This is a genomic window from Legionella sp. JM-2024, assembly GCF_055389095.1.
In genome coordinates this window covers 288357-346027 of record NZ_AP039388.1, presented here as the reverse complement: position 1 = coordinate 346027, position 57671 = coordinate 288357, and the positions used below count along the sequence as shown (strand labels likewise).

The following is a 57671-nucleotide window of genomic DNA, read 5'->3' as shown; positions in this document are numbered from 1 at the left end:
CATCCAGGGCAGTGACTAATGCTTCACCTATACCTAAAGTAGTGAGTAGTTGTTCAGTATCATAGTAATTCGAGACTGGAAAATTCTGCGATACTAATTTTAAAGCCTTTCGATCTTTTGCAGTAAAAGCACGTAATGAGTGTTGTATTTTTAAACCCAGTTGGCTTAAAACAGCTTCCGGGATATCGTTGGGTGTTTGAGTACAAAATATCAGACCAATGCCTTTAGAACGGATCAGTTTAACCATCGTTTCAATTAAATTAAGCAAAGCCTTACTGGAGTGATTAAAAATTAAATGAGCTTCATCTATGAAAAGAACCAATCGTGGTTTTTCCGGATCACCCAATTCGGGCATTTGGCGATAAACATCCGACAACAGCTTCAGCATGAAACTGGAAAACAGCTTAGGCTTATCCTGCATATTTAGCAGCCGTAGAATGGATATAAAACCACAACCATTAGCGTCTGTTCGTAGCAGATCCTGAATAACAAAAGAGGGTTCGCCAAAAAACTGTTTGCCACCTTGAGACTCAAGCTCAATAATTTTACGAACAATAGTGCCAATAGAAGGTGAAGCTATCCCACCATATTGAGAGGCAATCTGTGTATTCCCTTTATCTGTTTGGGCAAATTGCAATAGAGATTTAAAATCATCGAGATTAATCAAACCGAGTTCATTTGCCTTGGCAAATTCAAATAATACAGTAACTACCCCTGCCTGAGTATCATTCAAGTCTAACATCCGGGAAAAAAGAAGAGGACCAAAATCGTCTACTCTCGCACGAAGTGGAACACCCGGTTCATCTGGACTGAGAGTAAATAACTCAACTGGAAAACCACGAGGAGTAAAATCAATGTGTAATTGCTGACTTCTATCCAACAATTTGGGCGAAGTTGCACCCGGCATCGCCAAGCCCGAAATATCGCCTTTGATGTCCATAACGAAACTAGGCACACCTTGCAAAGAGAGTTGTTCGGCTAAAACCTGCATGGTTTTTGTTTTACCTGTTCCAGTAGCCCCAGCAATTAAACCATGTCGATTAAAAGCCTTCAAAACCAACTGAATAGGTGTTTTAGAAATAATTTGACCATCCAATACAATTCCGCCTAATTGTATAGAAAGTAAATCGTTAGTAACATAGGATTTCAACAAATCGTCGTACATAATGATTATCTGCTTGTTTAAAAGAGAATTTTCTAAAGTATAGAGGATTCATTATGATTCACCAATAATCTTTAAAGGTAGCCATAAATCTCTAACAGGACTTACGAAAAACTTCGATATCTTTGTTAAAAAATGTTTTGAATTCGGTCATTTAGTTTATCTAAACTCCCTCATTCAAAACCTTTTTTGCCTCGACCTCAAAGTTTTTCGTAAGTCCTGTCTAAAATAGTTCCAATGATAAACCTTCAATTATTTTGGTATCAATCCTAATTAAAAGTGATTACTGGAGTCTTTTCCTCTTAATCCCCAAATCAAAATTCCGCATACAACGACCATTGCAACCGATAAAGAAATTAATCCCGATGTAATAAGCCACTCTTGCCATATTGTTCCGTAATAATGTCCACCTGCAATAGGCATCATGCGAGCACCAGCACCCCATATTCCTGCCCCAAAAGTAGTAGCCCAATTGACATAACACCCAAATAAAGAGAGCCAGTATCCCCAGGTTAATGCGCGATCTGACAAGTCCAGAACAGGCCAAATAATTCCCAACAAAACCAGGAAAATACCATTTAATATCCCTTCCAGATGGCTGGACAGTCCCATACGAGGATTTTGCATAAAAGGAATTCCAAAACCTGTAATTAACCCTAATAAAAATAATAAAATACCGTATTTAATCAATTTGCGATTAAATTTTGGTTGAGTAATATGATTCAATTTTCCCTCACTGAAACCAAATAGTTACTAATTAACTTTCCACCGGTCAGTGGATATTAAAAGCAGTCAGAGCGTTTCAAAAGACACGGTTATTATGATGAAATAAGTTGTTCTTTTAGTAAATCGGTTTTTAATTTCTCATATAAACTAATAAACGTTTTACTAAATTCAAAATAAGGATATTTTATTTTGTCGAGTTGGCTCATTGAAATATTAAAAGGAACATAAGATTGTTTGGCTTGGAGCCGCTGAAAAATTGGACAAATAGCGTCTGCAGCCTTCGCTATTTTGGCCTCAAGACTTTTTCTTTCCTCAAACTCATACCATAAATTAGTTAGCTCTTTTCCAAAGAGAGGATAAACCGTTCCAAGTTTTTCAAGTGCCTCTGCTTCCACTATTTCCTTATTCTTTCTAGCCTCTACATCAAAAGCCAGAACATCCCCGGCATAAATTTCAACAACGTCATGAATAAGAGTCAACTTAATAGTTTTTAATTCATTAATTTCTATAAACTCTTTCCTTAATTCATCCATAAGAATCGTAGTTATCATAGAAGCTGACCAGGAATGCTCAGCCGTACTCTCTTTTCTATTGGGATTAGTCATTGTATTGCGAAAAACAAGTTTCAACTTGTTCATTTCCAGAATCAGTTGATATATGCCTTCAATTTTTTCTATATACTTATCCACTCAATCCCCTGTCAGAATAATCGCCTCTACATTCCATAAACATGTCCATCGGCGATATCAAATGCAGTTTCCATCATTTCATCAGCAAGTTCGCAAATGCCAAAGAAAACAGGCAGCATAATAATAGTAGGAGCTGCTGTTATTATCATTATTCTGGCAACACAACCCCCCTTTTCGAAGGTAAAAACAGCCAAATCGGCTGAAGCGGCTGAAGCGGCTCGGAACATTTTTAGACCATGACTGACTTTGGACATGTAAAGCCTTTTTAATTTCAATTTATTTTGTTTATGATAGGACTTACACAATACCCCAAGATCGAGGCAAAAGAGATTGGTGTTTTTTGTAATTCCTGTATGAATTATATAGCAAGACAGGATATCACTCCAGATAGTTTAAAAATCCGTTGTCAACATGCTCTAACTTCCTTATTCTTAAATGATGAAAGTAGACAAAATGGACGTTGAAATGAATATTTTTGATTCAATAGCAATTGAGTTTGATCTAAAACATCATAGAATAAGAAAAATAGACTTAGAAGAATTAAGCATCGACTATCAAGACAAAGATAAAATTTATTGGATACATTGTAATTTAAAACAAAAGGATGTCTTAAAAAAATTACAGGAGAAACTAGGATTACCTGAACACGTCTCTAAATTATATACTGATAAAAACTACAGTTCCAACATCGTAGATATTGATGAAGCACTGACGCTACAAGTTCAGTGTGTCTCTTCAATGAAATTAAATGACAATAATGAAACCAATTTTGATAATCTGTTTATTCACCTCACAACTAACTATTGCTTCACAGCCTCTACAAAGTCTTCACCAGTCTTATTTGATCTATTAAATAACTGTCAAAAATCCGTACATTATGCTAAAACTCCGTGTTTTTTATTATTCTTACTTCTTGAAGGGGTGATCAATGATTACGCCAAAATTCATTTTATTTATGAAGAATTAGCCGATCAAATGGATGCACAAATTCGAGCCAGCCATGAAAATATTTACTCGAAGGTCTTGGAATTAAAACATGGTGTCATGAAGGTGAAGCGTTATACTATTGCAATCAGAGAAATATTAATGCGCATCACCGGACGACATATTGTAGTAATATCTGAACAATGCCGAGCCTCCTTATATAACTTGTCTAATCACAGCCATCTGGTTGCCAATGAAATAGATTCCCTTCGAGATATGTTAAATGGCTTATTAGGTCAAATCGATAATGCACTGATGCAAAAAATGAGTGAAACCATGAGAGTTTTAACAGCATTTGCGGCCATTTTTTTGCCATTAAGTTTAATTACTGGAATTTATGGAATGAACTTCCAGTGGATTCCGGAATTACACTGGAAGTATGGTTATTTTGGGGCTCTTGCATTATTAATAATATGCGCACTCTCACTATTTTTTATTTTTAAGAAAAAAGAATGGTTTTAGGACGGTATTGTCTACTATCCAACGATAAAGTTCTCCCCCACTCCTTTCACCACATGCCATAAACATTCAGCACCATGATAGCTAAGTGCCTGAATGTCTGGCTGTGCAGGTCCATTGGCAGTGATAACAAATACACACGCTTTTGATTGAAATCCTCGTTCTTCACTAACCGCAGTCAACGTATAAGCAATGTTAAAATCAGCGTCTTTACTAAATTTAAAGCCATAGTTCAAAGGATTATCTGGAGTCAATCCTGTTTCAGTAATATCGACACAAGAAGGATCGACAAATTGGCCGTTCTGATTAATCATTTTCAAAGTTATTTTCCAGGAGCCGGACTTGGAAGTAACCTCATGCCACGTATGAACCCCACACGCTCCAAAATGTCCATTGGCGTATACAGTATTTACGACTAATCCAGTTATTAATGCAAAAAATATCCTTCTCATTATTTTTCCTAGTAAAAAAAGCCTCGAATAAAATGATCCACATTATGTAATATTCTACCTTGAACTTTTGTTTAATTTAATTAAATGAGAACGATAATACAAATGAGAATTATTTGCAATAATATATCTGATCCTGATTAATTTCCCAGTTTACAAGGTCATCCCTTCATGCTTTTAAAATTCCTCATCTTCTCCTTAAATTTAATTCCCCGAATTTCTAAAAGTCGTAATTTGCTTGTTTTATCATTAACTGCTAAATGTTAATAACAAACTCGATAAAGAAGCTATCAAGATGGTTAACAGATTCAATCTGGTCAAAGTACAGACCACCAATAAAATATCTTTTTTTATCATGATGTTAACTATTATGATGTTTTCTTTTAATTTGTCCTATGCTACTGACTCCCAACTTAAGCCAACAGTAATAACCGTTAGTGAGGAAGAATTCCAAGTTGACGGTAAAGGAGAAAAAACAAAGGAATTTCAATTAACCTTCGCTCACCCGGATGGCACAAAAGACAGTAAAGGGTACTTTGCTAATAAAGGAGACATGTTTCATGTTTTAGTTGAAAATAAAAGCACGTCGCCTATAACTATTCATTGGCATGGATTGATTGTTCCAAGTGATCAGGATGGGGTGCCTGACGTTAGTCAAATCCTGATTCAGCCAGGACAAAACAAATTGTTTAACTATAGACTATTACAAGCTGGTACGTACTGGATGCACTCTCATCAAAAATTTCAAGAACAAAAACAACTCTCTGCTCCCCTGATTATTTATGATAGCAATGATAAGTATAAAGATTCGCAAGAAGTCATTATGTTTTTAGAAGATTTCACTTATCAAGATCCACAGGTAATATTTGATAATTTAAGAAATGCCAAAATGAACATGAATAAAAAAGCTTCCGGCAATGATTTAAATGATGTCAGCTACGATGCCTTTCTTACCAACAAAAAAACATTTGCCGCTCCTGACGTTATTTCAGTTCAACCTTTAAAAAAAGTAAGACTGCGAATCATAAACGCTTCTTCCGCCACCAATTTTGAAATTGATACAGGGAAGTTATCAGCAACCTTGATTGCTGTTGATGGTGAAGGCGTAGAGCCTGTAAAGGGTCAATCTTTCCCAATTGGAATTGCTAATCGCATTGATTTAATTGTTGAGATTCCTGCTGCAGGTGGAACATTCCCCATTAAAGCGTTAGCCGAAGGAACCAATAAGCAAACAGGCTTAATTCTAAAGACGCATAATGCATCGACCCCCAAAATATCTTCTAATGCCGATAAGAAAACGGGACAAGTCAACTATTATGGATTAGAAACAAAATTAAAAGGGGAACGCTCCTTAGCTACTAAAAAAGTAAATGTCCATTTGCATTATGTGCTTGATGGTAAAATGAATGGCTATATTTGGACCATGAATAATCAAAGCTGGCCTGATGCCACACCCAAAGTAATCAATTTTGGTGACCGCGTTGAGGTGATTTATGAAAATAAATCGGCAATGTCTCATCCAATGCATTTACATGGACATGTCTTTCAAGTGGTCGAAATTAATGGCAAGCCTTTAAATGGAGCGATGCGAGATACGATATTAGTACAACCTTATTCCACTGTGAAAATACAATTTGATGCTCTAAATCCTGGAATCTGGGCTAATCACTGCCATAATTTGTACCATTTAAATGCAGGAATGTTCACAACGATTGAATATCAACACTATCCTAAGCCGGATTTTTATTTAAAAACTATAGGACCATACCAAAATAAAAATTAAAAACCAAGCAATAAATCGTGACATATATTACTCATGCAACCCTTATTAGCGCAGCTTAATACCTTGAAATTATAAGGATGTGGAAAGAAGATATTAGTTTTAGGTTGACCAATAATCACCCTTTATGACGCAGCCATCAATCGTTTTACTTTATTAACGAAATTTGGACCTGGATCCGTTTTATCAGTTTGATAATTGGGATCCTTTTCTAGCCACAAGTCTGTTCCTTTGTACTGCAAATACTCATTATGGCCAATAACAAATTTTATTTGAGGGTATTTTTTCTTTAAATAGCACACAAGAAATGCATTTGCCTTTGCTTGTTCTTCTGTCAAATCATCTTTGCTATCCACACCCCCAACATTCTCAATACCAATAGCATAATGATTAAGACCAATGACATGTCTTGCCATCCAGGTTTCTGGCATAAGTTGATAGATACTTCCGTCACGGTCTACTAAAAAATGGCTAGAAACATTCAAATCCCCTGGCAGTTCAGTTCGTCTCGGCGAGTTTGCTGGCAAGGCTGGTGAATCAAATATTCGAAAGGTAATATCAAAACTTGATATGCAAGTCCAATGCAGTACAATCATTTTTGGTTCAATTTCTATTGACTTGGAATCGATCCCATAATGGGTCAATTGATATTCCCGAGTTAAAGCAATCCGTTTTTCATCAAACTGTATCGGTTTTTGAATAATGTTCTGTGGATCATAGCAAGAAAACGTATGCCCGAAGGTGCTAATGATAATAAGTAATATTGATATAATAATTTTCATATTGGGGGCAGTATATCATAAGAAATAACTTGTAAAAACAATGAGGTAAATTTTACTGTAGTTCTATGAGTCCATCACAGATTGAATTTCAAGATAGGGAAAACCAATTATAACAGGATTTTCTTATTCCTTTTCATGAACTAATAATAGCAACCCACCACCAATAATAAAAAAGGGAATAAGAACTGCCATACCTAAACGTTGGTTATCAGCCAAAGCTGTTATTGTACCTACTAATAAAGGTCCTAAAAAACTAGTCGCTTTACCAGAAAAAGAATAAAAACCATACATACGCGTAATCTCTTCTGGTTTAGCCAAACGAGTTAGAAACGTACGACTGGCCGCTTGAACGGGACCAACAAAAATGCCAATCACAGGTGCGAAAAACCAAAATAAAGTAGCTGAGTGAATAGTCAACAGGAAGCAAAAGGTTAATGTTAAGCATCCTAAAGCGATCAGAATTGTTTTTTTAGAACCAATCCAATCATCAAACCAAGCAAATAATCCTGCACCAAGGCCAGCTGTAATATTTAAAATGATTCCAAATATCATAATTTCACTGATACTTAAGTGAAAGGTGCCTGCCGCATAAATACCACCTAATGCCAATATGGAGTTCAGTCCATCAATGTAAAGAATTCTAGCTATTAAAAACAATGAGAGAGCACGTTGTTCAGGAAGACTCTTTATAGTTATCAACAACTCTTCCATACCTTTTCTAATAGCAAAACCTATCGTCAAGTGCACTCCTATTTTTTGTTGGACGGACAAAAATAAAGGCAAACTAAACACACAAATCCATACAGCCACAAATACAGCAACAGCGCGAATATTGGCAAAATTCTCTGACCCAAACCACAAACCAAAATCACCTTTCACAAAAACAAACAAGGATATTATCAAACAGAGTAAACCTCCTAAGTAACCACATCCCCAGGCCCAGCCAGAAATACGCCCCAAGTATTCTGATGGCGCTAAATTTGCCAAAAAAGAATTATAAAATACGGTTCCTACTTCTAATGCGAAATTACTAATAAAAACACAGGTCAGAGCTAAAGGAATCGAATGGCTACCAGGATAAGCAAACCACAATCCTGCCGTTGAAAGTATCCCCAGATAGGTAAAAAAGAATAACCAGGATTTGTGGTGCCCACTGAAATCTGCTATCGCGCCGACCAAGGGACTTATCAAGGCAATGAGTAAAGCCGAAGCCGAAATAGTATATCCCCACAACTCCGTACCCTGAATAGCATTAGATGCGATTTCATCAGTGAAATAGGTGGCAAATACAAACGTAAATATAACCACAAAGTAGGAAGAATTGGCAAAATCGTAAAATGCCCAAGCAATAATTTGTTTAATATCCCCTTTTTTTAAATCCCATTTTTTATGCATAGTCTCAACCATACCACTGCCTGAAGTTCAAAATTCCCTAATCATACTCTCTAAAGACATTGTAGATTTATATCATTATTGTGGTTGTGAAATTTGCTTTTGTGGAGAAAGCGCTGTGTTGTATGTTTAGATTGAAAAAAATCTTTAATCCATACAAAACACTATAGACGTTTTCTAATTGAGATCAACTAAAGTTTTTATTGAATATGAATGCCTTATAGGACTTATTTTAAAATTTCTTTCTTGAGAATATGCCTGTTACAATGCTGTCCGTTTCAGTTGAAAACGAAAATCTAATTAATAATTTTAATTGATGAGTTTTTTATGTCAGATGAGTTGGCAAACTACTATTTACAAAGTATGGGAATAGAAATTTGGGTACGGCGTGAATCCGCCCCTTCCAGTGAAAGACAGTTATCTGATTTGACCACTGAAGTTGCTTCATGCACACGTTGTTCTTTACATAAAACACGCACTCAAACTGTTTTTTCTCGTGGGAACCCAAAAGCAAAATTGATGATTATCGGCGAAGCTCCTGGTTTCTATGAAGATCAGAAAGGACAACCTTTTGTAGGTAAAGCAGGCAGTTTACTAAATAAGATGATGCACAGTATTGGGATAACTGAACAGGATATCTATATTGCCAATGTATTGAAATGTCGTCCACCTAATAATCGCGATCCGGCCTTAGAAGAAATTTCTCAATGCAGTTCTTATCTGATTCGCCAAATTAAACTCATTGAACCACACCTGATCCTTGCTTTAGGGCGTTTTGCCGGGCAATTTTTACTTGATAAACCACTTCCCCTTAAGCAATTACGCAATACACTTCATCGCTATGAAAATACTCCATTTATAGTAAGCTATCATCCTGCTTACCTATTACGTAATCCATCTGATAAGAAAAAAGCATATATTGATTTATTGGCTGCAAAAAAATTTCTAATGGATATGAAGTAATGAATTTTATTAGATGGCTCATATAAGCAGGGACTGTCTTTGAAAAAATTGTGAGAAAATGATTGTAATCATTCACAGACTGTGTTTAAAAATAGAGTTCATATATTGTGCAGCATAACGGGTCATTCTATGTGCTAACTATATCCGCTTCCTTAAGGTCGCGGCTCGGATTATATTAGCCAGGTACCACCAATACTGAGTGCTTGGCTAGTGAAATAGCCATCTCTCTTATAAAAACCACCATTACCGCTAATATTATTGTGACTTGCGAAACGAGTGTAGGCGTACTCAGTAAATAAGGAAATATGATTCGTTAACTGAAAATTCAATCCCCCTCCAACACGACCGCCTGGTTCATAATATTTATTCAAAATGCTGTTGCGAGTTCCCCTAGCCTCAAATTCAAACTGGCCATATGTGATACCAACAAGTCCATAAGCCCTCAGATTATCAGTTAACTGAGGTCCGGATACGAGTTGCAAGCCAATATTGTGGTTCATTCTTTTTATAGTTTTGGTCGTGGTGCCTTGAAACTCATGATCGATCTTATCAATGTTTACTGGTATTTCCAGAGCAACAACAAAACTTGGAAATCTCCACATATAACCCCCACGAACTCCATACCCGTGCTCATTTTCCTTATCGATAATGGATCGATTATTGTTGGGGTTATTTCTTTGAGTAATTTGGTGATGTGAGGTCAGCCATATCATTGTGCCAGTTAAAGACCCATAAAAACCAGAATGTGTGGCCTGAGCGTAAGAAAACGGGGTAAAAGTTAAGATAGTAATGCACAATCCTGCCTTTATGATTTTTAATATTTCTCTTTTGTTATCATTCATCATCATGATGGTTTTACAAGTTACACTTGTAATCCTTAATCTTTCAAAAACTTCTGTAAGTTAAAATTATAATGACCTATTCTATGTTAAACGATATCAACATTCCAACAGATATTTTATTATCCGATGACTGAGAACATGATCCCAAGAGATCTAGTAGAAACGTCATAAACACTTGATATTCTTTACCCCAATATCTCCTACAGTACACACATTTTGACTCACTATATACACTAATGTGTATGTATATACACATAAGCACTGGCTCCAACACTTAATGGATAATTAATCGGGTCATAATCTGTGATTTGGATTTGCACTGGTAACCTTTGGGGCAATAAAAACCAGTTGCTTTCGCTATTACGAACAATTTGTATTTGAGTAGCACGATGAGTTTCTAATCTACTGGCAGCCCAATTTCTGGAAAGAATCACTCCATGGTAAATTTTAGAACCGAAATACATTCGCGGGAAAATAGAGACTTTATCTCCTGGCTGGACCCTACGTAAATCTGTTTCATTAAAATTGGCTTGAATAAACAGTGTATCGGTGTCAGCAACCGCAAAGATTGGTTTTCTTATCTTAATTGGTGTTCCCAGTGCAACAAACATATCCTGGATGGCTCCATTTTGTTTCGCGTACACCGTTGTTTCATCTAAATCGATTTTGGCATTTTTCATCACTGCAATGAGAGATTGAATTTTCTTTTCCTGTACAATGACTTGCTGATGATTGAGTTCCAGCTCTTTTTCTAATGCTTTTAATTGACTCAATGCTGCGTTTTTTTCTTTCAACATAGTATTGACAGTAAGCTTTGATACCGCATGATCGCGTAATGCTGAATTATTATGCTCGTAATCAAAACGGAATTTTTCATAAAGTTCCTTTTGTGCTTGCAGCAAATATTCAGTTTTCTCGATTTGTTTATTTAATACTAATAACTGGGCTTTTGCCTCTGCAACATCACTGATAGCTTTTTTATAAGCCAGTTCATAAGGATCTTTGAATACTGTAAATAATGGTTGGCCTTTTTTTACCTCTTCTTCATTTCTGACATAAATGTTTGTGATATAGCCTTTTACGTTTGCAGCAACTGGGCGAACATTGGCGACAACAAAAGCATTATTTGTAAAGGGAAATAAATAAGAAAAATGATAAATCAAGACGAAAAGTAACACACATAATAGAATAGTTACAGGAAATCTAGTTCTGGTTTTGTCACTCATAGTGTCTTTCTTATCCTTATTTCAATTTAACCATGATCAAAGCATTAAGGTGAATTTTTATGTTTCATCCAGCTTAATCTCATATACGTCATAAATTAATATTATTTTCTCAATTTCGATATCAAACAGCGTTGTTTCTTTATGCATATTATTTAAAATGGCCTCTGTTGCTATTTTGTTTTGAATATTCGGGGTTTCTATAATTATTTCTTCTTCCACTACTGGCTCTCCAACAGAAATTTCTGTCTGTTTTGGCTCTTCATCTTGTTTCAGCAATTTTCGTTGCAGCATTCGTAAATTGCTCAGAAGCTTACTCAGCTGATCACATACCCATGGGTCGGCTCGAATCTCCTCGGTTGATAAATAATAAATAAATACGCTAAACAAACGAAATAAACGCCTGAAGTGTTGCATGGCAGCTATTGAATGAGGTATGAAAAATGCGGCATTTTTTGTTTCTATTTTGGCTTCGCTAATATGACGATTATAAAAAGTAAAACCATCGAGTATCTTATGTTCCAGTTCCAAGTATTCAGTATGGATCGTAGCTAATGATTTTTCTGGATCCAGATAGCTTTCTAAAAGATCCGCTAATTGGGTAATAAAGCTTAATTGAACTTCTAACACCTTATTTCTAGCATATTGGGGATAAAAAAACCTTATCATAAACATGGAGCCTATGATCCCAATAATGACATTAAATACCCTCAGAACAGCAGTATCTATGTCATTATAGTTCAGTAGCACAATAGTAAGAGTTACTGCGCCAATGGTACCAATATACGTTTTATCTCCCTCCATGAAAAAATAAGCATAAAGAAATAAACCAGGTACCAAAGCCATGATGTTGATCAATGGGTTATTTGCACAAAAGTAAACGATAATCATTCCGTATATGGCGCTTAAAGCAGTACCTGTAAAACGCAAAAATCCTTTCGTAAATACTCCACCGACAGTGGAGTATTCATACATAACAAACCATATGGTCACTAAAGTCCATGCGCTCTCTGGAACCTGGTAATACCAGGTAATAAGAAAAAGAAAAATACAAGTAAGAGATAATCGTAACGTGCGGATCGTTTTTTGCTGATCAATTCCCATGGTAGCCAGCTCCTAAATCTTGATATAAAGTGACCATGGATAACATCTTTTCCAGTTTATTTTGATTTATCATCAGTTCAAACTGATCCAATTTGATTTGGCATTTTATCCAATTTAAATTGTCATCAATTCCATGACGATAGCGAACTTCTGTTAAATGACATAACTGTTTCTCATTTACTAAAGCTGATTTATTGCTATTTAATTGTTCGCTATAGGCGGAGTAAGCTGACAAATCATTCGCCACATCTCGTAAAGCCTCACGAATGGCAGTAACGTATTTGATATATATTGTCTTAAATCGAGCTTTGCCTATACTAATCTGGGCAAAGAGTGGCAAATCGATTACTGGGCCATTCAAGTAAGCCTGTCCTAATTTAATTGCCCCTTTAATATTGGAACCTTCTCCTAGATAGGCCCCCAGGTTAATAGATGGTAACAGATTGGCTGTTATTGCACCGACATCAGCATGTGCTGCTTTTAACAAAGCTTCCGCCTCATGAACATCAGGCCTTGCACTTAGAACACTTGCAGGTAAGTTTTCTGGAATAAGTTTACTACTATTAATATTTTTAAAGGGTGTATTGACTTGGATGTCTCCAGGATTTTCATTAAATAAAAAATGCAATGCATTTTTACTGACTAAAATGTTATGTTTTGTAATCTTAATTTGCGCTTCAATCTGTTTTATCTGACTTTGGACTTGAGTAATGTTGTCCAGAGATGTTAAACCCGAATGATATTGGCTTTGAGTAAGTTTCAGATAAACTCTATAATCCTTAAGTAGTTTATTATATAAATTTAAAGCCTCATTTTGAGCGATTAAGGTAAAAAAACCGGCGGAAGTTTGGGCTATCACAATCAAATTCGCACAATATTTGGCATAAATACTGGCTTCCAGCATGGCTTTTGCACTTTTTTGTTGTTTATATAACTGCAAGATATTAACGATGTAAGCAGGATATGCTATTACTGTAGTGCCCGGGTTACCTAAAACAGGAAACTGGGTATAGCCTGCAAGAGCTGTAAGATTGGGTAACCAATTTAATTTTACTTGCTCCAACTGGCTTTGTGCGGATTCAATATTCGCCATGGCGAGGTGAATCTGGTAGTTATTGTGTAATGCTTTTTGAATAAAGTCATCAAGTTCCTGGTTATTAAATTGTTTCCACCAATACAGGCCAGGCAAATAAGCTGATTGCTTGGCTTGAGCAGGATACTGGTCTGGCCATTTCTGAGGTATGTTAACATTGGGTTTCTTGTAATCCGGCCCAAATAAGAAACACCCATTATTCAATAAAACACACAACAAAATCAGCCATCTCTTTTTGAACAATGAAAATCCTAGTCCCTGATATAATAAATAATATTGTGCTTTTGACCTTGTGGCTGTCAAGGGGTGATTGCATAAATCAAGCGCTATTGCGATTTATGAATAAAAGAAAACTATAATGCAAAAATCCATTGAAAAATTTCATATTATTATTTAATTAATATCATGAAGAGAAAGACTCCAAGTCCTACATGACAGCACAAAAAGATTTTTTCTCAGGTGGCCTCCATCGCAAACGGAGAAATTCTTGCGCCAGATATTCTTTATTTAGAAGCTGTGATTTGATGTCCTCAGCAAAGTCAGGTTTCAAACGATAACTTTCTTTAATAAAGGCTATAATATCCAATAAATAAGCCTGAGAATCGTTACAGGGCACTAATCCAAGATGAAGTATATTCCTTTCTTCATCAAAAACACAAAGTTGCTCGCCTCTTTCATGTTGAAGCTTAAGCTTCACAAAACCATCCATCGTTTCTCGAGCTTTTTTTTGAATATTTTCCGCATTACCGGAATAGATAATAACAACCTTAAGAATGTCACCACACTCATTAAAACCAAATTGAATGGATTGCAAAGACACCAAATGTCTTTGTAACCCACTGGGCATTAAAATAAATGCACAACAGTTATCTGATCTTTCATCAGTAAAATTACTGTACATTTTAAAATATAAAATCGTGTCTGTATCCAAGGGTTTAAACATTTTGTTGTACATTGAGCACTCCTTTCCCGAAAATTGAACAGACATTCACCTGAATGATGAAAAACTAATATTCCCCCCTATTTACCTTGAAAAATTAAAAAACTTCAAGCTCATTTTGCGAACTATTTAGAAATGAGTTGATCTTGTAAGTAAAGAGTAAACTGTCATATAACAAGAAATTTGTTTAACCAGGGTCTGTTGACAATTCGCTAGATTGAGCCAAAATGGGATGATTTTAGAGCACCGAAACGCAGCATACACGAAGTATGTGAGTATCGGAGCACATAAAATCATCCCACTTTGGCCAAGATAGTAGAATTGTCAACAGACCCTAGTCATTATAACAAACAAAGAGTGAAAGGAAGATTCGCGATCCATGGTATTTTTTAACGAAATGAAACGAGAATGTACTGGTTCTTATTAAGCCTGACTAATCCTACTGGAGTCTATATTTAACAGAATGAAATAGATATTCTATCTTACCGGCGACTACGCGAAACCAAATTAGATTTTTTTTGAGCCATACAAACTTTTAATGGGCGTCCATCAACTGACCGTCCATTCATCTTTAAAGCAGACTCTGCTTCGAGCTGAGAGGAAAATGTTATAAATCCAAATCCTTTCATTTGTCCTGTTAATCGATCCTTAATCAAGAATATCTCTTCGATTTTTCCGTATTTAGAAAATTCAATAGTTAATGTTTCTTCCGTTGTTCCGAATGGTAAATTACCAATATATATTTTTTTCTGTTTCATCATTGCCTCTCAACATTTTAACGAACAATGATCTAGAGGAAAGTAAGAGGATGATCTTCAAACGATCATAAAAGAATATTGCGCGTACAATTAAATTCACAGAAAGCTTAACACTTTGTATGTTTTTTAACAATCCGAGCCTGAATGAAAATAAATAAGACATCTTCATAACTAACTGTTATAATTAAGTTTCAAAGTTTATAAAATTTTTTTCAAAATACTGACTGTCGCCCATTCGTCCCCTCTAATTAATATCTCATTTTAATCACAAAAATAATGAGTGATTAATCTCGGAGTTCCAACATAAATATTTACCTATAAGGAAAATAATGAGTTTTAAAAAATTAGCAAAAGGCCAGTAAGTCAAAAACTGGAGCGCATTAAAATTAAGAATCTTGAATTTTCATATGGTTTTTCAGATTCAGCCTCGGCCAAGATACAACAGTATGTATCACAAAAACCTGGGTATCATAATAATTCAAAAAAATCCGGGACAGCTTTTAATAAGCATGCTTAAATAATGGTTTTTTAATTTTTAAATGCCGGCGGAGCGAAAAATAAACACTGAAGATTAGTTTATACTTAGTGAATTACACCATTTTAGGCACATGAGAGGAGACAATATGTTTGGTTTTTTAAATCTGACCTTATGGGGATACCTTTTGACAGGTCTTGTACTGACCCAAATCACCACTGCTGCTGTTACCATTTATTTACATCGTTATCAAACTCACCGCGCACTGATCTTACATCCAATTATCAGTCATTTCTTTCGTTTCTGGCTTTGGTTAACAACTGGAATGGTCACAGCAGAATGGGTCGCAATTCATCGAAAACATCATGCCACTACTGATGTGGAAGGAGATCCTCATAGCCCACAAGTATTTACTTTAAAAAAGGTATTTTGGCAAGTTCCAGAATTATATCGTGAGGCCTCTAAAGACAAAGATATGATACAAAAATATTCTTATGGTACTCCAAATGACTGGATTGAACGCCACTTGTATTCTCGATATTCTAATAAAGGCATACTTTTAATGCTCCTACTTAATCTTCTAATGTTTGGAGTTCTTGGAATTACTCTTTGGGCAATCCAAATGATGTGGATTCCTCTTTCTGCCGGCGTTGTCAATGGAATAGGACATTATTGGGGTTACCGTAATTATGAATCATCTGATGCATCAACTAATGTTTTTCCCTGGGGCTTATTGATTGCTGGTGAAGAATTACACAATAATCATCATACCTTCGCTTCCTCAGCTAAATTTTCAATTAAGTGGTGGGAATTTGATTTAGGATGGTTTTATATACGTTGCTTATCTTTTTTAAAACTTGCAAAAGTAAAAAAATTACCTCCGAGATTATTTATTGACAAGAATAAAGCCTATATAGATATGGATTCAGTAAAGGTCATTCTTGGCAATCGCTTTCAAATCATATCGGATTATTACAAACTGGTTATATCCCCTACTCTGCGTGATGTACAATACCGCATAAAAAATCGAGAATTAAAGGGTGCTCGCCATTTACTTAAAAAACGGAACGATCAGCTATCTCACTCTGACCAATTGCGATTGAAAACCTTACTAAATCAACATGAAAACCTACAGGCTGTTCATAGTTATCGTGAGTTATTACAGCAGATATGGGTGAAAACCTCCTTATCTAATAATGATTTGCTTAACTTAATACAAAAATGGTGTAAACAGGCAGAAGAATCAGGATTAATAGTGTTAAGGCAGTTTGCTTCACAATTAAAAGGTTATTCTCTCTAAGGTTTTATAGAGAGAATAACCCTTCGAAATACTAATCGAACATTGTTTCGAAGAATGAAGTTTACATAGCGTAAATAAGCACTGCAGAAACCTTTACAACGCAGCAATAAAATAAATGAGGTGGGTTATACAAGATGTCTATTGCATAACCTGCATTCATACAATCTAATCGACAGCTTTTTGTATTGTTCTCTCCGGGAAACGAATTTTTTATTACAATCCAGTATCCTGTCCCAGTCATCGGGTATATTATTGAAACTTTGCCTGGCAGATATTTTCATTGAATTCATAGAAAATATTCTCGCAAAAACCTATTCCTATTTCTTGGCACTCATAAATTCTTTCAATGAAATACTGGGTCTTCCATGCCTTTGAAACGATGATGTAAATCTTGTTTTGTCACATGCGATCATCAACCGATAATCGCACAATGCTCCATAAATAAAAAATAATATGCGTGCTGTCGCGAAAGCATCTAATAAATGTCTTTTAGACTCAAAAATCATATAATTTTTAAGACAAGCATCCATAAGCTGCAGATATGTTTCATCTTCATCTGTCAGCGCATGGTGTTTTTTTGCCTGCCCCAAACAGTTAATCAATGAAAAAAATGGATGTGAAATCACTATTTCACCTAAATCAATGATTGTGATAGCTCGCGATATATCGTCTATAAGTGTGTTATTGTCATTAAAATCCGGCTGGACAATGCTTGGTTTGATCGCAAAGTTGGATAATTTTTGACATAAATCGGAAACCTTTGGAAGCAGTTTTTCTAATTCATTAATTTCTTTTTCTGATAGTCCATCCGCTATCAATATCTCTTTTTGTGAAAGCAGTTGTCTATATAAATCAGGCAATTTATCTAATCGCCAATCAGGCACACCAATATCAAGAAAACTATTGACATGATCTGTAACGGTTAACTGAATCGATGTAAATTGATCAATAGCTTTACAAAGCAATGAGGCATCGAATTGCTTTTTCAGAGTTTCTCGCAACGGCCTGCCCGCGTCTTTCATTAAAAAACAATTTAATTCAGCATTGTGTGCAATGACTTCTGGAACAGAAACATGAAATTGATCATGTAAAATCTGGATAATGCTCGCTTCCAATGCGAGCAAATTTGGCGTGTGTTTCAAATAAATGTAACCATCGGATGTTGCAAAGCGGACCACATAAGACCAGGGTGTGTTTTTCACATTTTCTGGCAGATTGCTTTTTAGTGTATACCCATGAGATGAAAGGTATTTGCAACCCCACTGGATAATTTTCTTATTCAACTTGTCATTTCCTGTTCCAGGTTCCGTTGTCATAATTTACTTTCTACTACGCTATAAATTACTATGCTGTAAGTCCGTATAAAATTGTTTACAACGAACAGTCTAAACATTGGATGGCTCCAGCATAGGAGAAAACATATCCCCTCATAATAATCAAGTGACCCGATCATTTGGATGATCGTAACAATGGTACTTGGCAAATTTATATCGTACAAAAAATATTAATCAAACAATTCCAGAACTTTTTCTGGTGGACGTCCTATGACTGCTCTGCCTTTGAATGTAACGATTGGACGTTGCATTAATATGGGTTCTTTTAACATGGCTTGTAATACTTGCGCTTCATTATCCAACGACAACCCCATCTCTTTAAAAACATTTTCATTGGTGCGAACGAAATCTTTGAGATCAAAATGAGACCGTAATGTTTTCAATTGCTCCATATCAAGTGGGGTTTTAAGATATTCAATAATAACCAGTTCGAAGTCTTTGTTTTGAAGTATTTCCAATGTTTGTCTTGATTTAGAGCATCGAGGATTATGATAAATAGTAATTTTTTGCATGTTCTTTTTTAAGTTCTTTGCCAAGATTGATTTAAACTATATCATTTTCTTTGAATAGTATCTTCATTTTAATTTTGGACACATTGAGCAAAAGTCTTAAGTAATCCTCGGTTGAGTGGTTACCGGTTTTTAGTACTGATGACAAACCACACAACCATAACCTGAATTAAACATAACTGATTGATGCGGATTATTAGATTTCTGATTAAAATATTTCACATTGGATTTAGCATTTAAAATGCGTTTTTCTAACATTTCTTTATAAGGCCATTTATAGTAACTATTGGCTAATTTTGCATTTTTGTATATTTTTACACCAGTTTCGGGGTCTCCTGATTTAACTAACATATCCCCCATATTCATAAAAAATCCTTCGAAATTATGAGGTGCGATCATTGAATTCCAACATGCCCGTTGCTTACCTACCATTGTTTCCCTATTCATAAATGGAGTGTAATCCGGGTTCTTTCTGTTTATCCTCTTACCTGCGCAAATATCTAAAGTTTTCCATTGCCAATCCAAGCCTTCTTTAAAATGATCAGAATCGGCATCTAGGCTACTCATTGGATACCCTGCAGTAAAATAATTAAATTCAGGCCAATTATGTATTGCTTTTTTTAAAGTAAAATATCCCTTAACCTCTTCTTGCTTATCCTTAAAAATCTGCCCTTCCACTAATTGTGTATCACCATAAAAACCTTGATAAATTGGATTTTTGGGATCAAGTTGCAGAGCATCAGCAAAGTATTTTTTAGACAAAATGATTTGATTAGGAATCAATGGAGACTTGTTTTTTACTCTTTCTCGCTCCGTAATCTTCCAAATATGAACAAAGCCAAGATGGGCAGCTAATTTCGGATCATAGGGATTTTCAATATAAGCGACCATTAATAAATAATCTGCTTTAGGAATATCTTGATATCGACCTTCATGAAGAGTTCGCCAAAAATATCGTTCGGCTTGAGCAGACAGTTGGCTTCTAGATACTTGTGGTTTTTTTTGAGGTGTGTTCATTAATGCCATTTTTTCACAAGCCACCAAATTAAACATCATAAAACCTAATAAGCCGTAAAATAATCGCACAATCTTAATCCCTTAATAATTTTATTTAATCCATCACTATATTTTGTATTGCTTTACCAACTCAACAACTCATTATTAAGTTGGCACATCAAAAATTTAGGCAGGAACAAATGATATCATTTATAAACGATATAACGCGACCTTCTAAGTAACAAGTAGTTGAGAAAAATAATCTCTTTCCATTATTGCTTCCAGCAAAAAAACAACCTGATTTTCTAATTAGTCTTAATATCAATGGATGAACGACTTACATTATCGTCTTCCATTTCTTCAAATTTATGAACTGTTTTTATCAAATCCAAGATGTCATATTTATAAAGTGTGAGGCTTGAAAGTTTCCCATTGAAATCGTCATCCTCAGGAGCACGCTCTAAATCGGAGAAAGTAAAACTTCCTTGACAAAGTGTATCGTTAGGGTCCCTCATTTTGTATTGGAATCTAAAGTATTTTCTAATGATCTGATTATTGTCTTTGTCTGTGACAGTATAATTTTTTTCGGTAAAATCAAGATAGATTTTATTTGGTTTAACATCCTTATCTTCAACCATCTCTGTCAAGTTGTATTGGTCTTCAACTAAACATTTAACAGTTGCAAAACATCGACCTATAGTACTTAATAAAGCGATAGCTGGCATTGCCAAAGCAAAAGTAGTTATTTCCAAATAATTAATTAATGTTTTACCCGCAAACTCCGCCTCACCCATGCAGAGTATAAAAATTGAATAGGGCACCAATAATTGTGCGAATGCCCCTGCTACTAACATCGAAAAAGAGGCAGTAATGGGTTGGAATAATACTTCTCGCAAATCTCTTCCGTTTGCAATAGTACCGAAAAATGTGTGTTTAATATCTCGCTTATTGTGCTCCCAAAGACTTTGATATCGATTACCATCGTATTCACTCCAGCGCATACGACTAAAATTTGAAAAAAATAGTATATTTTTATACACAATGGATGCTTTGTCTTGTGAATAAGTCCTGTATTATATTTTTATTTTCTTAACATTTTATTAAGGCTTACTTATATATTTCCACAAACCAAAATGAACAATTTTTGATAAAAATGATACTATAATTTACAATTAACAGGGGTGTATTTTTAGAAAATTAAAATAATTTGTTGTTTATTTTAGGATTATTGGATTGCAAGGCAAGGAGAACTATTATGAGCGACATCAACCCTACTTTTAAATCTGGAACTGATTATACTTATCAAGTGCAAGATTTTATTGATTGCATTAGTTTAAAAGGCTACCTATATGATTTTAGATTCAGCAAAGAATTCATTCATTACCCACAGAAACCTTTTACAATAGAAGAAATAGATAAAATATTGTCCATTGAGGAAGTATTTTCTGCTTATAGTAATTCAATGGGCCTAAAATTAGCACCATTTTTACAGGAAAGCGCAAAAATTGAGGGAGATACCTTGGAATTAATGGAAAATTTATTAAAAGCTTTTGAAGAGGGGGCTAAGGAGCATGGAGGGTTAACCTGGTTTCTCAATTCCGATGATTTTATCAGTAAAATTACCGAGCCAATTGAAGCGCTTTACTCTCACTTGAAAAAACATCCATTAGAAGAAGGAGCCTTAACTTCAATTTCTAACAAGATGAATCATCAATTTAATTTTGTAAACTATTTACATAGAATTATTGAAAACGCTGATTGCTCTAGCGGTTTTCCAAGTGAGCTCTCTGAAATGCTCTCTTTAATATCAAGTCTCAAAATATATATGCATCATGAAGAAAAAAGAATGTCCTTAAATACAAATGAACAAGATACGACCCAGGAAATAGCTTTTTTTGATGCGAAGCCAATGACTAATTACTATGGTATTCGAATAGAGGGCTTAACAACGTACAATCCCAAAAATGAAGAAACTCTTAAGAAACTAATAGAACATCTGGACAATTTGCATATTAGTCGCCACGACATACCAACTATCTCCATAAATGGCAACCAAATAACTATTGAAACCAAACGTGATCGCGAATTTAAAACTCATTTAAGGGAAAACGTCTTAAGTAGAGATCTTGGGGTTACCACACAAAATATAAGTGGGCATTATAAATTTATCATTTCAGACATCGCTGATTTAGAAAATAAATTAAGCAATATAGGCTTAAAAGAACGAGGGGGTATACTAAAAAAATTGTAATATAGCCAAATTCTAAATTGCCATGAGAGGAGAGTAACTCAACTAGCACTCTCCTCTTGGCCAACCATAGAAAACAGCATTTTTCTACCTATCACACTATTGTATACAAGTTTGGTAAATTCTTGAGTAACTCTGTTATTAAAATTAGTATGCCCCAAGTTCTTCAATCACCAAATAATGGGATCAATTTCTGTCTTTTACTCATTAGTAAAAAACCTGGATCAGTTAGCCTATTTTCATTTTCTTCTTCGAAATAGCCTATACTTTTTAGTAACGATTAAAACATATCTCTCATGGAATTTAAGAATGATGACACCTTCATGGAAAGATAAGTTACAAAAGCAATTAACACAACGGTCCAAGGCTCAACAAGGGAAACAACTAGTTGATAAGTATGCAGCAGGCTTATCAATCAGTTATTGTGAGCAACATTCAGTCGAGGAAACAGCCAAGGACATTTTACAAATAGAAAAACTCTCCCAAGATAATCCACTTGGGATTGATTTTTATGAAACCAAGCATTCACAATATCCTTTGCACATTAAGCTTTATCGTTATGGAACACCAATCCCTCTTTCCGACATTTTGCCCATGCTTGAAAACATGGGACTGCGCACTTACACCGAACATCCCTATAAAATCACCTCTCAAGAAGGGCAAGTATTTTGGATCAGTGATTTTAATGTGACCTATTCACAACTTGATTCACTCAATTTGGAGCAAGTCAAAGACATTCTTGCTGAAGCCTTCATTAAAATTAGTATTGGTGTTTGTGAAAACGATGGTTTTAACAAATTGGTATTACGTGCGGGGCTTTCCTGGAGGGATATTACTATTCTAAGGGCCTATGCGAAGTACTTGCATCAAATCGGCATCCGCTACAGTCCTGCTTATATTGAAAAAACTATAGAAGCGCACGCGAGTATTGCGCAAAATTTGATTCGCCTTTTTTATTTAAAATTTGGTCTTAAACAAAAAACAGCACACAAAAAAGAAATGACTGCGCTTGAAAAAGAAATTCAAACAAGCATTGATGCCATTAGCAGCCTTGATGAAGACCGTATTATGCGTTACTTCTGGGCCTTGATAACAGCAACTCTACGTACTAATCACTTTCAAACAAATCTCGAAGGACATCCTAAGAATTACCTTTCGTTCAAATTAAAGTCTTCGGAAATTCCTGATTTGCCACCGGGTCAACCGTTTTATGAAATTTTTGTATACTCAACCCGTTTTGAAGGAATTCATTTACGTAGTGCCAAAGTTGCTCGAGGCGGCATTCGCTGGTCGGATCGACCTGAAGATTTCCGTACTGAAATCCTGGGACTTATGAAAGCACAAAAAGTAAAAAACTCAGTCATAGTACCTTCTGGCGCAAAAGGAGGCTTTGTTTTAAAAAAACATGAGCATTTAACCAATCGCGAACAAACGCTGCAAGAAGTGATTTATTGTTATAAATCGTTCATTAGTGGTTTGCTGGATCTCACTGATAATCTCAAAAACAATCAGGTTATTGCTCCACATAATACTGTCTGTTATGACGAACCAGATCCTTATCTGGTTGTTGCTGCTGATAAGGGAACAGCAACTTTTTCTGACATTGCCAACAGCATTGCCAAAGACTATGGATTCTGGTTAGGCGACGCTTTTGCTTCCGGAGGTTCAACAGGATACGATCATAAGAAAATGGGCATTACCGCTCGTGGCGCCTGGGAATCCATCAAACGACATTTTCTCGAACTCAACATCAATATTGAACAACAAGACTTTACAGTAGTAGGTATTGGCGACATGGGTGGAGACGTCTTCGGCAATGGCCTTCTTTATTCTAAACATATACGATTGCTTGCTGCGTTTGATCACCGCCATATTTTTCTTGATCCTGATCCTGATCCCTTAAAGTCTTATGACGAGAGGCTTCGATTATTTCAATTACCCACTTCGTCATGGGAAGATTACAATTCTCAGCTGATTTCCGCAGGGGGAGGAATTTATAAACGTTCTAGCAAATCCATCCCCATAAGCCCCCAAGTAAAAAAAGCACTGGCTATCGAAGCAAATGCTCTTCCACCTAATGATCTTATTCGCGCTCTATTAAAAGCTCCTGTGGATTTATTATTTAATGGTGGAATTGGAACATACGTCAAAGCTACCACTGAATCGCATACGGATGTTGGAGATAAAACTAATGAATTTTGTCGCATTAATGGTGCGGACTTGCGTTGCAAAATCGTAGGAGAAGGAGGAAATCTGGGGTTTACCCAGCTTGGAAGAGTTGAATTTGCTTTGCAAGGAGGCCTTATTAATACGGACGCGATTGATAATTCAGCAGGTGTTAACTGCTCTGACCATGAGGTTAATATCAAAATTCTTTTAGATAAAGAGGTCCGAGAGGGTGCTCTCACTGAAAAAAAACGCAATCAATTGCTGAGAAAAATGACCGATGAAGTGGCCAATCTTGTTTTACAGGATAACTACAATCAGGCCTTAATTTTAAGTATATCAGCAGCTCATACCACTATATATAGCGGTTTATATCAAGACTACATTAAAAAATTGGAAATGTGGGTCAACTTAGACAGAAGTGTCGAATTTCTCCCCGATGACAAGAAACTCTTGGAGCGCAAAACCGCAAGTGTAGGGCTCACACGACCGGAACTCGCTGTTTTAATGGCGTATACAAAGATTCATATTGCTAACGAATTATTAAAATCCGATTTACCTGATGATTCTTACTTTACAACAGTGTTGGAAACTGGCTTCCCCCCCTCACTGCGAAAACCCTATATGAAAGCCATGCAAAAGCATCCGTTGTACCGTGAAATTATAGCAACTCAACTCAGCAATCAGATTGTTAACAGCATGGGGATTACTTTTATGTACCGAATGCTGACTGAGACCGGCCTTACCATTCCTGATATTGCCCGAGCTTATACGATTGCGGCGAATGTTTATCAAACTGATGCTTTACAAAAGCTTATTGATTCGCTGCACAACAAAGTATCGGTGCAAACACAATACGAATTACTGCATCATGTTCGGCAATTACTCAATTTAGCCACGCGCTGGTTTTTACATAACAAGCGCCTTGAAGGCGGTATCGCAAAAAACATTACTCATTATGGTCAATCAATAAGCAAACTTGGAAAACTGGTTCCTAATCTGATGGGCGGCGTGACCAAAGAATACCTTGAAAAGATCATTAATCAATTCGTTAGTATTGGCATTGAAAAAAATATGGCTCAAAAAATCGCCGTGACTCGTGCTCTCTATACAGCATTAAATATCATTGAAGTTGCCACACAAAATAAATTTGATTTAGTCCTCACAGCAGAAGTTTACTTCAAAGTGGGTAGTCAATTTAATCTCATTTGGTTTCGCGATCAAATTGCCAGTGATTCGAGAGAAGGTCATTGGAATACCATGGCACGTTTGTCTTTACGGGATGAATTAGATAACCTTCAAAGACGCTTAACTATTGCAATTTTAGTGACCAATAAAAAAGTGCATACTGCTGAAAAACGAATAAATTATTGGTTAGAGCAAAACCACCACATTGAACAACGCTGGGAAAAATTGCTGGAAATGCTATTAGAAAGCGAAAATATTGATTACACCATGTTTTTTATTGCCTTACGTGAACTCTCTTCGCTAATTCAAGTATTATAAACAAGCGAAATTGTTATTATTGATCCACATTAAGCTAAATTTCTATTTATCTGCAGCATAACCTCAACGCCTGTTTTTATAGACTCCAAATAAGTTCCTCGGTTCTTAATGAGAAATCGAATCCCGAGTTATTGTTATAAAAATATTGAAATTTGAAGATTATATGCATAGAAAACTATGAATACTTTAAGAGCATATTAGTCAAATTTGTGTCGGCATGCTAACATTAAGTATAGGAGTAAAAAGATATGCCAAATCACAATAATTCATCAGAAATTCTGCTATCACAACAAATCAATGAAGCCAGGGGTTTGCTACTTCAAGCCCTTAAAGTTCAATTAGATGATCTTTTAGCAGAAAAACTCATTCCACAGCCTATTGGTGTTCCTTTTATTAATTTTGAAGATGATCCACCACAAGTTGCAACTCTAAAAAAAGTCATTAATTGTCTTTATCATGCAGAAGAAGCTTTTAAAAGCTGGGAAAGCATTGATACCAGTACACTATGGGGTAAGGCCAAAGCAGCACCACAATTAATTCAGGCACTGATCCAGATTTACAAATCGTTAGGTTTGCTCGATGACGCAACTCCTGAAATAAGAGGCGTCATAGCAGACAATTATAATTTACTTGAACCAATATTTACTCAAGCGTATACGGTAATTAAAGACTCTGGGTGGCTATCAGAATTCATGGAAATGGATGTTACTGACAAGGCTTCCAAAGTTATCTTTCAAGGCATGGATTTATTGGGACCTGATGTCAATAAATGGAATAATACGCATCCTCTTGTTGAAACCTTTTCAAAAATATCAAAATTAGTAGAAACGGTATCTGCTCTTCAAGAGAAGGAGATGACAGAAAAAGAGAAAGAACAAGCCGTAGAATTAGTTCGTTCATTACTCGATGATTTAGACAATAATCCTTTTATCAGTAAATTAAGTATCAGTGATTTTGAAAACTCAAAAGCGATAAAGGATTTATTAGAATGGTTTAAGAGCATACAAGACGATGGTTTTGATTTTAGCAAGAAATCCATTCAGCAATATGTTTCATGGGCTAACCACTATTTACCCACATTAATCACATTAGCAGATCAATTAGAGCAACAAAATTATTTAAAAACAGGCAGCTTAACCACAAACTTATGTTCTCAAACAGAACATTTAGGTAAACAAGTCAATGAAATATTAGCTGAGTCCAATTTTGGTATTACTGAGCGAGTTGTAACAATAGAGTCATTAAAGAAACTTAGAGAACAACGAATCAATAGCACTCAGGTTAAAAGTGTACAAACTATTATAGCTACTGAAAAACAACAAGCTGCTGCTGATGATTTTTATGATATCTTACAAAGATATAAAGGGATGTCTTTCTCGCAAATTACAGAGCCAGATCGAATATTATTAAGGCAACTATATCCCAAAATACAAGTAGCATTGGCTCATGCTAATTTAGAGCTTGAAAATCAGTTAACCGCCGTTTTAAATACGACTGGCCCAGAAAAAACTCCACCCAAACCAAAATCATGGTGGGACTTAGCCAGAGACGGTTTAGGTTATGTAGCCAGTTATGTAGTAAGTTATGATGTTGATAAAATATTGGGAACTAAGGAATCAGTTGATCGTTTTATGACAAATCAAATTGCTTCTGAGCGATTTAAGATCATGGTAGCTGAAAAAACTCGTGAAAAATTAAGAACTGGGCTAGATAAAATAGAACAAACTTCACTTCAATATAAAGTTGAAACACGCATTGATACCATAAAATCAACCTTAAAAAAACAAATTCCCAAAACGGAAATTATCCCATCCAAGTTTGTTGCGGTAAAACCTACGGCATTAGTTAATCTTCGTGGAACACTTACTGCTATTCAGGAAATGAAATTATCAGCAACAGTTCACGACACAAGGACAAATATAGACACTCTAATTCGTCGCCATCTACCAGAAAAATATCAAGCTTTTTTTTCAATCTTGCCATATAAAATCAATGATGATGATGATCCAGACTTAGTGAAACAAATTAAAGAAGTTGAAAATAATTTATATCAATTAGAAAAATCTCTTAAAGATTTTGAAAACTTGGATTTAAGTTATGGGATTATGATCCGATTGCGTTATTTTATTGCAATAGCTTCTGCAGCTTCTAAATTAAAATCAAGTGTCAAGGCACTTTCCCCAGATTCTCAAAAAGCTCTAGCTCCATTATTACAGCAAATCATGGCCTATGGCTTATCGTTCTCAGATATCAATTATAAGGACAATGATTTGTCCTCCTTGGAACAGTTAAAAAAAGGAGACGCCCTTCCTCCTTCTATCATGTTAGAAGGTCATGTCGAACCCAAAAACCCGCCTGTGACATCTCCAGAAAAAACAAAAAAATTACCTGAAGATACTGAAAAGAGAACTGAAAAAACTTCAAAAGAAGGTGTCACACCTTCCTCAAAAGAAAAAACTACTGAATTGTTGGATTATGCTAATAAAATCAGTGTTGCTCGAACATTACTATTAAATAAGTTTAAAGCAACTTTGTCTCCGCCAATAGCTGAAAGTCTAAATCCGCAAAGAGATGGCGTTCCTTTTATTAATCTTGATCAAGATCCTCCTCAAATAGCCACAATTAAAAAAATAATCAACAGCATGTATTATGCAGAATGCGCTCTTAAAACCTGGCATGGTATAGATACGAGTACCAGATTAGGTAAGATCGCCGCAGTGCATCAAGGAGTGGCTGCCCTATCTCAAGTATATAAATCATTTACATTATTTACAGAGGATTCTTCGGATATCCACAATTTAATTCGTGAAAATCATGATTTAATAGCGCCAGTGATTATTGAAGCAAACAAGTTAGTTAAGCAGCATGGCTGGGTAAGTCAGTTTAGTGCTTTAGATGTAACGCAAAAGCTTGGAAGTATTCTAGGTCAAGGAATTAATACAGTTCAACCTAGCTCTGATGAAGTAACACAAACCGCTTCATTGGTTAAGTTATTTTCAGAGCTCCCTACTTTATTGAATAATATTTCAAGTTCATTAGATCAACGCTCGGAGAAGTCCTCTGATGAATTGAAAATCGATAGCAAAAAAATTGAAGCGATAGGCTCGGTATTTGAATTGTTTTTTGAAGAAAATGCCTATTTAATGAATGCATTTAAAGGCTTCAGAGCCATCTCTGGCCTTATCGATTTAAATAGAAAAATTCAACTGGAAGGAACGAATTTACAAGAGGCCACTATACAGCTGTACCAGGAATGGTTAAAAGAAGGCTATCCCAATTTGATGATGATGCTTGATGAAATAGAGACTCGCCATTATTTAGCCCCTGGCCTTTTATCAGCATCTATTGCTCTTGAATTAGATCAAATTAATGACAAGTTGAATGAAGTCATTGAAACCAAACCCAATACTAAATTAAAAACCATCCCTCTCTCCTTTTATATGGGTAAAACGAGAAGGGAACAATTAATAACTAAAAAATCAGAACATTGGCTTGAATTATTTCAAATTGAAGAACAACAAAAAGCCGCTAAGACTTTTTTCGGAATTCTTAAACAATATTCCGACCAATCCCTTTCAGACATAACACCGAGTAAACTGGCCGAATTACGTCTTGCTTTTGTCAAGATTCAATCAGCTATGGCAAATAGTGATTTAGAATTAAGCAATGAACTCGTTGCGGCTTTAAATCAACTTGAAACTTCGCAACCTGAAAAAACAGAGCAAATTAAAGCGACAATCTCTCAATTAATAAAGTTAGAGCCTGCAGTTGATAATTATTTAAATGAACGCAAAAAATCCTATGAATTAAAAATTGCAGTCCTTGATAAAGCCATTGATTATGTGAAATCAAAATCTTTTGGGCTTAAGTCTGATAACTCAGAAAAAATAAATCTTCCTGAATTACGAAGTAAATTTTTAGCTCTGGAACGCGAGAAACCTGTTGTAGGTCCTGGAGAACTAAAACCAATAGCAACATCATCTCTTAATACAGTTCGCGGTAATTTGGCATACATTCAAGAGTTGCAAATGTCCTCTGTTGTCGTCATGATGCGGGAGCAATTTTCTTCTATCACTAGAAATAATTTCTCCAGTCGGGTTCAAGATTATTTACACAAACCTCATGACGAACCATTGCATGTGATCAATGATAAAGATCCTCTCATGGTAAGGCAAATTAAAGAGGTTGAAAATGGTTTATATCATTTAGAAACCGCTTTAAAGCAATTTGAACAAATGAAAAAAAGTGACAGTCTTGTATCTCAGGCAAAAGCACTGCTGGAGATCGCGAATCATGCCCGACAATTAAAAGTTGCCGTAGAACAACTTTCGCCTGAATTAAAACAACACTACGGCCCACTAGCAGGCGCAATATTAAGTTTTAGTAAAAAAATTCAATCTTTAGATTACAATAAAGAAGACTGGGCTGATCTACAGTTTATTCTTAATAAAGCCCATAAAGAATTGCTAAAAAGAAATAAACCAAGAGACCGTCGTATTGAAAAAGCATTTTTTGAAGCTGGAGTTCGTGAGGTACAAATCGATCTTGATGAACCTGCAGGAAAAAAAGCCGCAAAACTTGGTGTAAAATACATGCACTTGGCTTCTCCTCAGCTAGAGCAGGCAAGGCTCTATTTACGTGCCAGGTATAAAGATGTATTTGAGAAACAGCCTAATGTTGTACGTTCGCTAACTCGAAAACAATTAGCGAATGAAAAGTTTATGCAAGCAGAGATTAAGCGGTTGAAAAGAAAATTAGAAGAAAATTACGGTTTTAATATTTCAACAGTTAAAGTTCTTCTTGATTTATTAGAGCAAATTCAACGTGCAGGTGCTCAGACCGCTGAGTTAGCAGGTATGGTCAATACTTTAGTTACTTATGACTTTCCTAAAATAAAAGAAAATGCATATAAAGACCTAATTACAAAATTATCTCAAGAAGAAGACTACCTTAATTTAAAACCCGGAACATTAATTAATCCAGCTATGGCTGCAGTTAATCAATTATTCTTATCAGCTGCCTTAGAATTAGATATGCCTTTTAATAAAAAGTTATCTATTCTAGATGATACAACCTATATCAATATACTCCTTGAGCAAACCGAAGGTGAGCTACAATCCTTAAAGAAAAAACTAGCTACAGATCCATCAAATCATGAAATAGCATTTGCAATGGATATTAAGAACGATAAAATAGATTTTCTTAAACAACAATTAGCCTTAATTGAAGATAAAGATTTAAATAAAACTAAAAAAGCTTTATTGGATATGCAGTTTGAAGTTTCTTTACGAAATCATCTGGATTATACGACTCTTAAATCACCTATTGCACAACAATATGAACAAGTTGCCAGAAAATATTACCAAAAAAATAAAGATCGTTTTCTATCTGCAGACGACTGTTCAAAAGAATTACTTCAAGGGCTTAAAGAATTTGAAAAAAAGAATTTGCCTGACTATTTAATAGTTTCTGAGGCTTACGAAAGGCTTCGTATATTTAGTGCGAAACTGCCCCCTAAAAATCGGGATGTCAAAGAGTATGTCGATAATATTAATAAAGAATTAATCAATGGAGATATTTCTATAAAGCAACGTGCTCAAAAAGTTAAATCTTTACCTAATGATGCTGTTTTTATTAAAAAATTAAGTTCTGCAGACAATGGCACTAATTTTTTAAAAAAATTCATGCAATTTATTGCGATAATAACATCCAGTATCACTGAAGCAATAAGAACTGGGAGCAGTTTGGTTTATATATACCGTCAGAAACAAATGGAACAATCAATAAAAAATATAGAAAAAACGATAAGCCTTAAAAAAGAACTCAATTCAATAAAAAATACAGATAAGCCTTCACAAAATGAGGAAGAAAGTAGAAATCAACAACCCCACTAAATGAAGCTCAGTTGCCTATAAAAAAGCAACCTTTTTTCATTTGAAACCTGTTGATTAACTTCACCTCACTTATGTATATATATCAACTCGTTAGAACTTTATAATCATGAGTCAAGGTATCTTCTTTATTGTGTTCGATGACCTTTTCTGCTTTTAACTCTCTTAGTTGTTCTTTCATTTTTGATTGTAAATCTCTTCGAGTACCCACCTCTAATCCTGACTTTACAGTTGCCCAACCTTCATTTAACATGTCTTGTTTCTTTCCTTTAGAAATTGCATACACAACCAAACCAACCAAGGACTTCATTAATCCTCCAATGACATTTAATGCTGGATACTTTATTGAAAGCTTATCAGATAGTTTTTCATACTGTTTTACGTTTTCTTCAGTAGGATTTAAAACCATAGTAGGTGTACGCACTGCAGCTTCTAAGAGTAACCGTTTTCCACTTACTCCTTGATCTACTTGATTCTGAATTTTTTCTAATATTTCTATACCCTTCTGAATCGCTTCAAGCTTACTAGTGTTTTTATTATCTTGCTTGCTTTCTTCTTTTTGTCTAGCCTCTTCTAATTCTGTCATTAATTGTGGGAGACGATTTTTTAATACCTCTTGAACACGAGCTTTCGGGCAGTTCAGATCCCGCCATTCAATAAGCCATGCTCGTTCAGGATCTTGCTTTAAGGTTTCATAATTTTTATTTACATATAAATCAACACAATTCCATAATATTTTTATGTGATCATTCATTCCTCTACCTTTAACCATCGTTGGAGCAGCATGAAGTGCGCGCTCAAACTCTTCCCTGCTCATAGGGGAATGACTTCTTTCAAATGAATTGACTAAATTATAGTAAGCAGATGATACCCCACCTCTGTCTATGGCATCTTTACAGCTAAAATTAATAGTCAACTGAGCATCGAGATCTTTAGGTTTAAGAGTATCAATAATATGGTTAGTTAACTCAGACTTAATAAAATGGAACCAAACGGCCTGTTTTTGTGCAGGAGATAATACTGTTCCCGGTTTTATATTTAATGCTGCAAAGCTCTTATCTATTAATTCTCCAAGTTTTTTTCTTTCCGTATCAATACTGTATTCGCCTTCTTCATCTTTAAATAATAACTTGCGAGTTCGCTCACTGATGTAAAAATCTTTGATAGGTAGTGCACATGTAGAATCTTGACTGGCAATTTTTAGAAATTCTTCTCTCACATCGTCAAATTGATGCGTTGGTGCCGTATTTTGATAATCATGATGGTCCATTAAACCTTTGTCAGCAGGTAAGGTAATCACTGCTATATTGAGATGTCTTTTTTCAAGTTTTTCTAATTCGTGTGTTAAAGCTTTTTCTTTTTTTCCTTCAAAATCATTTCTGTCTCTTCCCAAGTTATTGAAGTATATGTGGGTAATTATTGGTTCAGCGAGCATCTCTTTGCTTTGAGCTCGTTTGGCTTGAATGGATAAAAATTTCTCAAAAGCTGGACTCACTTGCTCTATCCCTTCATGTCTTTGTCCTTGAGTACCGAATCGTACCTCTTTAACCGGACTTCCTTCATTCCATTTGTAATGTCTTTCAGTGGCTAGACTTGTAGTATGTTGTGGTTTATAGGTATCTGAAAATACTGAACTCACCCGTGCAAAAGTAGATTCCGCTTGTGAAGGCGTTTGCGATTCTTTATTAATTAATTCTTTTTTGTCTTTGGTTCTTTTTGCTATTGAGGATTTAATTTCAGGTGCAACTGGTGTGTGTTGAAGAGTGATATCTTTAATTATTTCATAGGTCTCTTCTAAAATTTTATTATTATTAACATACATAGAAATGAACAAATCATCAAATTGTTCTTCTATCGTGGATTGTTCCATTTCTAATGCTTTTATCTTGGCTTCAAGATTCTTACGGAACAATCGCATTGGGGATCTCAGCCCTTCAGGTAAATCATCCTTGATTCGTTCTTGCTGTTCCAGTTGAGCCTTAGCGAGCTTAAGTTCAGATTCAATTTTTTCTTTTAATTCAGGAAGAGTTTTGTTATATAGATCATGAATGACTGTTTTATCATCAATATAATCAAAAAAACGTTTATACAGATCGCCATAAGCAAAATCAGGGTTGTACTTTTCTGGTGGTTGATTTTGAATTTCAGCAAGCTCTGATAGATTAGGCGGGAGTGTTTGTAATAATCGAGTCGGTAATTTCAGGTTTCTTAAGTAATTAAAGCAATTTTTATTATGGAGCTTATCACTCGTAATTAAATCGCTGACTTCTTCGATTTCACTAGACATATACAGCCATAATAAAGACTCTTTATTTATTTTAAGTATAGCTAATATTTTTATTATATTTAGCTGAACTCTAACGATTATGAAGTCAGTATCATTCCTTTTGCCTATGAATGTTCATCACAAAAAACAAAAACCCCATTGATATAGTTTTGTCTCAACAGACTATCAAGACAATTATTTGCAGATGCCTTCAGGCACTGGGAGCAGCCTTATTAATTGCTTCTTCAATCTCATCCAGTTTTTTAGCTGAGTCTGTTTTATGTACAAAGAAGAAGGACTTGTTGTTGGCCAGGTTAATGCCACCTTTAATTAATAAGCCAACCCCGGCAGTTAAAATTCCCAAGGCCAGATTTGTTAAAAACTCGGACCATCCTCTATGCTTATCAAGCTCTTTTCGTGCTGTTTTGATGTGCCCTTCACAATGGTCTTTAAACAATTTATAACTCTCTTCAGTGGGATTTTTAAAATAAGTTTTTCCTTCCTTGCTCAGTTTTTTATGTAAAACGGTTGCTGCAGTTACGGCCGCCTCTAGTCTCTTATATCCACTAACATCTCCATTTACTTCTGCTTGCTTTTTACGAGTTTCCAAACCTTCTATTTTCTTGGTTAGTAATTTAAGCTGAGTTTCAAATTTGCGTTCCGCTTGAGATTTTTCACGAATTGGGTCTTTTGGAGCAGAGATTTTATCTTTGGGAAGTTCTTGCTCTTTTCGATTTTCCACTTCTTTAAGGCGCTCTTGCTCTTTTTGGCGTTCCACTTCTTTAAGGCGCTCTTGTTCCTTTTGACGTTCCACTTCTTTAAGGCGCTCTTGCTCTTTTCGACGTTCCACTTCTTTAAGGCGCTCTTGTTCCTTTTGACGTTCCACTTCTTTAAGGCGCTCTTGCTCTTTTCGACGCTCCACTTCTTTAAGGCGCTCTTGCTCTTTTTGACGTTCGACTTCTTTAAGGCGCTCTTGCTCTTTTTGACGTTCCAATTCTTTAAGGCGCTCTTGCTCTTTTTGACGTTCCAATTCTTTAAGGCGTTGTTGCTCTTTTTGACGTTCCAATTCTTTAAGGCGTTGTTGCTCTTTTTGACGTTCGACTTCTTTAAGGCGCTCTTGCTCTTTTCGACGTTCGACTTCTTTAAGGCGCTCTTGCTCTTTTCGACGCTCCACTTCTTTAAGACGCTCTTGCTCTTTTTGACGCTCCACTTCTTTAAGACGCTCTTGCTCTTTTTGATGTTCGGCTTCTTTAAGGCGCTCTTGCTCTTTTTGACGCTCCATTTCTTTAAGATGCTCTACTTCTCTTGCTGCTATCACAAGCTGGTTCTCTTTAGGACCTTTTTCTTCTAATTCCAGATGATTAGGATCAATAAAGCTTAATCCTTCTTTTGATAATTGAATCGGCTCATTGGGCTTATAAGTCTTAATATCAGGATTTGTGGTAGGACCATTGACTTCCGTAAAAAACACACAAACATCTTTCCCTGCCATACCTACTTTGTCATCAAAATTCAGCTTATCATCTACCATCACCCCATAACCAAAACGTTTTACAGGTTTATCACTCGCAATAATGGTAGTGCTGATTCCTTGTTTTGCAAATTCTCTGGCCAATTTATGAGCAAAACTATTATCTGATCCTTTGGTATCCAAACCACCATAGCAAATGCTAAGCAAAACAGTGATATGATCCCCTGCTTTCAAGCCTGCTTCCATAGCAGAACTCACTATATCATCAGGCCCACGCTCAGCTTGACTATTAAATAGGCTCTTTTTCTCAGACTCGTTTATATCAATATAATTACCTGAAATGGAATCGCCATCCGGACTACTATGACCAGTGATCACGATCAAGCTATTATCGCCTATGTGATCTGATAAAACTTTATTAACTTCTTCACGATTCCCCTCTGAGCGCAACACAACAAAAGGGGCACATAATGCTTTTGCCATAGCAAAACCAGTATGCCCATCACCAGGCCATTGTAAACCAAAATAGTTCCTGGCATGTTCCTGTAACTCATCAGCAGATAACGCAATTTTTCTCTTATCCAGGCTTGGTAAACTCATTACAGCTACTTTATCAGAAGGGATGATTCTTAATTGTTTTTTAAACTTATGCCATTGCTCTTTAACTGGATTGGCATCTTCTTTTTGTTTATTTTGGACACGCACATGACACTCTTTTATATATTCACTTAAGGAAAAGTTATCTTCTGTTAATACTGATTGCTGATATTGGTACAATTTAAATTCGGTGCTCCCTTTCTCAGGTGGCATTATGAGTAAGTGTCCAAATTTCAAGTCACTAGATAAATAATTATCGATAGCAAAAAAACCCTCTACACTTGCTTTACGAATGATAAAGGGCAAATGGGGAAATTGTTTTAAATATTCGTCTGCTTCAAGACGTGTAAAATCATAATGGAAAACATCAGAAGGAACTTCAGGAAAAATTTTGTAAATTTCAGATTTTAGTAATTCAAAACCAGATTGATCAACAGGTTGCACCATAACGATACTTCTCTAAAACATATATTGCTTATATTCTACCATTGTGTCTATTTTTTTTCCACATTATCCGTAAATAAATACACTTCAGGATTTATGAAAATCTCTCTGTGAAGATAATGCCTACTCATTCAATTAACGGGTAAGGAGTGTAAATCCGTGTAGTTTAAGTATTAAGTTCATGTCAACAACCAACACCTGATATCCGGTGCAGCAAACATAGGTTACACTGTTATACTTGGGAAGTGTCTCTATAAAACTGAAAAAAGGATGAATTTTATGAGAATAGTTGTGATTGGGGCAACAGGAACCATTGGAAAAGCAATAGTTGAAGAATTAAGTCCAAGGCATCATATTATTTCGGCAGGATATAAAAATGGTGATATTCAGGTTGATATAGCAAGTAAACAATCGATAGATGACATGTATAAAAAATTGAACAATATTGACGCGGTCGTATTAGCTACTGGTAAAGTGCACTTTGGCGCGTTAACGGATATGAAAGAAAATGACTATGAAATCGGTTTGGCCGATAAACTAATGGGACAGGTTAATGTGGTTTTATTTGGCTTGCAATACATCAATGATAATGGATCATTTACCTTAACAAGTGGGATATTAAATCGTGATCCAATCCAATATGGCAGTTCTGCTGCTATGGTAAATGGGGCATTGGATGGTTTTGTTAAAAGTACCGCTATAGAAATGCCAAGAGGGATCAGAATCAATTGCGTGAGCCCTACAGTAATTTCTGAAGCCATGCATAACTACGCCCCCTATTTCAGAGGTTATGAGCCTGTATCTGCTGCTCGTGCAGCACTAGCGTATAGTAAGAGCGTAGAAGGATTACAAACAGGTCAAGTCTATTGTGTTGGATAACTCCGCATTTTTAAAAGCAAATGAGTACATTGCCAGCGCTGCAAACAGATCAATTGGAGAAATGAGATCAAGTTTTACTTTTTGCTATGAACATTAATATAGACAAAAAACAAACATCATTCTTCCTCCTATATATCCAAGAAATGCCAAAAACCAGGTTTTAGCCTGGTGGCGTTTCTTGGATATATATATTCAGAATGTCTTGAGCCCTTCTTCAATAATTGAAAGGCCAATTTCCAAATCTTTTACGCCAGTAGAAAGCGGCATGTGAAGACGAATTACGTTTCCATATGTTCCACAAGTAAGAATGACAAGGCCATGCTCTAAACAAAATGTAGTCAATTGTCCTGCTGCTTCTTTATTTGGTTCCTTTGTGTCTTTATTTTTCACCAGTTCGATCGCCTGCATGACCCCTAAACCACGAACATCACCTACTATTTTGTACTTTTCTTTAAATCCAGAAAGTCTGGATTGCAGGATTTTTGAAAGATGGCTGACATTTTTTAAAAGACCTCCCTCTTCAAAAATTTTGAATACTTCAAGAGCGGCTGCACAACTCAGAGGATTTCCTCCGAAGGTTCCACCCAACCCGCCTTCCATTGCAGCATCCATGATTTCAGCTTTACCAGTCACGCCAGCAATCACTGTTCCACCACCAAGCCCCTTGGCTGATATAGTGAGGTCAGGATCCACTCCCAATGTGTTCATTGCAAATATACTTCCTGTACGACCAAACCCCGTTTGGATTTCATCTGTAATAAAAACAATATTGTTTCTTGTACAAAATTCACGAAGTTTTTTCAAAAATAAAGCCGGACATTGTATGAATCCACCCTCCCCTAGTACTGGTTCTATAATCACTGCAGCGATATTTTCAACACCCACGCGAAAATTGACAAGGTCAGAAAAATCACTGAAACTTTCTTCTACACAATTTGTTCCCTTCCAACGATATTCATATGGAAAAGGAGCGCGATGGATTTCTGAAGGAAATGGGCCGAATCCATGCTTATAGGGTTTGTTTTTCGATGTGAGTGTCATTGCCATGTATGTTCGTCCATGAAAAGCATGATCAAAACAAATCACCGCTTGTTTATTCGTATAAGCACGAGCGATTTTAATCGCATTTTCTACGGCTTCCGCCCCTGAATTAAAAAGGACTGATTTTTTTTCAAAACATCCTGGTGTGTGAACATTTAATTTTTCACATACTTTGACATAACCTTCATAAGGAATAATATTGAAACCTGTGTGGATGAATTTTTCGGCCTGAGCCTTGATAGCATTCACCACGGCCTCTGGAGAGTGCCCTGTATTCACTACCCCAAATCCGGACGAGAAATCAAGAAACACATTGCCATCAACATCTTCTACAAACGAGCCTTTTGCTCGCTCCACAAAAATGGGAGTGACATGAAATGGCCCTCGTGCAACCTGTTTATCACGTAGTTCCATCAACTTTTGTGATTTTGGTCCTGGTATTGGAGTTTTAATAGTAATTTGTTTCATTAGTACCAACCAATTGGTGTTTCATCGAGGTTAATATTCACTTGCTTGATTTCAAGGTAACTTTCTATTCCATACAAACCTAGCTCGCGACCGGATCCACTTTGTTTATATCCTCCCCAAGGCATTTCATTATACGTTGGATGATAGTGGTTCACCCAAAGAATACCGGCACGCATTTGAGAAGTCACTCGATGGGCACGAGTAACGCTTTTAGTCCACACAGCGCCAGATAAACCATACTCTGTATCATTCGCTATTCGAATGGCTTCTTCTTCAGTATCAAAAGGGATGACTACGAGTATAGGACCAAAAATTTCTTCACGAGCGATGCGCATTGCAGGTTTCACCTCATCAAAAATAGTTGGCTCAAGAAAATTTCCTTTTGCGAATTCACTGCCTGTCGGGCGTTTACCGCCACAGATCAATTTCGCACCCTCTTCAACTCCGATCTTGAGATAAGCTTCTACTTTTTCACGGTGTGCGCTTGAAATCAGCGGCCCCATTTTTACTCCCGCATCCAAACCGTGACCAAGCTTGATATTTGGAATTTTTTTCAACATTCCTTCTACTATTTTTTTGTGTATAGAGCGTTCCACTATCAAGCGAGAGCCCGCGGAACATACTTCACCTTGATTGGCAAAAGCACCAAAAAGAGCGCCATCAATTGCCATGTCCAGATCACAATCAGCAAAAACAATATTTGGATTTTTTCCACCAAGCTCTAACGATACTTTCTTCAAATTGCCAGTAGCAGCCTGCATGATTTTTCTGCCAGTCACTGTTCCACCAGTAAAGGCAATCTTATCCACCATCGAATTGCTCGCTAATTCTTCTCCAGCACCCACACCTGGCCCAGTAATGAGATTGACTACACCCGCTGGAAATCCACATTGGTCAATCAGCTTGAATAACTCAAGAGCGGTTATCGGTGTCAGTTCTGAGGGTTTTAATATTACGGTATTTCCTGCTGCAAGTGCTGGAGCAAGTTTCCAGGCTACCATGAGCAGTGGAAAATTCCATGGAATGATTTGTCCACACACTCCAATGGGTTCGCGCACTACATAACTAAAAGAGTTCGCTGGAACCGACATCGTTTCACCATGAATTTTAGTAGCGAGCCCGCCGTAAAATTCAAAACAATTGGCGGCATCGCTCACATCAAACTCAGCTTCGGCCAATGGCTTTCCACAATTTCGTGTTTCCAGTTCTGCTAACCTTTTTGCATTGGCACGAATCAAATCGGCAACTTTGAATAACAGTTTGCCTCGATCAAGCGCCAGTGATTTTCTCCACTCCCCTTCATCGAAAGCCTTTCGTGCTGCTTTGATTGCAAGTACTGCATCTTCTTTGGTGCTTTCTGGCACTTTTGCAATCAACTCACCATTAGCCGGATCAATGATATCGCGAGTAGCCCCTCTTTTTGCTGCTGTAAATTTTCCATCAATATACATTTCGTAAGTTTTCATTTATTCAGCACCTTTTTTATTGAGTGCAATCATTTCAATGGCCACTCAAGTTGCATCTGTCGCAAAAATATTTATAGTCCACAAACGAAGTCATTCAAGGCGAGTTTATATTGCAAACCCATAGAATGGCTCAAATATACAATTTATTTACTTTATACCAAAAAAATCACCAATGAGTCAGTTTCACCCTAAAAATAATGAAGGAAAATATACACTTACCTATAGGTAGATTTAATTAAGCATATCATTTCACTATATTTCTTCAAATATATTAAATTTGACCAAATACAATTTGCTATAAATATATTTGAATCTCCCTCCATTGATTATCCAAGGTAAAATAGCTTATTTACCCCTATACTTATAAAAAATAAAAATTGCTAATATGCAGAGCCGAGCATTATGAAATTCTGTAAATGGTTTTACCTTGTGGGAATTTTTAGTGCATTCATGCTGCTGGTAACCACATCCGGTTGGTCCGTTATTATTTTAAATAGTACCTTTAAAAAATCTGGATTCAAGCAAGCAGAAAACTTAGCCTTATCTCCACAATTCGCCTCATTAATCTATTTGCAAGGAGAATCAGAATCAGGCTCTGGAGCGTGGATTGGTAATTATAGTGGGCATGGCTATGTATTAACAGCAGGCCATTTATTCCCGCCAGGAACCAAAGCTTCCGCTTATTCTTATATTACTCTTGATGGTACTGAATATAACGGTATTGAAGTTTTTATACATCCTTTATGGAATGAAAACTCCGATGACAGAACGGGCTATGATTTTGCGATTGTACGCTTGGAGGATGAAATAACCGATTTAGGCACACAACCCGCACTCTATAGCGGGACTAGTGAAAAAGGTAAAATGTTAACTTTTATAGGTTATGGTTGGCGTGGCGCGGGGATCAAAGGAGAAGACACCTCAATTGATACTCATGATCGCCCAGCTGCGGCTATTGGACTCATTGAATACGTAAAAAATGCCGTTGAACCCACTCCAAAATCAGGGGATGCGGGTAATTATTTAGGGATTTGGCTGCCTCGAGAAGACGGGTCAATACCTAACCCATTGAATGATGATGGAATAATCACTCCTGTTTCTCCACTGACTGGAATTTTAGGTTCAGGCGACAGCGGTGGACCAGCCTGGATCAAAACGGATAAGGGTTGGGCAATTGCAGGAGTTAATTCAGACGGCAGTGGAAATGCCGCTTACGGTGATACGTCATGGTTTGGAAGAGTAAGCCATATTCAATCCTGGATTCTAAAAATAATCCCAACAGCTGTATTTATAAAGTAACGAGCTCTAAGAAGTCAAAAATTCTAATATGACTTCATTTACTTTACTGGGTTGTTCCAATGGGCTGGCATGCCCTCCCGGAACGGTTATGAATCGAGCATTTGGTATTCCCTTAGCAAGTTGTCGGCTTTCTGTAGGTAAAGTAAGGATATCCTCTTCTGCTGCAATAACGAGTGTTGCTGCTTTAATCTCATATAGCCACTCACGGGAATCAAATGTTGGTATAGTTCTAAATTGACGCTCTTGATCTTGTAGAGATTGTGGATAAGGATTATTTTTCAAACTCTCTTTAAACGTTGAGACATTTTGGGGTTCCTCTAAATATTCACTTGAAAAAACCCAAGTCATACCAGCATCTATTAATAAATCTAATGGAATATTCTCCTTACGAAGATTCAAAAGACTTTCCATTGCTCGGTTTGCTCTAGTACCAAATTTTGCAACCGAATTTAAAATGATCAGTTTATCCATTTTTTCAGGATGTTTTTTCGCAATAATTTGAGCAATCGCTCCACCCATTGATTGCCCTAGAATATGAGGGTGTTCAAAACCCAATTGCTCCAAGAATGCTATAATATCATCAGCATTAGTCTCTAATGTAAAAGCAATTCCATTGTCTTTTGTCTGGCCTATGCCTCGATTATCAAATATCAATACCTGGAATTCTCTAGCCAACTCATCGAGCATGTCACTCCAAAAGGTATGATCACAGCAATAACCTGCAATTAAAACAAGAGGCTTACCCTGACCATGGAGTTCATAATAAATATCGACATCATTAATATTGATAATGGCCATGTCACAAATACTCCTTAATTGATCTTGGAATCATTGGTAGATTAATAGCTGATTTGAAATCAAGGTAATGCAAAATGCCAGTTCATCGCTTTAGATAAACCTTCCAGCATGATTTCACCTCGTATGCTGTTTCCTTTAGGATTGACCCTTGGACTTAAAACTACAATACCAGCTTTACCGGGAACGACAGCAATAGTGTAACCGGACACACCGCTTTTAGCCGGCATCCCCGTTTTAACCATATGAGTGCCAGTTTCATCATATAATCCACAAGTTGCCATAATGGCTAAAGTAATTTTACAGGTTTCAGTAGAGAGAATTCTTTCACCGCTCTCTGGAGCCACTCCTCCATTAGCTAATAGGGCAGGCAAAAAAAGCATCTGCTCTAACATGGCTTCATAGGAACATAGTGCGAAATACAAATCCAGCGTTTCATGAACGTCTGTTCCAAGATTATTTCTACTTTTCAGCAAATAGGCGAGGGAGCGATTGCGATTACCAGTTCGCTTTTCAGAAGCAAAAACCAAGGGATTAATGCTGAGACGTTGATTAAATAATTTTTGAACCCAATGTTCTAACCATCTAAATTGCTGTTCACCTGTTCCTGGAATATGTGAGCATAACGTGATAGCTCCGGTATTCAGCATAGGATTTGATGGTTTAGGGCCAAATTGTTCCAGGCGAGTAATTGAAGCGAAATCATCGCCAGAAGGTTCAACCTTAACCCATTCAAACAATTGTTCGTCACCAAATTCTTCAAGTAGCCCAATTAAAGGAACCATCTTGCCTGTACTTTGCAAAGTGACTGGATTAAGGGAGTTATTGCTATAAGAAAGAGGTTTCTCACCTAATTGCTGCACAGCAATAGCTGTTAATTCTTGGTTAACATTTGCCAGTTCCGGAATATAATCCGCAGTCTTACCCTCTTGATTTAACTCGGCAACATGTACCAGCTCTTCTAGCAAACTGATTGTAAGTAATTTTGTTGACATAGTACTTAGATTGAAAAAGTGGCTATTATGGTAAATTTAGCACATCACAACAAATATTTTATTTTGATGTGCCAAGTCTATAAATAGACTAACAAAGATAATCGACCTGATTTCTGAAAACACTCCATTAAAAATAAGTCCCTATTCTTTTGTTCTGTAGCGAATTGAATAAACCTTAGTTGTTCCTTTTAGGAACTTTTTGAAAGGCTTTCATTCCAGACCAATCTGGATAGGTAAGCTCCCACAAACGATATAACTTATTATTTTTGTACTCAGCAACTAAAATCACTTCAATTTCTTGTGGTGATTCATTAGGTCTTTTCGTTGTAATGAATATTCGCCCGGCCACTTTATTGCCTTGCTCTATCAGAGTTTTTTCATCATAACGAACCTTGTATTGAATAGGGGTTTTATAGACTGCCTGATGTAATTGCAAAAACTCATTAAATTTCATTGTTTTTCCGTTAGAGTGCAATTCAAAATGTTTGTCGTAGTATAAGGGAATAGCTTGATCATTTTTTTCCATTGTAACTTTGGTAAACATTTCTTTTAATAATAAAATGTAATGAGATGATTGAGCTGAGAAAGCAGCCTCTGTTATTAGTAAAAACTGAAATAAAAACATCCCTACAAAGCATAACACTCTAAAAAGACAATTTTCTTTCATTTTCAGCCCCTATTTTTCCTATTCAACCTATTTTCGATTATATCTTATATATTAAATGTCTTATTATCTAAGTTGAAAAATCTAATCATTTAGTATAACTGATCTAACCGGCGTTATGACTCTCAGAAAAGCCATATCAAAGACCGACAGATCAACCAATGTATTTGAGGTCTCTTTTGTGAATAATAAAATCATAATGGCAATTTGCGATTATTTTGGTCTTGGCAGACCTATAGAAACTCCTATAAGAATTTATGGGGGGTTACTCCACATCATGTGGCGCCTTATAACAGAAAAAGGGACTTATGCTATTAAGCAACTATCCCAAGACATCAACCTTTTCGACAGTCAAATTGTTAGAAATTACAATTTAACAGAATACATTGCTTTTTGCTTCATACAACAAGGGATTTCTGCTGTTTGTGCCTTAGAACAATCAGGTAATTATCTATTGGTACTTGATGGTGTAGGATATTTGGTTTATCCATGGATAGCCGGTACCGCCTTGGATAAGGATGCCATATCAGAAAATAAGGCACTTCAAATTCCTGAAATTTTAGCACGTATGCACAACATAGATCTGAGTATTCCTGAGATTCTCGAACCAGAATTTGATATACATAAAAATGATGACATTGTCTCGTTCGTTCAAAAAGCGTTGGATTATCAATGCCCATTTGCCAAACTATTAAAAGACAAACTTCCAGATCTACTCAAAGCAAACAGCACTTATCAACGAGCCATACCAATTCTTAAAAAACAAGCTGTTGTAAGCCATGGCGATTTGGATCAAAAAAATGTGCTATGGGATAAATTTGGCAATCCTATACTTATCGATTGGGAATCCGCACGCAAGCTTAATCCAACCTATGAAATAGTTAATGCCAGTTTGGATTGGAGTGGTATTACAACAGAGTTTAATAAGGAATTATTTTTTAAACTGATTAAAGCCTATAAAAAGGCCAGGGGCATCATTGATAATTCATCCCTTGAAGCATCCTTTTATGGCGTATTAGGGAATTGGATAAACTGGTTAGTTTACAATATAGACCGTTCTTGCAATAACGTCTCGTCTGAACAACAAAAGATTGGTATAGAGCAAGTAGCGCAAGTTTTACCAACTATCTTACGGCTACAAACTTTGGGTACAGAACTTCTATGCCAAGTCAATGATATTTTAAATGATTAAACGTTTGGCTATATCATGCCGCATAAATCGCTTTAAGTCAGTGGTGAGGATTAAACCCCAATATTATTACTTAGCTTTCAATAAGTGATAATGTCCATAAAATTTAATAGTTAACTCACAGCATTCATTATATTGTTAAATATTTGATTTACAGTTTTTGTACCAAGAATTTTATGAAATTGTGGTGCCCCCTCCTCATTGCTATTTGACCAATTGTCATAAAACTTTATTAAAGGTTCCGTTTGCTCATGATACAGCGCAATACGTTTTTTAACTGTTTCTTCTTTGTCATCCTCTCTTTGAATCAATCGTTGCCCGGTAATGTCATCTTTTCCAGGAACCTTGGGGGGATTATACACAATGTGATATACTCTCCCTGAAGGCTGATGCAGGCGTCTCCCGCTAACTCGTTTAATAATTTCATTATCATCCACCTGGATTTCTATCACATGATCAAAATATATTCCCTTGCTCTTCAGAAGTTCTGCTTGCGTTAAATTACGAGGGAATCCATCTAATATATATCCTTTGATACAATCTGGTTGTTTTAACCGTTTCTGCACCATCGCAAAAATAATATCATCAGAAACTAACCCTCCAGCATCCATAATTTTTTTGGCACTTAATCCCAAAGTTGTGCCTTGAGCAATTTCAGTGCGCAACATATCTCCTGTTGCAATATGTGGAATATTAAATTTCTGTGCCAAAAGGTCCGCTTGAGTTCCTTTCCCTGCGCCAGGAGCGCCCAAAAGCATTAATCGCATAGAGGGTTTCTGAATCTTATTTATTGTGGATGCACTTGAAGGGAAAATAAATCCAACTGTCAGTCCAAGAATCGAAAATAAAACAGATATTAATTTAATCCATCTCATGATTTATAAAGCTCCTGCTTCCATGAACAACCATAACCCAATTTATAATTGAATTTTATTAGGCATACAAGAGTAAAAAATTGAATTGCGTTATTGATCAAAACACCTGTATGAGAGGAATTTGTAAGGGAGTAGTTAAGATTTATGTAAGAAATGTACAAAATAAAATTTAGTATTTATTGTCATTGAATACCATGTAATATGGTTTAGATGGAAAGACAATAAAGGAGTTCGTGTTTACAAATAATTAATACATCGTCGTTCTATAGGATTTTAGAACTTAATACTATGCATCAATATAAGGATATATAATGTCTAGTGATAATTTAAATATAAAACCTGAATTCGGGACAATTCGCGGTGCTCTTTGGCCAATCCATTCCTATGAGTTGAAGAAATTTTTACCCATGGGTGCCATAATGTTTTTTATCCTTTTTAATTATACTATTTTGCGTGATACCAAAGACTCTCTGGTGATTACTGCTTCTATTGATGGATCTGCTGTAATTCCCTTCCTGAAAATTGGACTTGTCTTACCTGCATCAATATTATTTGTGGTGCTTTATGCTAAATTGGCTAACATGATGGATCGAGAAAAGCTGTTCTATACCATAGTCAGCTCTTTTATACTTTATTTTGGGCTTTTTGCCTTTTTTTTGTATCCCAATAGGGAGTTAATTCACCCCAGTCCTGAAACAATTCGCACTCTAAAAGAAACTTACCCACATTTTCAGCATATTTTTCCTCTATGGGGCACCTGGATGTATTCCATGTTTTACGTCATATCTGAATTATGGGGTAGTGTGATGATCTCTCTTTTGTTCTGGCAATTCGCCAATGAAATTACTCGAACAAATGAGGCGAAACGTTTTTATGGTTTATTTGGATTGCTTGCCAATGTATCACTGATTTGTTCTGGTTTTACTGTGAGATATTTATCCAATATCCGGCAATCATTACCCCCAGAAGTTGATGCATGGGGCGTGTCATTAAATTATATGATGACTGCCGTCATTGTCTCAGGAATTTCAATAATGATGATCTATCGCTGGATGAATATCCGTGTTTTGCCAGATCCTCGCTATTATGAGAAAGCAGCGAGTTTGGGGAATACAAAAACCGCCAAACCCAAGTTGTCTGTTATTGAAAGTTTTAAATATATATTTTCTTCAAAATACTTGGGATTAATTGCAATCTTAATCATTGGCTACGGTATTTCCATCAACCTGGTTGAAGTGATTTGGAAAGGCATGTTAAAGGAACAATATCCAAACCCAAATGACTATAACTCATTTATGGGAGCATTTTCAGTAATCACTGGAATAGTCACTATGACCATGATTATGATATTTAAAGGGATTGTTCGTAAATTTGGGTGGTTTACTGGTGCCATCATGACCCCGTCAGTTTTGCTGATAACAGGGGCTCTTTTTTATGCTTTTGTCCTTTTTCAGAGTCACATGACTCCTGTAGCGACATTTTTTGGAACTACTACATTATTTATGGCGGTGATATTAGGTGCGATACAAAATATCGCAAGTAAAGCGACAAAATATTCCCTCTTCGACCCTACAAAAGAAATGTCTTACATTCCTCTTGATCAAGAGCTTAAGGTAAAAGGTAAGGCTGCTGTAGATGTCATCGGTAATAGTTTTGGTAAAGCTGGAGGAGGAATGATTTCAGGATCGCTCCTCGTCATTACCGCAGCAAGCAATGTAATGATGATCGCACCATTTCTGGTCTTTATCGTTATTTCTACAACCATAACCTGGATGTTTGCAGTGAAAAATTTAAGTAAACTATATAACAAAGCTCTGCAATCACCAGTCAAGGAAGTGAAACAAGTCCATGAAGATACTGATAACAGAGAAGATGTTATGGTTAATAATGCTGTTTTAAATAGCTAAGAAATCAATGGGGGCAAATTCGACCAATTTTGAATAGGAATGATTTAATTAGAATTCATATTTAAAAATTAATCGACTCTGCTCTCATTCACTCCTTTTCAATATCATAATGTTCAAACTAAATCTACGATACAGCTCAATACAATAACCATTCAATCATTAATGCGCACTTGATGATGTCATCTATTAAACTACCTGGGCAAATCATTGGCATTCACACAGTAAGCGCGATAGAATGTGTGTTGTATACAAACAAGATTTTAGAGGAGTTAGAATCATTGTGAGTCAATATCGTATTTTAATCCAGGCTCCGGATCGCTCTGGCCTTGTATATAAGGCTGCCAAGATATTTTATGAGCATAATCTGAATATTATTACTAATAATGAATTTGTAGATAATGCAAATCATCAATTTTTTATGCGAACCGTAGTAGCTGGTGAAATTGATGCACAACTCTTATATGAGGAATTGATTGGTGAAATGCCACAAGGCACGTTAGTAATCGTTAAGCCACCGCACAAAAAAAATATTGTACTGATGGCCACCAAAGAAGCCCACGTTTTAGGCGATATCCTGATTCGTTATCAAGAAGGACTTCTGGATGCCAATATTCTTGGTATTATATCAAACCATGATATTTTAAAACCATTATGCAGTCATTTCGATATTCCCTATATTCATATAGGTACAGACAATCTCTCGCGTGAAGAGCACGAAGCGAAGATAATCAGTGTCTTGCAGGAGTTTGATAGCATTGATTATATTGTGTTAGCCAAATACATGCGTATTTTAACCCCCAATTTTACGCAGCGATATCAGGGCAAAATAATCAATATTCACCATTCCTTTTTACCCGCTTTTATTGGAGCTAATCCTTACAAACAAGCTTATGAACGTGGGGTAAAAATCATTGGGGCCACTGCTCATTTTGTCAATGAAAACCTGGACGAAGGGCCAATCATTGAGCAAGATGTTATTCATATCGATCATGCTTATGATTGGCAAAGTATGCAGCAATATGGTCGGGACGTTGAAAAGGTTGTTTTAGCTCGAGCTTTAAAACTCGCTTTAGAAGATCGAATCTTTGTATATGGCAACAAGACCGTCATCTTTTAGAAAGGCAAAAAAAGCACCATTAAGTGACGTCATTTACTTAGTGCTTAAGAAAAACCAACGACATCGAGTATAGGATCTATAATACGATGGAAAAAATTCCGGACGACGAGAAAGAAATAGCTCAAAAAACCAAAGCGTGGAATTTTTTAAAGAGATCGTTAAAAAATACCTCCAGGGTATCTATTATAATGGAGTACTTTTTATTCTCTTAATAAATATTAAAATGATTTAAGAGTAAAATTCGTTACATAGTAAACCAAGGCGAGCCCAAACCCCATGACTCCCAGACCTTGAAGACTCAGAAAATTTCATGCAAGTAAGTCATAGAAATCATAATCTGAATAATTGGACTATAATTTTAGAAACTCTAATCTATCATTAAATGAGGGAATCATGGGATTTCTAAAAAAAATTCTGGGTAATTATATGGGCGGGCACCATGGAAAATCCCGTTCTGGCCATGGTGGTTATGGTGGTAATAAACATCAAGGTGGCTATAGTAATAATACTCCTCTATCTACAACAACATGCCCTAAATGCCAGACTTTTTTGGAGCCAGGAGCTCGTTTTTGTAGCCAATGTGGCACCAATTTGCAGGGGAATAAGTGTTCTTGCGGTGCATTTCTGGAAGCTAATGCTCAATTTTGTATGCAATGTGGAAAACCGCGTAGTTAACATTTCATATTCTCATTGACCTTACCCAAAGTAGATGTGCAACTTTTCATGGTAATGAAAAAACAAGGAGGGTAGTATGGGCAATAACCACGCAATTCCCGGTAATCAGAATATAAAAAACCTTAGTATTGCTCTGCTCCTGACTACAACTTATCTTGTTGTAGAAGTGATTGGTGGGTTAGTCACAGGCAGTTTGGCTCTTCTTTCAGATGCAGCACATATGTTAACGGATGCCAGTGCCTTGGCTATTTCTCTTACAGCAATTCATCTTGCTCGTAGAGCAGCTAATGCGAGAAAAACATTCGGCTATCACCGTTTCGAAATTTTAGCTGCTGCTTTTAATGCGATTTTGCTATTTCTAGTCGCCCTTTATGTTTTATATGAGGCCTATCAGCGCATTAGTAGTCCACCAGATATTCAAACTATTGGGATGCTAATTATCGCAGTGATTGGACTAGTGATTAATTTGATTTCTATGAGACTACTCCATAGGGATAAAGATCATAGTTTGAATGTTAAAAGTGCCTATCTTGAGGTATGGAGCGATATGCTTGGTTCTGTTGGTGTGATTGTCGCTGCAATAATAATTCGTTTTACTAATTGGCAATGGGTGGACTCCGTGATTGCAGTAGCTATTGGATTATGGATTTTACCCCGCACCTGGCTTTTATTAAAAGAAACCACTAATATTTTGCTTGAAGGAGTTCCTGAAGGCATTGACATTGAAAAAATCCAAGACTCACTACGTGCTATCCCAGGTGTCCTGAATGTACACGATTTCCATCTTTGGGCACTTACCAGTGGAAAAACCAGCCTGACCGCCCATATAATTTATGATTCTGCTTATTCACCTGATAAGCAGTTGCTTCCTTCCATACAGGAGACGCTTGCCAACGATTTTTCTGTATATCACACTACTTTGCAGTTTGAAAATAAACCTTGTAATAGCGCGTCTGATGACTGCAATTACACAGGACCATTGAATAAAAATAAAATATAAAGAACGATTAATTATGGTTCCTTGAAAGGTTTTCGAAATTTGCAGTTCTCAATCTATGGAATACTATGGTTCATCATTTTAGGATTAATCAAATTTTTATTCGATTATATAAACAGGGATTCAAGTAACGAGCACAATTAAATTTAAGGAAAATCTTTTATGTTCAAATCATGTATTTTCACATGATGTACTTATCAATATTAGGTCTTCGGTATATAGTGACCCAAAATCTTTGTAGCTACCTTTAGATTTTATCCTACCTAATATAATACAAACTGAATTAAATCTTGAATATCTTAGAAAAAACCGATGGGACTAACGCAGTGAGATCCCATCGATTTATTACGAATTGATTTTATACTGAATCTATCTATTCGTCACCAATAGACTTTTTCCTGTTACTGGTTGGAGATAAACTCCGCTAGTATATTCTTGCCAGTTATCAGCAGGTTTGATATTACAACTTTTCGAAACCATATGCCATCCAGGTTCAGGATAAACACATGCTGCTTGGAGTGGTCCAACTGCTACAACCATTGTAGTAGCAATTATTAATCCGACCAATGCTTTGATCTTCATATAGATCTCCTTATCCTTTGTTATATTAATAAGACTTATAACAAGTCAATATGATTATATATTGGCCAAAATGATTATGCAAATTTATTTTCTTTTTCGTATTGTTTTAAAAGAGATATTACAGTAATGATGTCGAATGTAATTTTTCACAAAGCCGCATTTTTGAAAAAGAACGGTTGTTTTCACAAATTCTGGATTTCTGACATTTATCTCTAAGCCAGATGCACATGCTTCGAGTAGACTGTTACCGCAGTTTTATGCCACTTCCACCCCTGCCTGCCATTACCTAATACAAATTTTTCGACAAGATCAGCTTCATTGATAGCATTTTTTAACTATAATTTCTCATTATCAAAATTGAGAGATGTTTATAACAATGACAACCTACCATGGCCAATGTAGTTGCGGAACAGTTAAATTTATAGGTATAGGTGAACCAATCTTTGCGCAATATTGCCATTGCAATAAATGTCGAGAAATTGCTTTATTGTCTGAAAATAATCGGGATAAAATAGGTTACTCCTATACAGCAGCTTATTTGACTAATAATTTTAGCATTGTATCTGGCGAAAATAATCTTGAGAGCCTCATTAAAAAAAATGCCAAATTATTGCTTTGCTCAACCTGCAAAAGCCTTATTTATGGTATTTCTCTTGATCCCGCAAAGCAAGGTGGCATTGGTGTTAATGTTAACAATTTTAATTTCGACATAAATATACCCGATTCATTTAAACCAGTAAGGCATGTTTGGTATGCCAATCGTATTATAAATTTCAACGATAATCTGCCCAAGTTTAAAGATACTCCTAAAGAGCAATTTGGTTCCGGAGAACTATTTGGGCGAGATGCAAACGATAAGTTATGAAAAGGAGTTATGATCAATCAAGTGAATAGAAAAAATAAGCCAGCCATAAGACTGACCTATCTGTTATTAGAATTCAATTTTCCACAGTCACGAATCAGAACAAAGACCATAAATTATGACAGTAGAACAATTTTCAAAGACATCTAATAACCAGATAGCAGTCAACAATAACAACCACATCCTGCAATGTCCTATCATCACAAGGATTGTCTAGACACTAATTCCTTCAACTCTTCAGGAACATTCTTGTTATTAATTTCCATACCCCGTTCTTTGAAGAAACGGCTGCATTGATGTAACAAAGAAGGTACCTCCGTTTTTAGTCCAAGTTCTCTAATGTAATTACTCATTTCTATGGACTGTGAGATATCTACTTCCCTGTTATTATCATCTGCTAATGTGATTTTTTTGATATTGGGAAATGCTGCACTTAACATTTGGCGTTGCTCTTTTGACATGTTCCTGATTTCACTAACATCCAGGCATATGGTTTGAATATGAGGTAAAGAATTCTTGAACAAAGCCAAATCTGCAAGAGATAAACGGTATAAGCAGGTTGAGCGTAAATCAAGGGATGTAACACCAGCAGGGATAGCAGCAAACAGCTGTGCTAATTCAGCACCATTTCTGATTATACCGAAGCCATTACTAGTTAAATTAAGATAAACAATGGTATTAGGAATGGCAGCAAATGCTTGAATTAGTGCAGAAACCCTTGAGATACCTACGCCACCTAAGCCATTCCCAGTCAAATTCAGTGAAGTCACACCAGCAGGGATAGCGGCAAAGACTTGTGCTAATTTAGCACCACTCATGTCATCCAAATGATTCTGGTTTAAATCAAGGTCAGTAACGCCTTCCGGGATAGCAGCTATGGCTTGTGCTAATTCTGCAGCTTCCATAAGGCTAAAATGGTTCCTGCCCAAATTTATTGAAATAACGCTATTAGGAATAGCAGCTAAGGCTTGTGCTAATTCAGCCCCACTCATGCGATTGAAACTGTTCCAACTCAAATCAAGAGACGTGATTTTTTTAGGGATCGCCGCAAAGATTTGGGCCAATTCGATACCACTATTGATTCCTAGGCAATTCCAGCTGAGATCGAGCGAGGTAACATCAGCAGGAATAGCTTCGACAGCTTGAACCAAACTGCTATTTATGATTAAGTTTAACTTGTAATGCATATTAAAATCTCCACTTTATGGTTAAAAATTAACCTGAGTGGATATAATAATACCTGATTAACTGTAATAAAAATTGATTGTTTGTATGTTATGTATACAAATTTCTTATAGCTTAGTTAAATATGCCGCCAGCTATTGATAGGAGATCACAAGTGCACCTATTTCTGCTATAGGTTGTCCACGGGGCCAAGTCATTGGTATTCGAAATAAGAGCAATATTCCCTAACACTCAAAAAATCAGGACAAAAAGTCCTGTTGAGAAAAAAAACACCACACCAATGCAAATGGGTAATTATATTAGAGAGCTTGGAGGTTTCTGGAGTCCTGACACTTTATCTCTAAGCCAGATGGTACATGTTTCAGGTAGACTTGAAGCAGTTTTATGCAACTTCCGCCTTCCTCTGCTGCCACCTAATATAAATTTTTCGAGGAGATCAGATTCATTGATATGAAAATTATCAATCCATTCTGTCAGTTTTCCCACTTATCTTTATTGATCATAGCATTGATTAGTTAAATTATCTCATGAAAGCTCTGCTCTAAACTCTTAGGGTGGATTGAAAGAAAACCAGAAATTCTCCGAGTGAAATGATCGCTATTAATTTCCCAGATTAATCAGATTGCAATCCGCGCACAGCCCTTTGATTTCTACAGTACAGTTAATAATTGAAAATTGAATGGAGTCAGCCGCTTCTGTTACAGAAGTGAAGTCAACAATGCACTCTAACTCTTTGACAAAATCGCACTGATTGCATATGAGAAACTGGGTTTGTCCCACATGATGTCCATGCAAACAAGCCACATAGGATTTAAGACTGTCAATGCAATGAATAAATCCTTCCTGATGCCAAAACTGAATGGCACGATAGACGGTAGGTGGCTTAGGGTTTTCCACTTCCATGGATAACCGTTGCAATATATCATAAGCACCGAGAGGCTTTCTCTCATCTACTAATATTTTAAGGACACGCTCTCTTGGCTCTGTAAACCGATAGCCATGGTTTATGCAGTATTTATAAGCCCTGTCCAACAAATTATGTTTCATCAATCGTTTTTAAGATCCAATCGTTAGAGTACATTATTTTATCATAATCCTTATTTCAAGGAAAAAACCAACAACTACCCTTGATTATTTCACATAAAATACTTTGTGTCTAAAAATTACCTAATGTTCCTTGTTATTTAACAATTAAATGTTACAATGTAACATTTTTAAGGTTGGTATGTAGTTTAAAAAATACCTGTCATTTTCCTATCTGAAGTTTTAGGGGCAGGAAAAACTACTTTGCTTAAGCATATTTTAACCAATTGGCGGAGTTTAAATGTATTTCAATAATTATCGATTCCACCTTTCAGATAATGCCCAAATTCTTGACCTGGAAAAAACAAGAGAAAAGATTGAATGGATTTTGAATCAAGCCAAAGAGTTAGAGTTAGTACGAGTAGCAATTGACTTGACAAGTCTAAATAAAAGCATCAGTGTGTTGTGTGCATCTAAAAATGATACTGTCGTGCAAACCAGAGTGGTACAGCTTTTGTTAGAAGAGGGAATTGCTGTAAGTGACACAATGGAGGTGGAAACATTCTCAGATGAAGAAGAACAAGGACATAAACATCATGTCCATACGTCTAAGCCCACACATCCTGATCTCATTAAAAAACACATAAAAAAACCGAAACACGACCATTCTCATGAGCATCATCATGGACATCATCATGAAAATCATTGGACTAAAGCAGCTTTAGGTTTGATTTGGGGAATAGGCTTGCTGATCATTTCTATTGGGAGTTTTAATATTCCTATTGCTGCCTATTATGTCATAACAGGGTTAACCTCTTTGATGACATTATATTTAGGGCATACTGTTTATCAATCAACATGGCAAGCGTTGCAAGAAAAAAAATGGGATACCACCACTTTATACTCGATTAGCACTTTGACCATCTTTGTTGTGTCTATCGCAAGCCTATTTATAACCGGGTTACCTATGATGTTTGAAGCGGCTCCTTTAGTTTTAGGCTTTTGGCATTTAGGCGAAGGTATTGAACATACCTTGGTAGGCAAAATCAATAAAAAATTAGATGTACGCGATTGCGTTCCTCCATTAATCCTATTAAAGGGTAATCCGGATAAAGAGATTTCGGTCAAGACATTAATTCCTAACGATATTATTATAATTAAAAAAGGAAATGTTATTCCTGTCGATGGTGTGTTAACGAAAAGAACACTATTGTATACCACACGAATCGATGGCTCCCCAAAGCTCACAGAATTTAAACCAGGCGATGTGGTGAAAGCTGGTATGCAATTGGCTGATCATATACCTTCGTTGGAAATGCGGGTTACCAAAACATATCAAAACTCTTATCTCTCATTAATCGCCAAAAATATTAATAAAGCCAATGATGAGAAAGCACCTGTAGAAATATTTGCGGATAAGGTATTGAAATATTTTATTCCTGGATTGATAGCAGTAGCGCTGGTATCAGGCATTGTCATAGGTTCCTTGTTTAGTCCTGCACTTGCTATTCAATGTGTCGTCTCTGTTCTGGTAAGTGCCTGTCCATGCGCTTTGAGTTTGATTACACCCATGGCAGTTAAAATCGGTATGCAAAAAGCATCTGAGAAAGGGATTCATTTTAACAATGGGAAAGCGCTACAAGCGGCAGCTGATATTGATACTATTGTTTTTGATTTAAATGGCACGCTGACTAAAGGCGAAATTGTGGTGGATGCTTTGCAAATTGCGGATAAAAAGTTTTTAAGCCATATCGCCCTATTAGAAAGTCACTCCGATCATCCCGTGGCTAAAATTATTAAGTCTTATGTGCAAGATCAAGGCACAGTTTCCAGCGAGCCACTGGAAGTCACCTCCGTTGATAAAAGTCATCATTCAGGCATAAAAGCTATAATTAATGGCGAAAACTTCATGATAGGCAATAAAGAAATGCTTCTTGCCAATGAAATTACGCATATCGATACGCCTTATGATAATCCTGAAAAAGGTTCCGTTTATGTTGTGCGAGGAACAACTGTAATAGGACAAATTGCCTTAACCGACCCTTTGCGGGAAGACGCCATTGCAACAGTGAAACAATTAAAGCGTCTTGGTAAAACGGTACATATATGTACGGGAGCCGATAAAGCATCGGCAGAAAAATACGCCGAATTATTGGGTATTTCTAAAAATAATATTTGTGCGAATACAGTAGGAGCTGTCACGAAACCCGGCGAAGTATCTAAAACCAGCTATATTAAACGGTTAAAACGCAGAGGTTGCAAAGTAGCTATGGTAGGTGACGCAGCCAATGATGCCACCGCAATTGCCTATTCCAATATAGGCATTGCCGTTAAATCAAGTATTGGCGATAGCATCACTGAACAACATGCCGGCATAGTGGTACAACAAGGCTTGTTATTTCCTATTGCAACCGCATTTGATGTGGCCAAAAAAACCAAACAAAATATTTTCCAAAACTTATTCGTGAGTTTGACCTATAATTCAGCTATTACTTTAGTAGCAGCAGGATTATTTGTTGCATTAGGTTTTGCTCTGAATCCTGTACTTGGTGTTGCTTTGATGGTGCTTGAATCCACCATTGTTTTAGCGAATTTATATCGTTTTAAACAACAGGAAGTTGTATCCACGGCATCGAATGGTAAGGTACAACATGCTGAACCCTCTGGAAACACAACCTCAAAAGTTTTGGATGCTTTGGGTTATCGTCCCCAACCTAAAGAAAATTTAACCCTTTTGTCTGAATCTAATGAAGCAAGTTCTAGAAATAGAAATTTATTTGTGCCAAAAGAGAGTTTTTCTTCTTATGCTCCTGAAGTAACTCATCAAGGAATAGAGTGTGGAATCTGTTGATCGACATTAGTACTTAGGGGTAGTTCCAGGAGAGTAATCCGATTTTTCAAATTAATCATGCTGTATGTTGAATACAGCATGAAATAAAAAGCTCTTAAAATCCCAAGATAATATGTGACTCATCTCTGAAGCCTAGCAAAAAATACAAAAACATGGATATATTCTGGTCTATAATAAATAAAAATATACGAAGTGATTGGTAAATAACTATACTCGAAGTCAACATTATGAAAGTAATAAAAAACTCCTTCC

The 57671-nt window shown here is 36.2% G+C and carries 45 protein-coding genes and 1 pseudogene (1 of these 46 only partly in view); 17 read left to right on the top strand and 29 right to left on the bottom strand.

All coding sequences use genetic code 11. The annotated features are described in order from the left end of the window. The 4 genes from ACZ5EK_RS01450 to ACZ5EK_RS01435 form a co-directional block, all read right to left on the bottom strand. Window positions 1–1165: the 5' portion of a helicase HerA-like domain-containing protein gene (locus tag ACZ5EK_RS01450; RefSeq protein ID WP_464431026.1), read on the bottom strand. The gene continues 341 nt to the left of window position 1, outside the view; only the first 1165 of its 1506 coding nucleotides appear in the window; its start codon is at window positions 1163–1165; its stop codon lies off the left edge, out of view. 270 nt (window positions 1166–1435) lie between these two features. Next, entirely contained in the window at window positions 1436–1888 is a 453-nt protein-coding gene (locus tag ACZ5EK_RS01445; protein ID WP_464431024.1) for a hypothetical protein, read from the bottom strand. Window positions 1889–1980: 92 nt separating this feature from the next. Continuing rightward, the gene (locus ACZ5EK_RS01440) at window positions 1981–2526 is read right to left on the bottom strand and encodes an HD domain-containing protein (RefSeq protein ID WP_464432433.1); all 546 of its coding nucleotides are present in this window, start codon (window positions 2524–2526) and stop codon (window positions 1981–1983) included. 77 nt (window positions 2527–2603) lie between these two features. Beyond that, complete coding sequence (locus tag ACZ5EK_RS01435) at window positions 2604–2831, bottom strand: hypothetical protein (protein WP_464431023.1); 228 nt, start codon at window positions 2829–2831, stop codon at window positions 2604–2606. Between the two features lie 211 nt (window positions 2832–3042). Here ACZ5EK_RS01435 and ACZ5EK_RS01430 point away from each other — a divergent pair, with 211 nt between their 5' ends. Beyond that, entirely contained in the window at window positions 3043–4023 is a 981-nt protein-coding gene (locus tag ACZ5EK_RS01430) for a magnesium transporter CorA family protein (protein ID WP_464431021.1), read from the top strand. Between the two features lie 14 nt (window positions 4024–4037). On the opposite strand, the gene ACZ5EK_RS01425 is transcribed toward ACZ5EK_RS01430, so the two are convergent. Beyond that, window positions 4038–4472: a hypothetical protein gene (locus ACZ5EK_RS01425; RefSeq protein WP_464431020.1), complete on the bottom strand. Its 435-nt coding sequence runs from the start codon at window positions 4470–4472 to the stop codon at window positions 4038–4040. Between the two features lie 292 nt (window positions 4473–4764). On the opposite strand from ACZ5EK_RS01425, the gene ACZ5EK_RS01420 reads away from it, so the two are divergent. Next, entirely contained in the window at window positions 4765–6252 is a 1488-nt protein-coding gene (locus ACZ5EK_RS01420; protein ID WP_464431018.1) for a multicopper oxidase family protein, read from the top strand. A gap of 122 nt (window positions 6253–6374) precedes the next feature. Here the strand turns inward: ACZ5EK_RS01420 and ACZ5EK_RS01415 are convergent, their stop codons facing one another. After that, the gene (locus tag ACZ5EK_RS01415) at window positions 6375–7031 is read right to left on the bottom strand and encodes an N-acetylmuramoyl-L-alanine amidase (RefSeq protein ID WP_464431017.1); all 657 of its coding nucleotides are present in this window, start codon (window positions 7029–7031) and stop codon (window positions 6375–6377) included. Window positions 7032–7154: 123 nt separating this feature from the next. Continuing rightward, window positions 7155–8426 (bottom strand): MFS transporter, encoded by a 1272-nt coding sequence (locus tag ACZ5EK_RS01410; protein WP_464431016.1) that lies wholly within the window; start codon window positions 8424–8426, stop codon window positions 7155–7157. A 324-nt stretch (window positions 8427–8750) separates the two neighbouring features. On the opposite strand from ACZ5EK_RS01410, the gene ACZ5EK_RS01405 reads away from it, so the two are divergent. Continuing rightward, complete coding sequence (locus ACZ5EK_RS01405) at window positions 8751–9386, top strand: uracil-DNA glycosylase (protein ID WP_464431014.1); 636 nt, start codon at window positions 8751–8753, stop codon at window positions 9384–9386. 170 nt (window positions 9387–9556) lie between these two features. Here ACZ5EK_RS01405 and ACZ5EK_RS01400 read toward each other — a convergent pair whose 3' ends face one another. From ACZ5EK_RS01400 to ACZ5EK_RS01375, 6 genes are all read right to left on the bottom strand, one after another. Continuing rightward, window positions 9557–10234, bottom strand: coding sequence for an outer membrane protein (locus tag ACZ5EK_RS01400; protein WP_464431013.1), 678 nt, complete (start codon window positions 10232–10234; stop codon window positions 9557–9559). 227 nt (window positions 10235–10461) lie between these two features. Beyond that, on the bottom strand, window positions 10462–11454 hold the full coding sequence (locus tag ACZ5EK_RS01395) for an HlyD family secretion protein (RefSeq protein ID WP_464431012.1): 993 nt from the start codon (window positions 11452–11454) through the stop codon (window positions 10462–10464). Between the two features lie 57 nt (window positions 11455–11511). Further along, entirely contained in the window at window positions 11512–12555 is a 1044-nt protein-coding gene (locus ACZ5EK_RS01390; RefSeq protein ID WP_464431011.1) for an FUSC family protein, read from the bottom strand. Then, entirely contained in the window at window positions 12545–13891 is a 1347-nt protein-coding gene (locus ACZ5EK_RS01385) for a TolC family protein (RefSeq protein ID WP_464431010.1), read from the bottom strand. Before ACZ5EK_RS01385 ends, ACZ5EK_RS01390 begins: the two co-directional genes overlap by 11 nt. Window positions 13892–14075: 184 nt before the next feature. Beyond that, window positions 14076–14603, bottom strand: coding sequence for a hypothetical protein (locus tag ACZ5EK_RS01380; protein WP_464431009.1), 528 nt, complete (start codon window positions 14601–14603; stop codon window positions 14076–14078). A gap of 467 nt (window positions 14604–15070) precedes the next feature. Beyond that, a complete protein-coding gene (locus ACZ5EK_RS01375) occupies window positions 15071–15346 on the bottom strand; it encodes an RNA recognition motif domain-containing protein (RefSeq protein WP_464427619.1) in 276 nt (91 codons plus the stop codon). Between the two features lie 623 nt (window positions 15347–15969). On the opposite strand from ACZ5EK_RS01375, the gene ACZ5EK_RS01370 reads away from it, so the two are divergent. Next, window positions 15970–17121, top strand: coding sequence for a DesA family fatty acid desaturase (locus ACZ5EK_RS01370; protein WP_464431008.1), 1152 nt, complete (start codon window positions 15970–15972; stop codon window positions 17119–17121). A 317-nt stretch (window positions 17122–17438) separates the two neighbouring features. On the opposite strand, the gene ACZ5EK_RS01365 is transcribed toward ACZ5EK_RS01370, so the two are convergent. From ACZ5EK_RS01365 to ceg9, 4 genes are all read right to left on the bottom strand, one after another. After that, window positions 17439–18437: a phosphotransferase gene (locus ACZ5EK_RS01365; RefSeq protein WP_464431007.1), complete on the bottom strand. Its 999-nt coding sequence runs from the start codon at window positions 18435–18437 to the stop codon at window positions 17439–17441. Window positions 18438–18625: 188 nt separating this feature from the next. Then, window positions 18626–18967, bottom strand: a complete 342-nt coding sequence (gene arsC / locus ACZ5EK_RS01360) for an arsenate reductase (glutaredoxin) (RefSeq protein WP_464431006.1) — start codon at window positions 18965–18967, stop codon at window positions 18626–18628. A 129-nt stretch (window positions 18968–19096) separates the two neighbouring features. After that, window positions 19097–20050, bottom strand: coding sequence for a hypothetical protein (locus tag ACZ5EK_RS01355; protein WP_464431005.1), 954 nt, complete (start codon window positions 20048–20050; stop codon window positions 19097–19099). Between the two features lie 215 nt (window positions 20051–20265). After that, window positions 20266–21000 carry a Dot/Icm T4SS effector Ceg9 gene (gene ceg9, locus ACZ5EK_RS01350; RefSeq protein ID WP_464431004.1) on the bottom strand — a complete coding sequence of 245 codons (735 nt, stop codon included), beginning with the start codon at window positions 20998–21000 and terminating at the stop codon, window positions 20266–20268. Window positions 21001–21215: 215 nt separating this feature from the next. Between ceg9 and ACZ5EK_RS01345 the strand changes: the two genes are divergently transcribed. The 3 genes from ACZ5EK_RS01345 to ACZ5EK_RS01335 all read left to right on the top strand — a co-directional run bounded on the left by ACZ5EK_RS01345 (window position 21216) and on the right by ACZ5EK_RS01335 (window position 31774). Then, window positions 21216–22211, top strand: a complete 996-nt coding sequence (locus ACZ5EK_RS01345) for a hypothetical protein (protein WP_464431003.1) — start codon at window positions 21216–21218, stop codon at window positions 22209–22211. Between the two features lie 306 nt (window positions 22212–22517). Continuing rightward, entirely contained in the window at window positions 22518–25880 is a 3363-nt protein-coding gene (locus ACZ5EK_RS01340; RefSeq protein WP_464431002.1) for an NAD-glutamate dehydrogenase, read from the top strand. A gap of 248 nt (window positions 25881–26128) precedes the next feature. Then, complete coding sequence (locus tag ACZ5EK_RS01335) at window positions 26129–31774, top strand: SdhB (RefSeq protein WP_464431001.1); 5646 nt, start codon at window positions 26129–26131, stop codon at window positions 31772–31774. Window positions 31775–31856: 82 nt separating this feature from the next. On the opposite strand, the gene ACZ5EK_RS01330 is transcribed toward ACZ5EK_RS01335, so the two are convergent. Both ACZ5EK_RS01330 and ACZ5EK_RS01325 read right to left on the bottom strand, forming a co-directional pair. After that, the gene (locus tag ACZ5EK_RS01330; protein WP_464431000.1) at window positions 31857–34058 is read right to left on the bottom strand and encodes a hypothetical protein; all 2202 of its coding nucleotides are present in this window, start codon (window positions 34056–34058) and stop codon (window positions 31857–31859) included. A 190-nt stretch (window positions 34059–34248) separates the two neighbouring features. Continuing rightward, window positions 34249–36552 carry a hypothetical protein gene (locus tag ACZ5EK_RS01325; protein ID WP_464430999.1) on the bottom strand — a complete coding sequence of 768 codons (2304 nt, stop codon included), beginning with the start codon at window positions 36550–36552 and terminating at the stop codon, window positions 34249–34251. A gap of 276 nt (window positions 36553–36828) precedes the next feature. Here ACZ5EK_RS01325 and ACZ5EK_RS01320 point away from each other — a divergent pair, with 276 nt between their 5' ends. Beyond that, a complete protein-coding gene (locus ACZ5EK_RS01320; RefSeq protein WP_464430998.1) occupies window positions 36829–37428 on the top strand; it encodes a short chain dehydrogenase in 600 nt (199 codons plus the stop codon). A 192-nt stretch (window positions 37429–37620) separates the two neighbouring features. Here ACZ5EK_RS01320 and gabT read toward each other — a convergent pair whose 3' ends face one another. Together gabT and ACZ5EK_RS01310 are read right to left on the bottom strand one after the other, a co-directional pair. Next, window positions 37621–38937: a 4-aminobutyrate--2-oxoglutarate transaminase gene (gabT, locus tag ACZ5EK_RS01315; protein ID WP_464430997.1), complete on the bottom strand. Its 1317-nt coding sequence runs from the start codon at window positions 38935–38937 to the stop codon at window positions 37621–37623. After that, a complete protein-coding gene (locus ACZ5EK_RS01310) occupies window positions 38937–40403 on the bottom strand; it encodes an aldehyde dehydrogenase family protein (protein WP_464430996.1) in 1467 nt (488 codons plus the stop codon). The genes gabT and ACZ5EK_RS01310 overlap by 1 nt, the downstream gene beginning before the upstream one ends. 429 nt (window positions 40404–40832) lie before the next feature. On the opposite strand from ACZ5EK_RS01310, the gene ACZ5EK_RS01305 reads away from it, so the two are divergent. Then, window positions 40833–41702 (top strand): trypsin-like peptidase domain-containing protein, encoded by an 870-nt coding sequence (locus ACZ5EK_RS01305; RefSeq protein WP_464430995.1) that lies wholly within the window; start codon window positions 40833–40835, stop codon window positions 41700–41702. Between the two features lie 6 nt (window positions 41703–41708). Here the strand turns inward: ACZ5EK_RS01305 and ACZ5EK_RS01300 are convergent, their stop codons facing one another. The 3 genes from ACZ5EK_RS01300 to ACZ5EK_RS01290 all read right to left on the bottom strand — a co-directional run bounded on the left by ACZ5EK_RS01300 (window position 41709) and on the right by ACZ5EK_RS01290 (window position 44159). Then, a complete protein-coding gene (locus tag ACZ5EK_RS01300) occupies window positions 41709–42500 on the bottom strand; it encodes an alpha/beta fold hydrolase (RefSeq protein ID WP_464430994.1) in 792 nt (263 codons plus the stop codon). A gap of 59 nt (window positions 42501–42559) precedes the next feature. Then, window positions 42560–43492 (bottom strand): glutaminase A, encoded by a 933-nt coding sequence (glsA, locus tag ACZ5EK_RS01295; RefSeq protein ID WP_464430993.1) that lies wholly within the window; start codon window positions 43490–43492, stop codon window positions 42560–42562. Between the two features lie 175 nt (window positions 43493–43667). Then, the gene (locus ACZ5EK_RS01290; protein ID WP_464430992.1) at window positions 43668–44159 is read right to left on the bottom strand and encodes a hypothetical protein; all 492 of its coding nucleotides are present in this window, start codon (window positions 44157–44159) and stop codon (window positions 43668–43670) included. Between the two features lie 178 nt (window positions 44160–44337). Here ACZ5EK_RS01290 and ACZ5EK_RS01285 point away from each other — a divergent pair, with 178 nt between their 5' ends. Beyond that, the gene (locus ACZ5EK_RS01285) at window positions 44338–45348 is read left to right on the top strand and encodes a phosphotransferase (protein WP_464430991.1); all 1011 of its coding nucleotides are present in this window, start codon (window positions 44338–44340) and stop codon (window positions 45346–45348) included. Between the two features lie 110 nt (window positions 45349–45458). Here the strand turns inward: ACZ5EK_RS01285 and adk are convergent, their stop codons facing one another. Next, window positions 45459–46112: an adenylate kinase gene (adk, locus tag ACZ5EK_RS01280; RefSeq protein WP_464432432.1), complete on the bottom strand. Its 654-nt coding sequence runs from the start codon at window positions 46110–46112 to the stop codon at window positions 45459–45461. Between the two features lie 419 nt (window positions 46113–46531). Here adk and ACZ5EK_RS01275 point away from each other — a divergent pair, with 419 nt between their 5' ends. The 4 genes from ACZ5EK_RS01275 to ACZ5EK_RS01260 all read left to right on the top strand — a co-directional run bounded on the left by ACZ5EK_RS01275 (window position 46532) and on the right by ACZ5EK_RS01260 (window position 50919). Next, a complete protein-coding gene (locus ACZ5EK_RS01275) occupies window positions 46532–48127 on the top strand; it encodes an Npt1/Npt2 family nucleotide transporter (protein WP_464430990.1) in 1596 nt (531 codons plus the stop codon). A 280-nt stretch (window positions 48128–48407) separates the two neighbouring features. Then, window positions 48408–49244, top strand: a complete 837-nt coding sequence (gene purU, locus ACZ5EK_RS01270; RefSeq protein ID WP_464430989.1) for a formyltetrahydrofolate deformylase — start codon at window positions 48408–48410, stop codon at window positions 49242–49244. Between the two features lie 393 nt (window positions 49245–49637). Then, window positions 49638–49919 (top strand): zinc ribbon domain-containing protein, encoded by a 282-nt coding sequence (locus ACZ5EK_RS01265; protein WP_464430988.1) that lies wholly within the window; start codon window positions 49638–49640, stop codon window positions 49917–49919. Window positions 49920–49995: 76 nt separating this feature from the next. Continuing rightward, window positions 49996–50919 carry a cation diffusion facilitator family transporter gene (locus tag ACZ5EK_RS01260; RefSeq protein WP_464430987.1) on the top strand — a complete coding sequence of 308 codons (924 nt, stop codon included), beginning with the start codon at window positions 49996–49998 and terminating at the stop codon, window positions 50917–50919. 366 nt (window positions 50920–51285) lie between these two features. Here ACZ5EK_RS01260 and ACZ5EK_RS01255 read toward each other — a convergent pair whose 3' ends face one another. Continuing rightward, complete coding sequence (locus ACZ5EK_RS01255; RefSeq protein ID WP_464430986.1) at window positions 51286–51498, bottom strand: hypothetical protein; 213 nt, start codon at window positions 51496–51498, stop codon at window positions 51286–51288. A gap of 376 nt (window positions 51499–51874) precedes the next feature. Between ACZ5EK_RS01255 and ACZ5EK_RS01250 the strand changes: the two genes are divergently transcribed. Further along, on the top strand, window positions 51875–52363 hold the full coding sequence (locus ACZ5EK_RS01250; protein ID WP_464430985.1) for a GFA family protein: 489 nt from the start codon (window positions 51875–51877) through the stop codon (window positions 52361–52363). A 197-nt stretch (window positions 52364–52560) separates the two neighbouring features. Here ACZ5EK_RS01250 and ACZ5EK_RS01245 read toward each other — a convergent pair whose 3' ends face one another. The 3 genes and pseudogenes from ACZ5EK_RS01245 to ACZ5EK_RS01235 form a co-directional block, all read right to left on the bottom strand. After that, window positions 52561–53547 carry a leucine-rich repeat domain-containing protein gene (locus ACZ5EK_RS01245; RefSeq protein WP_464430984.1) on the bottom strand — a complete coding sequence of 329 codons (987 nt, stop codon included), beginning with the start codon at window positions 53545–53547 and terminating at the stop codon, window positions 52561–52563. A gap of 312 nt (window positions 53548–53859) precedes the next feature. Then, window positions 53860–54048 (bottom strand): annotated as a pseudogene (locus ACZ5EK_RS01240) (peptide chain release factor family protein); the annotation flags it as partial. Between the two features lie 97 nt (window positions 54049–54145). Continuing rightward, window positions 54146–54592, bottom strand: coding sequence for a Fur family transcriptional regulator (locus ACZ5EK_RS01235; RefSeq protein WP_464430983.1), 447 nt, complete (start codon window positions 54590–54592; stop codon window positions 54146–54148). Window positions 54593–54784: 192 nt separating this feature from the next. Here ACZ5EK_RS01235 and ACZ5EK_RS01230 point away from each other — a divergent pair, with 192 nt between their 5' ends. Together ACZ5EK_RS01230 and ACZ5EK_RS01225 are read left to right on the top strand one after the other, a co-directional pair. Further along, window positions 54785–54883 carry a GTP-binding protein gene (locus ACZ5EK_RS01230; RefSeq protein ID WP_464432431.1) on the top strand — a complete coding sequence of 33 codons (99 nt, stop codon included), beginning with the start codon at window positions 54785–54787 and terminating at the stop codon, window positions 54881–54883. Next, window positions 54870–57419, top strand: a complete 2550-nt coding sequence (locus ACZ5EK_RS01225; RefSeq protein WP_464430982.1) for a heavy metal translocating P-type ATPase — start codon at window positions 54870–54872, stop codon at window positions 57417–57419. Before ACZ5EK_RS01230 ends, ACZ5EK_RS01225 begins: the two co-directional genes overlap by 14 nt. Window positions 57420–57671: the final 252 nt, after the last annotated feature.

What these genes read in the sequence shown, in the direction of transcription:
- ACZ5EK_RS01440 (WP_464432433.1), bottom strand. Translation starts at nt 2,526, where the DNA reads ATGAACAAGTTGAAACTTGTTTTTCGCAATACAATGACTAATCCCAAT.
- ACZ5EK_RS01435 (WP_464431023.1), bottom strand. Translation starts at nt 2,831, where the DNA reads ATGTCCAAAGTCAGTCATGGTCTAAAAATGTTCCGAGCCGCTTCAGCC.
- ACZ5EK_RS01430 (WP_464431021.1), top strand. Translation starts at nt 3,043, where the DNA reads ATGAATATTTTTGATTCAATAGCAATTGAGTTTGATCTAAAACATCAT.
- ACZ5EK_RS01425 (WP_464431020.1), bottom strand. Translation starts at nt 4,472, where the DNA reads ATGAGAAGGATATTTTTTGCATTAATAACTGGATTAGTCGTAAATACT.
- ACZ5EK_RS01420 (WP_464431018.1), top strand. Translation starts at nt 4,765, where the DNA reads ATGGTTAACAGATTCAATCTGGTCAAAGTACAGACCACCAATAAAATA.
- ACZ5EK_RS01415 (WP_464431017.1), bottom strand. Translation starts at nt 7,031, where the DNA reads ATGAAAATTATTATATCAATATTACTTATTATCATTAGCACCTTCGGG.
- ACZ5EK_RS01410 (WP_464431016.1), bottom strand. Translation starts at nt 8,426, where the DNA reads ATGCATAAAAAATGGGATTTAAAAAAAGGGGATATTAAACAAATTATT.
- ACZ5EK_RS01405 (WP_464431014.1), top strand. Translation starts at nt 8,751, where the DNA reads ATGTCAGATGAGTTGGCAAACTACTATTTACAAAGTATGGGAATAGAA.
- ACZ5EK_RS01400 (WP_464431013.1), bottom strand. Translation starts at nt 10,234, where the DNA reads ATGATGATGAATGATAACAAAAGAGAAATATTAAAAATCATAAAGGCA.
- ACZ5EK_RS01395 (WP_464431012.1), bottom strand. Translation starts at nt 11,454, where the DNA reads ATGAGTGACAAAACCAGAACTAGATTTCCTGTAACTATTCTATTATGT.
- ACZ5EK_RS01390 (WP_464431011.1), bottom strand. Translation starts at nt 12,555, where the DNA reads ATGGGAATTGATCAGCAAAAAACGATCCGCACGTTACGATTATCTCTT.
- ACZ5EK_RS01380 (WP_464431009.1), bottom strand. Translation starts at nt 14,603, where the DNA reads ATGTACAACAAAATGTTTAAACCCTTGGATACAGACACGATTTTATAT.
- ACZ5EK_RS01375 (WP_464427619.1), bottom strand. Translation starts at nt 15,346, where the DNA reads ATGAAACAGAAAAAAATATATATTGGTAATTTACCATTCGGAACAACG.
- ACZ5EK_RS01370 (WP_464431008.1), top strand. Translation starts at nt 15,970, where the DNA reads ATGTTTGGTTTTTTAAATCTGACCTTATGGGGATACCTTTTGACAGGT.
- ACZ5EK_RS01365 (WP_464431007.1), bottom strand. Translation starts at nt 18,437, where the DNA reads ATGACAACGGAACCTGGAACAGGAAATGACAAGTTGAATAAGAAAATT.
- arsC (WP_464431006.1), bottom strand. Translation starts at nt 18,967, where the DNA reads ATGCAAAAAATTACTATTTATCATAATCCTCGATGCTCTAAATCAAGA.
- ACZ5EK_RS01345 (WP_464431003.1), top strand. Translation starts at nt 21,216, where the DNA reads ATGAGCGACATCAACCCTACTTTTAAATCTGGAACTGATTATACTTAT.
- ACZ5EK_RS01340 (WP_464431002.1), top strand. Translation starts at nt 22,518, where the DNA reads ATGATGACACCTTCATGGAAAGATAAGTTACAAAAGCAATTAACACAA.
- ACZ5EK_RS01335 (WP_464431001.1), top strand. Translation starts at nt 26,129, where the DNA reads ATGCCAAATCACAATAATTCATCAGAAATTCTGCTATCACAACAAATC.
- ACZ5EK_RS01330 (WP_464431000.1), bottom strand. Translation starts at nt 34,058, where the DNA reads ATGTCTAGTGAAATCGAAGAAGTCAGCGATTTAATTACGAGTGATAAG.
- ACZ5EK_RS01325 (WP_464430999.1), bottom strand. Translation starts at nt 36,552, where the DNA reads ATGGTGCAACCTGTTGATCAATCTGGTTTTGAATTACTAAAATCTGAA.
- ACZ5EK_RS01320 (WP_464430998.1), top strand. Translation starts at nt 36,829, where the DNA reads ATGAGAATAGTTGTGATTGGGGCAACAGGAACCATTGGAAAAGCAATA.
- gabT (WP_464430997.1), bottom strand. Translation starts at nt 38,937, where the DNA reads ATGAAACAAATTACTATTAAAACTCCAATACCAGGACCAAAATCACAA.
- ACZ5EK_RS01310 (WP_464430996.1), bottom strand. Translation starts at nt 40,403, where the DNA reads ATGAAAACTTACGAAATGTATATTGATGGAAAATTTACAGCAGCAAAA.
- ACZ5EK_RS01300 (WP_464430994.1), bottom strand. Translation starts at nt 42,500, where the DNA reads ATGGCCATTATCAATATTAATGATGTCGATATTTATTATGAACTCCAT.
- glsA (WP_464430993.1), bottom strand. Translation starts at nt 43,492, where the DNA reads ATGTCAACAAAATTACTTACAATCAGTTTGCTAGAAGAGCTGGTACAT.
- ACZ5EK_RS01290 (WP_464430992.1), bottom strand. Translation starts at nt 44,159, where the DNA reads ATGAAAGAAAATTGTCTTTTTAGAGTGTTATGCTTTGTAGGGATGTTT.
- adk (WP_464432432.1), bottom strand. Translation starts at nt 46,112, where the DNA reads ATGCGATTAATGCTTTTGGGCGCTCCTGGCGCAGGGAAAGGAACTCAA.
- ACZ5EK_RS01275 (WP_464430990.1), top strand. Translation starts at nt 46,532, where the DNA reads ATGTCTAGTGATAATTTAAATATAAAACCTGAATTCGGGACAATTCGC.
- ACZ5EK_RS01265 (WP_464430988.1), top strand. Translation starts at nt 49,638, where the DNA reads ATGGGATTTCTAAAAAAAATTCTGGGTAATTATATGGGCGGGCACCAT.
- ACZ5EK_RS01260 (WP_464430987.1), top strand. Translation starts at nt 49,996, where the DNA reads ATGGGCAATAACCACGCAATTCCCGGTAATCAGAATATAAAAAACCTT.
- ACZ5EK_RS01255 (WP_464430986.1), bottom strand. Translation starts at nt 51,498, where the DNA reads ATGAAGATCAAAGCATTGGTCGGATTAATAATTGCTACTACAATGGTT.
- ACZ5EK_RS01250 (WP_464430985.1), top strand. Translation starts at nt 51,875, where the DNA reads ATGACAACCTACCATGGCCAATGTAGTTGCGGAACAGTTAAATTTATA.
- ACZ5EK_RS01245 (WP_464430984.1), bottom strand. Translation starts at nt 53,547, where the DNA reads ATGCATTACAAGTTAAACTTAATCATAAATAGCAGTTTGGTTCAAGCT.
- ACZ5EK_RS01235 (WP_464430983.1), bottom strand. Translation starts at nt 54,592, where the DNA reads ATGAAACATAATTTGTTGGACAGGGCTTATAAATACTGCATAAACCAT.
- ACZ5EK_RS01225 (WP_464430982.1), top strand. Translation starts at nt 54,870, where the DNA reads ATGTATTTCAATAATTATCGATTCCACCTTTCAGATAATGCCCAAATT.